Origin of the sequence: Halomonas caseinilytica, from assembly GCF_001662285.1 — a bacterium.
GTDB classification, from domain to species: domain Bacteria; phylum Pseudomonadota; class Gammaproteobacteria; order Pseudomonadales; family Halomonadaceae; genus Halomonas; species Halomonas caseinilytica.
The window spans coordinates 793445-850042 of sequence record NZ_BDEO01000001.1; the positions used below are offsets into that span (position 1 = coordinate 793445).

The following is a 56598-nucleotide window of genomic DNA, read 5'->3' on the forward strand; positions in this document are numbered from 1 at the left end:
CGAGCGCTTCCAAACCACGCTCGACACTGCGCTCGATGCCGTGCGATACCGAAAGCCCCAGACGCTCGGCGAGTCCGCGTCGCTGCTGAATGCTAAGGGCAATGACCTTGGCATTCTTCATGCGCTCGGCAAGATACGCCTCGCTGGTGCCAATCTCGTCGACCAGCCCCCTGGACAGTGCCTCCGTGCCATGCCAGGCCTCGCCGGTGGCCACTGCCTCGATATCCAGGTCAGGACGGCGCTCGGCGACATAACGCTTGAACAGGTCATGCACCGTATTCAGCTCGGCCAGGAATTTCTCCCGACCTTCCTCGGTATTTTCACCGAACACTGTCAAGGTCCGCTTGTACTGCCCCGCGGTGAGAACATCCACATCGATGTCATGGCGTTTGAGCAGGCGATGAACATTCGGCAGCTGAGCCACCACGCCAATCGAGCCCAGCACGGCAAAGGGCGCCGCGCGCAATCGATCGGCACAGCAGGCCATCAGATAGCCTCCGCTGGCCGCCACCTTGTCGACACATACCGTGGTGGAGAGACCCGCCTGACGTAGCCGATCCATCTCGGCGGCGGCATGACCATAAGCGTGGACCAGCCCGCCCGGCGACTCCAGGCGCACCACCACTTCGTCGCCTTCGCTCGAGGCATCCAGCACGGCCGTGATTTCCTCGGCCAGCTTGCCAGTACCACTGGCCTTGAGATCGCCATGAAAGTCCAGTACCCAGACCGTCGACCGAGCCGATTCATCGGCATCGCCTTTCTTGCCCCGCGTCTTGTCGTCTCGACGGAATGCCCTGGTCATTCGCTTGCGTGCCGCCGGCTCGCTGGCGGCCAGACGCAGGCGTCGCAACCGACGTCGACGCCTGGCATTGAGCTCCTCCAGCTTGATCTGGCTGCGCTCACCGCCTCCGGAGCGCGACCTCGCCACGACCACCATCACCAAGGCAATGAGCGCCACCACCACCAGCAACTGAGCCAGGAACATGCCGAGCTCACCAAACCATTCGTTCACGATACGACTCCTCTGCGCGTTTCGACTCACATGCTGACGTCAGTGTACCGGTGGAACAAGCTAGCTTGATTAAAACAGTCGTTTTAAATACGCTTGACCCACCTTCCACCACAATGCGACACGGGAACCTTGCCATGTCCACTTTCGACAAGCTCCATGCCCGTTTCGATGCCCAAGCTGCCCAGGGCATGAACGACATCTTCCAGTTTCACTTCAGCGATGCCGAGGATCACTATCTCAAGATCCAGGATGGTGAGCTGGAGATCTGCGCCGGCGAACACGACGACCCGTCGGTCAGCCTGAGCCTGAGTACCAAGACCCTGAAAGGCATCATGTCCGGAGAGATCAATGGCATGACCGCCTTCATGACCGGCAAGTTGAAGGCCGCCGGCAACGTCATGCTGGCCACCAAGCTGACCAGCCTGTTTCCCGCCGATTGAAAACGAAGCCGATCACTGGCTTCCGGCGCTATTGGCCCCTTGCCCCTACCTCGGCGAGGTGCGTGTCGATCAAGGCGCGAGAGATGGAATATACCGGCGGCAGCTTGGGCAATTGCCTGGGCGTGAACCAGGCGGCATCGCTGATTTCCACGCCATCGATACGGATTCGCCGACTGGCGGCCTCGGCAAAGTAACCAAGCATCAGGGAGTGCGGGAAGGGCCAAGCCTGGCTCTGGAAATAGCGCAGCCGGCCCAGCGCCACGCCGACCTCTTCCTCGACTTCGCGACGCACCGCCTCCTCGGCGGACTCACCCGGCTCGATAAAGCCCGCCAGGGTCGAATAGCGACCGGCAGGAAAACGTGGACTACGCGCCAGCAACATCGATTCCCCATGGGTCACCAGGGTAATGATGCACGGCGAGATACGCGGATAATTGCGCTGGCCGCACTGTGCACACTGCATGGCGAACTCGCTGTCGAGCCGCGTGGCCGGCGCGCCGCAGCGGCCGCAAAACCGATGGTTGCGCAGCCAGGCCCCCACCTGAAGCGCCGTGGAGACCAGCGGAAACCAGTCGCCCGGCAGGCTCGTCAGCCAATCCCTTCCGTCAAGCCAGTCGCAGCCGGCCTGTTCTTCCAACGACAGGCCCACCGGTTCGCCACCCCACCAGCACAGCGGCTGCACGCCGGCCTGCCAGCGACTCGGCGCCTGCAGGGGCCCGCCATCCTCACCAGGCGCGATGCGTCCCTCGGCGAGCCGAATCAGACGCCCCGCCGTTGCATCATGGGGCAGCTCGCGCTTCAGCATCAGCTTCCCTCCCGGGAAGCGCCCGGCCATCCTTCCAGGCCGTCCCATCGACACTGCCCCGAGGCTTCTCGAATGCTGGCCAGCTTGTCACGATGCGCCTGCCATTCGGCCTCGTCCGGCTGCCGGACACTCAACTGACCCGACGCCAACGAGAGGCGTCGAATCATCAGGCCGCCACTGTTGTCGGTCTGCCCCGTGTCATCACTGGCGGAGGCATCCAGTGACAACGCCGTCTGCCCGCCGGTCATCGCCAGGTAGACATCAGCAAGAATCTCGGCGTCCAGCAAGGCGCCGTGAAGCACGCGATGGCTGTTCTGGATATCGTAGCGCTTGCAGAGCGCGTCCAGGTTGTTGCGCTGCCCGGGATGCTTGTCGCGAGCCAGTTGCAACGTATCCAGGATACGGCAGTGCTCGGCCACCGGCCCCAACACCGGCTCGCCACGTGCCTTGTTGAGCATGGCAAGCTCGTGATCGATGAAACCGACATCGAAGGGAGCGTTATGGATGACCAGCTCGGCGCCCTCGATGAAGGCCCAGAAGGCATCCGCCACGTCGGCGAAGACCGGCTCGTCGGCAACCTTCTCATTGGTGATGCCGTGGACTTCCACGGCCTCGGCCTCGATGTCGCGCTCCGGGTTGATGTACTGATGATAGGTGTTACCGGTCAATCGTCGATTGACCATCTCCACCGCACCGATCTCGATCAGTCGATGTCCCTCGCGTGGATCGATGCCGGTGGTCTCGGTATCCAGAATGATCTGACGCATGTGGTGTCTCGTGCTCGGCTTTCAGGGAAAGATCGACATTCAGGCGTTGGCCTGCATCTCATCGATGGCCTCGTTGGCCAGGGCATCGGCACGCTCGTTGCTGGGATGACCGCTATGCCCCTTGACCCAATGCCATTCGATGCGGTGCCGCCGGGTTTGCTCGTGCAGGTCTCGCCACAACTCGGCGTTCTTGACGGGCTTGCGCGAGGCGGTCTTCCAATCGCGCTTGATCCAGCCATGTATCCATTCGGTGATGCCACGGCGCAGATACTCCGAATCGGTCCACAGCGCGACTCGGCAAGGGCGTTTCAGGGCGCGCAGTGCCATGATGGCGGCCATCAACTCCATGCGGTTGTTGGTCGTCCTGGCCTCGGCTCCCTTGAGGGCCTTTTCATGCTCGCCGCTGAGCAGCAAGGCCCCCCAGCCACCTGGTCCCGGATTTCCCCGACATGCCCCATCGGTATAGATCGTCACATCGCTCAATGCCTCTTGGGGCGTTTCGTCATTCACCCTCTGTCACCCTTTCCGGTTGTGGCCCGAGCCGCGTGGCGCCCCCCACGGCGGAGCCGGGCAGCGACGGCGCAAAGGACATCCGCCCGCGCCGGGGCTGGGCCAGTTGGGAGCGGCGTCGGGCATGAATCATGTAGCAGTCGCTCAGCGGCAGATTATGCCGCCGTCCAACGGCCTCCAGCACGGCATTTCGCGCCAGCCCGCCGGGCAGACGAAAGCCGCAGTAGTCTACCCGGTGCGTCTCGAAGTCGACAAACGTCAACCAGTCGCGCAGCCGAGCCGGGCTGCGCCAGCGCCCCCGACCGGGAAAGTGGCGTCGCTGTTCGGGCCACAACCGGGCCCATCCCGCGATACCGAACGGTAACCAGCCAAACAGCACCAGATGACCCTCGTCGGCGGTGACTCTCACGGCTTCCTGCAATACATGGTGAGGGTTCGGCAACACCTCCAGCAGATGATGCACGACCACCAGGTTCAGGCATCCATCGGGCAATGGCAGGGCATCGGGCGGGCAGACCAGGGTCGACGGCGTTTCGGCGAACGCCTCCGTCGGCGCCCAGCGCAAGGAATGATGCACCGGGCACATGTCCGTCAGTGCGGGGCCGAAGCCGAGCTCCAGAGCATGGGGACCAAACCAGCGTTCGCACAGCGGTCCGATGCAAGCCCGTTCGGCTCGCCAGATCGCCTGTCCCGGCGTACTGGCCCAGTAACGCCGTCCTTCCTCGGCCAATCGCGCCAGGGCTATCGCTTCCCGCGAATTTGACATGATCCGCTCTTCTCTCCACAGTCTACACTTTTTGCGATTTGCCCCGAGTCAGGTACCCTCGGCACCGCCGAGTCCGGCCGAGCCGCGAGGATAACGAGTCCATGTTGAGCGTGACACCGATTCCAGCCTTCAGCGACAACTATATCTGGCTATTGCGTCAGGATACGAGCGACAGCGTCTGTGTAGTCGACCCCGGCGATGCCTCTCCTGTCATCGAATGGCTGGAACGCGAGGGACTGACGCTCGGCACGATTTTGATCACTCACCATCACCCCGATCATACCGGAGGGGTGTCGGAGTTGATCCAACGTTATTCGCCTCGTGTCATCGGGCCTCACAACCCCTCGATCACGGGCATCGACGAACCTGTCGGCGATGGCGATGAAATCCGGGTGATGGGCCGCTTGTTCGATGTGCTCGAACTGCCCGGCCATACCCTCGACCATATCGCCTTCTTCACCGCCGGCATACCGCCCCTGCTGTTCAGTGGCGACGTGCTGTTCAGCGCCGGCTGCGGCCGGCTGTTCGAAGGCTCTCCCGAGCAGATGCATCAGTCGCTTTCACGACTCGACAACCTGCCCGAAGAAACGCTGGTATTCGCCGCCCATGAATACACCCTGGCCAACCTGCGATTCGCCAAGGCCGTCGAACCGGACAATAGGGACCTGGTCGAGGCCGAGCACGAATGCCTGCGCGCCAGAGAACTCGAACGTCCCACGCTACCCAGCACCCTGGGCCGTGAACGTCGCATCAATCCTTTCCTGCGCTGTGACAAGGAAGGGGTGCGCCGGAGCGCATCGGAGCACGGCAGCACCGACACCGAGCTGGCAACCTTCACCACCCTGCGCGCCTGGAAAGATTCCTTCTGACACCCTCTTTGGAAACGCCCTTTGAAAAGGGCCGCTGGACGACCGGCTCGGCGCTCTGTGTGCCAAGCCCCGGCGCCCCGGAGACCCTTGCATGACCTATCACACAATGCGTCGACGCCTGTTCGGCTTCGCCAGTTCCCTGAGCTTGCTCGGCGCCCTGTTGGCGACCGCCCCCTACAGTCTCGAAAGTCAAGCCGCCACCATGCCTGCCGATCGCGCGACACTCGATGCCACCTCGCAGGATACGGCTACCCTGGCTCGTTCCCGTTCACAGTCGATGGCCACTTTCTGGGGTGCTCTCGACCTTCAACCCAAGGATGCCTGGGAGCGCCTGCGCGCCAGCTTCGAATGGCGTGACCAGTGGCGTGCCGACGCCGGCCATGCCAGGGTCCAGCACTGGATCGACGAATATCGCTCGAGCCCGGAAAATATCGCCAAGATCACCGAGCGAGCCCGTCCCTGGTTGACCTGGATTGTCCAGCAGGTCGAAGCTCGCGGGCTGCCCGGTGAAATCGCCCTGGTCCCCTTCATCGAGAGCTCCTTCGATCCCGAGGCTCGCAGTCACTTCGGCGCAGCTGGCCTGTGGCAGATCATGCCGCGCACCGGGGAAGCCCTCGGTCTGCGTCGCAACAATGCCTGGGATGGCCGTCTCGACGTCGTGCGTTCCACGGAAGCGGCACTGGATTACATCGAGATGCAGGCCGACCAGTGGTACGAGGGCGATATCGAACTCTCCCTGGCCGCCTACAATGCCGGTGCCGGGACCGTGAACCAGGCCGTTCGCCTCGCCCAGTCGCAGGGCCATGCCGGCGAATACTGGGACCTGAGCCTGCCGGCGGAGACCATGGACTATGTCCCCAAATTGCTGGCCATCGCGGCGATCATCTCCGAACCCCAGCGCTATGGCGTCAATCTTCCCGATATCGAGGGTGGCCCGGCATTTGCCCAGGTGCCGGTGACACGCCGCGTGACCCTGGACGAAGCCGCCCGCCTGGCAGGTGTTCCCGAACAGCGCCTGGCCGAGCTCAATCCCGGGCTTCGCGCCGGAGTCGCTCATCCCCACCAGGTCGACAATCTCCTGGTACCGATGGGGCACGCCCAACGCCTCGTGGCCGCCCTCGGATCACCGATGAACGATGCCGACGACGGCGCGGTCCATGTCGTCCAGCGAGGCGACACCCTGTCTTCCATCGCCTCCCAGCATGCCGTGGCGGCCGCGGACCTCGTTCGCTGGAACGGCCTCGACCGACCCGACGCTTTACAACCCGGGCAGCAGCTGACACTTTCCGGTGGATGATACTGAGGCGCGTCCTGGCACGCGCCGTCTTGTTGACGCAGGGAAAGGATCCTCTCCGATGATGCGACTGCTCCTGCCGCTGATGGCGGTCATGGCCAACGCCTCCGCCATGGCCGCCGACCCCGCCGATGTTCCCACCCGACACGCACTTGCCCTTTACGGCGAGCCGGCACTGCACGAGGATTTCTCCCACTTTCCCCACACCAATCCGGACGCGCCGGTCGGGGGAACCCTGACCCGTGCCGCAACGGGCAGCAGTTTCGACTCGACCAACCCGTATATCGTCCAGGGAACCCCGGCCGCCGGACTCGGCAACACCTACGACACCCTGCTCACCCGGAACCCGAACGAGCCCTTCACCATGTATGGGCTGCTGGCCTCCGGCATTCGCCTCGACCCGCAGCGGCACTGGGTCGAGTTCGACCTCGACCCCCGGGCGCGCTTTCACGACGGCACGCCGGTCACGGCCGAAGACGTGCTCTTCAGCTTCAAGACACTTACCGAGAAGGGGCAACCCTTATACGGAGCCTACTATGCCGGTGTGGCCGATGTGCGCGCCGTGGACGAGGACACCGTGCATTTCGACCTGGCCGGCAGCGAGTCCCGCGAGCTTCCCTTGATCCTTGGCCAGATGCCGGTACTACCCGCCCACTACTGGCAGGATCGCGACTTCACCCAACCCACTCGTGATGCCCTGCTCGGTTCGGGCCCCTACCGGATTGCCGAGGTCGACCCGGGCCGCCGCATCGTCTACGAGCGCGTCGACGACTACTGGGGCCGGGACCTTCCGGTCAACCGTGGTCGCCATAATATCGACCGGCTTATCTTCGACTATTACCGCGATGCTTCCGTGGCCATGGAAGCCTTCAAGGCCGGCAACCTGGACTTTCGCATCGGCTCCACGGCCCGCAACTGGGCGACCGGCTATGACTTCCCTGCCGCCAATGACGGCTTCGTCAAGCGCCTTGAGATCCCCGACGGCCAGCCCGCGGGCATGCAGGCCTATGTCATGAACCTCCGGCGCGACAAATTCCAGGACGTGCGCCTGCGCGAAGCCCTGAACCTTGCCTTCGACTTCGAGTGGCTGAACAAGAACCTCTTCTACGGCGCCTATCAGCGTACCCACAGTTACTTCGCCAATTCTGAAATGGCCGCTGAGGGACTGCCCAGTGACGCGGAGTTGGCACTGCTCGAGCCTCATCGCGACGCCCTGCCCGAGCGCGTCTTCGACTCGCCCCTGCCCATCGACATGCCCGAGGAACCCCGCGCCCGCCTCCGACGTGCCCATGAACTGCTGACCGAAGCCGGCTACACCTATCGTGACGGCCAGTTGATCACGCCCGACGGTGAGCCCTTGCGACTCGAGGTACTCCTGCACGACACTCGCTTCGAGCGTATCGTGCATCCGCTGTTGCGCAACCTGAAACGGCTGGGCATTCAGGGCAAGATCCGTGTCGTGGACGTCAACCAGTACCTCAATCGCCGGGGCAACTTTGACTTCGATATCATCGTCGGCAGCTTCCCGCAATCGGCCAGCCCCGGAAACGAACAACGTGAATTCTGGGGCAGCAAGTATGCCCACGCTCCCCAGAGCAGCAACCTCATCGGGCTGGAAAACCCGGTCATCGACGATCTGGTGGAGCGCTTGATCGCCGCCGATACGCGCGCCGAGCTGGATACTGCGGCCCAGGCCCTCGATCGCGTGCTGCGCTGGGGATTCTACGTGATTCCCCAGTGGCACCTGCCAGGCACCCGACTGGCCTTCTGGGACAAGTTCGGCTGGAAGGAACCCTTCCCGGAATACGGCCTGGACCTGGACGCCTGGTGGGTCGATCCGCAACGCGCCACCCAGGTCGAAGCCCGCCAGAATGGCAACTAGTTCTCCATCACCTGCTTGAGGAGTTGTCGTGGCCGCCTATACCCTGCGCCGCCTGCTGCTGATGATTCCCACCTTGCTGGGAATCCTGCTGCTCAACTTCATCATCGTCCAGGCCGCTCCCGGCGGCCCCATCGACCAGATGCTGGCTCGTTTCGAGGGACTATCCGCACAATCCAGCACCCGCCTCGAGGGTGGCGGCGGAGAGGTGGTCTCGGGCGATGATTCCCGTGGCAGTCGTGGCATGCCGCCGCAACTCATCGAACGACTGGAAGCCCAGTTCGGCTTTGACAAGCCGGCGCCGGAGCGTTTCCTCGACATGCTCGTCGACTACACGACCTTCGATCTCGGCGAGAGTTTCTTCCACGGCACCGCGGTCACGTCCCTGATCCTCGAACGCCTGCCGGTCTCGATATCCCTGGGCCTGTGGACCACCCTGCTGGTCTATCTGATCTCGATACCGCTGGGCATCCGCAAGGCACTCAAGCACGGAACGCGCTTCGACATCTGGACCTCGGGGGTGGTCATCGTCGGCTATGCCATTCCCGGCTTCCTGTTCGCCATCCTGCTGATCGTGCTGTTCGCCGGCGGCAGCTACTGGGATATCTTCCCGTTGCGCGGCCTGACCTCGCCAGACTTTCCCGAGCTCTCGGTCTGGGGCAAGGTAAAGGACTATTTCTGGCATATCAGCCTACCGGTCGCCGCCTCGGCCATCGGCAGTTTCGCCACCCTGACCATGCTGACCAAGAACAGCTTTCTCGACGAGATTCACAAACAGTACGTGCTCACCGCTCGCGCCAAGGGAGCCAGTGATCGTCGCGTGCTCTATGGGCACGTCTTCCGCAATGCCATGTTGATCATCATCGCCGGCCTGCCTTCGGCACTGATCGGCATCTTCTTCACCGGCGCACTGCTGATCGAAGTGATCTTCTCTCTCAACGGCCTCGGCCTGCTGGGCTTCGAGGCCGTCATGCAGCGCGATTACCCGGTGATCTTTGGCACCCTTTATCTCTATACGCTGATTGGTCTGATCCTGAAGCTGATATCAGATCTGACCTATGTGTGGGTCGATCCCCGTATCGATTTCGAAACGCGGGAGTCTTGATCATGCTCGATGCCGCGACTTCTCGCTTGTCTCCCATTACGCGCCGCCGGCTTGATGTCTTCCGACGCAACCGACGCGCCCGGATATCACTATGGATATTCATGGCACTGTTCGTGTTCAGCCTCGGTGCCGAACTGGTGGCCAACGACAAGCCACTGTTGATGCAATACCAGGGGGACTGGTATGTCCCACTGCTCGTGGACTATCCCGACACCGAGTTCGGCGGTTTTCTTCCTACACCGGCGGACTATCGCGATCGCTACACCCGAGAGACCATCGAGGCGGATGGCTGGATGCTCTGGCCGCCCATTCCCTATTCCTACGATACCCTGGACATGGCACTGCGCCACCCGGCACCCTCGCCTCCGGACGGCGAGCACTGGCTGGGCACCGACGATCAGGGCCGCGACGTCCTGGCTCGGGTGATCTACGGCTTTCGCCTGTCGGTGGTCTTCGCGCTGGTACTCACCGCCGGCTCCCTCGTGCTCGGTGTCGTGATCGGCGGTGTTCAGGGCTATTTCGGCGGCAAGGTCGACCTAATCGGCCAGCGCCTCACCGAGATCTGGTCGGGCCTGCCGGTGCTGTTCCTGCTGATCATCCTGGCCAGCCTGGTGGAACCCAACCTGTGGTGGCTGCTCGGCATCATGCTGCTGTTTTCCTGGCTGGGGCTGGTCGATGTGGTCCGCGCCGAGTTCCTGCGCGCCCGCAACCTCGAGTACGTCCGTGCCGCCCGCGCCATGGGGCTGCCCTCGCGGCTAATCATGTGGCGCCATGTGCTGCCCAACGCCATGGTGGCCACTCTGACCTTCATCCCCTTCCTGTTCACCGGTGGCATCACCACCCTGACCGCCCTGGACTTCCTCGGCTTCGGCCTGCCCCCTGGCTCGCCTTCGCTGGGCGAACTGGTCGCCCAGGGCAAGAACAATCTCCAGGCCCCCTGGCTAGGCATCACAGCCTTCATGACACTGTCGATCATGCTCTCGCTGCTGGTATTCATCGGCGAAGGCTTGCGGGATGCCTTCGACCCCCGTCATATCCAGCACGCCGGCACGAGCACCACCGACGCGAGGGCCCTGCGCGATGCCTGACCAGCCTCTGTTCCAGCTCGATGACCTGACCATCGCCTTCGACGGCACGCCAGTGGTCGAATCGCTGTCCCTGGAAGTGCAACGCGGCGAGACCCTGGCCCTGGTCGGCGAATCCGGTTCCGGCAAGTCTGTCTCGGCACTCGGCGCACTCGGCCTGCTGCCTTCCAGCGCTTCACTGAGCGGTGGCCGACGGCTCGAAGGCCTCGACCTGGCAAGCCTTTCGCACCGGGAGTGGCAAGCCGTGCGCGGTGGCCGGGTCGGTTTCGTCTTCCAGGAGCCCATGACCTCCCTCAACCCTCTGCATACTGTCGGCAAGCAGATCGGCGAAGTATTGCGCTTGCACCAGGGGATGACGGGCAAGGCCGCACGCCGGCGCTGCCATGAGCTGCTAGAACGCGTTCGCCTGCCGCGCGCCGCAGAGCTTCTCGATGCCTGGCCCCACCAGCTTTCCGGTGGCCAGCGCCAGCGGGTGATGATCGCCATGGCCATTGCCAACGCTCCGCGACTGCTGGTCGCCGATGAGCCGACCACGGCACTGGACGTCACGGTGCAACGCGAGATTCTGGCCCTGCTGGCCGAGCTGCGCGATGAGCAGGACATGGGGATGCTGTTCATCACTCACGACCTCAACCTGGTGCGCCACCACGCTGATCGAGTGTGCGTCATGCACAAGGGACAGGCCCAGGAAACGGGCGTCGTCGATGACGTCTTCAGCTCACCGCAGAGTTCCCATACACGCGCCCTGCTGGATGCCGAACCGAGTGGACGTCCCGCCCCCCTCGCCGCCGCCAGGACGCCTCTGCTCGATGCCCAAGGCATCGCCGTGAGCTTCCAGCGCCCCAAACGCCTCTTCCAGCGGCGCCCCGCTCCCTTCGAGGCGGTCAAACCCCTGGATCTGCAGATAGCACCCGGCGAAACGCTTGGCATCGTCGGCGAATCCGGCTCCGGCAAGAGTACGCTCGCCCAAGCGTTGCTGCGCCTTGTGCCCTGTCGCGGCACCCTCGATTTCGACGGCACGCGACTGGACCGCCTGAGCGGTGGTGACTTGCGCCGTCAACGCCGTCGCTTCCAGGTCGTCTTTCAGGATCCCTTTGGCTCCCTCTCGCCTCGCATGCCGGTATCGGACATCATCAGCGAAGGATTGCGCTTCCACCACCCTGAACTTGGCGCCGACGAGGTGGAACGTCATGTCCATGGCACCCTGAAGGAAGTCGGTCTGCCCGAGGGCTGCGCCTCGCGATATCCTCACGAATTTTCCGGCGGCCAGCGCCAGCGCATTGCCATCGCTCGCGCGATCATCATGGCCCCTGAACTGGTGGTGCTCGACGAGCCGACCTCGGCGCTGGATCGCAGTGTCCAGGCGCAACTCGTCAGCCTGCTGCGTGAACTGCAACGTCGCCGAGGCATCAGCTATTTGTTCATCAGCCACGACCTGGCAGTGGTGCGCGCCATGGCACATCGGATCCTGGTACTGAAGGATGGTGAAATGGTGGAAAGCGGCGACTGTCTTGCGGTGCTGGAACATCCCGCCACGGACTACACGAAGGCCCTGGTGAAGGCCGCGGGGCTGCAGGAACGTCAGCCGGCCCTGCCGCAATGAACGACTCCCGGCGCTACGGCTTGCCGTTGCCTAGTACCAGAAGGCCAGCGACAGCGAGCCGAAGCTGTCGGATTCGGGCTGTTCCCGAAACTCCTTGGTCCGCCATGCGTGGGTGACGGAAAGCTGCCAGCGATCCCAGTTGAATGCCACGCCGACCAGCGCATCGCCGACCCATTCCTCGCGATCGACGGAATGACTGTCCTCGAAGGTATTGCCATCCAGCAGCAGGTTATGGGCCATGTAGCGCCCTTTCAGGGCCGCAAAGGCATACCAGCCAAATCCCTGATCGGGAAGAAAGAAGGAGCGTCCACCCTGGGCTGGCGCAATCGACGGGATACCGAAGCTACGGCTCAGGTTCTCGCCAAGTCGCACCCCGCCGCCGACTGACCCATAGGTATAGAGATTGCCCAACGCGAACCCCAGGTTCGGCCCGTACTCCACCTCCAATCCATTCAGGTGCTCCCGACCGATCCAGGCCGTCTCGTAGGACAAGTTGAGGATCGGCTCGTTATGCAACTGATACTGCCAGCCTCGGGGCTTTTCGGAGTCGAGCACGTGGTGCAGCTCGCGCTGGATGGTCTCGCCACCAGCGGCCGGCCCGACGATACCAGCATCGAGATTCAGGGTGCGCAGGCGACGCCAGTCATCATGGGGAGTACTGTCGAACAGCGACACACCCCCCAACAACACCCCGGCATAGGGACGATCCGATACGTCCAGAGCTTCCTCGCCGATATCGAGAGGCGTATAGATCTGGTGCGAAAGTCGATAGGCCCCGCCATCCAGTTCACCACTGGACCAACCCGGCAACCTATCGGCCAGGTCGTTCAGCCAGTGTTCGGGCGACGTCTGGAAGGACCAGGTGGCTTCAAGGCCATTGGTATAGTGGCCATCCGAGCCACCCGAATAGATGTCGTTCTCGCTCTTGAGCGTGAAGAGCCCGTCGGCATCGGCGGGACTCGCGACCACCACGAGCAGCGCCGACAGCCAAGGGAGTGCGCAATGACGAGAAAAGGCAGGCAAGCGTGACATGCATGGGCTCCGACGGGCTATACATACAGCAATGAATGTTAAAAGTTAGAATGTTAACGAATTTCGTCGGGTCGGTCCATGCCTCTCGATGTGAGTTGGGCGGCCAACCGCCAAGATAACGGTATAATGATAGAGAGAAACGCCTGATGGCGAGCGTGGACGCCACATTGCCACCACAGACGCCACCGTTTCAGAACAACGCCACCTCCTCCGGCTCGAGTTCACGCCACTCTCCGGGAGCCAGTGCGTCATCGAGGAGCAGCGGCCCGATGGATTCGCGATGCAGCGCCTCGACATGGTTGCCGATGGCAGCGAACATGCGCCGAACCTGATGATAACGGCCCTCATCGATGACCAGCCTCGCGCGATGGGCATCCAGTATCGTCAACTCGGCAGGCCGGGTCGGTGCCTCGTCCCCCTCCAGCACGATGCCCTCGGCAAAGGCGTCCACCGCCTGCCTGGCCGCATCACCCTCGAGGGGACGCGCCAGTTGGGCCATGTACCCCTTGGCACAACGCCGACGCGGCGAGGTGATACGGTGTGACCACTGGCCATCATCGGTCAGCAGCAAAAGGCCCGTCGTCTCGACATCGAGACGACCGACCGGCTTCAAGCGCTCGGCCTTGGGGACATCGAGCAGATCCACCGCGCGGGGATAGAGGCCACGCCGGGCCGTGCATTCCACGCCTTCGGGCTTGTGCAGCATGATATAGCGCACCCCCACCAAGGAGAGGGACTCTCCCAGCCAGACGACCCGATCGGCCTCTTCCAAATGGCGGGCCGCCTTCTTCTCCAGTTCACCATTGACGCTGACTTCACCACGTATCAGAGCACGCTTGGCCAGACTTCGCGTCAGGTCGGTGCTTTCCGCCAGAAAACGATCCAGTCGCATCACTCGCCAACTCCGTCCGACAGGGTGAAATGATCGGCATCGCGCCAGGCGGGAAACTTCTCGCGGAAGGCTTGCAGGTCGTCCAGCGACAAGGTGCCGGTCTTCACGAAGGGCACATCCCTGGGTTCATCGATCAACGCCTCGCCCTTGGCATCGATCAGCATGGAGTCGCCGGCGTAGCCGAGCCCCTTCGCATCCTCGCCGACGCGATTGACGCCGATCACCGGGCACAGGTTCTCCACCGCACGGGCCTGCAGCAGCACGCGCCAGGGATGCCGACGCGGCGCCGGCCAGTTAGCGACGCACAGCAAGGCATCGTATTCGAAGTGTTCGCCGGGGGCCGGCTGCTGGCGCAGCCACACGGGGAAGCGCAGGTCATAACAGACGCTGAGCAGAATCCGGAACCCCTTGAGTTCGACGATCACCCGTTCGTGCCCCATGGCATAACGTTCGTGCTCGCCGGCCATGCGGAACAGGTGACGCTTGTCGTAATTGACCAGGCTACCGTCCGGTCGTGCCCAGAGCAGGCGATTGAAGCACTCTTCCCCCTCGACCACCGCCACACTGCCAGTGATCACGCAGCCACGGCGCACGGCCTGGTCGCGCAACCAGGCAACAGTCGCGCTCTCATCCATGGGCTCGGCCATTTCTCTCGAGTTCATGGTGAACCCGGTGGCAAACATCTCCGGCAGCACGATCAAGTCGGTCTGATCGGCACCGAGATCACCCAGCGTCTCCTCGAGCATTCGGCAGTTGGCATCGGGATCCTCCCAGCGCAGGTCGCACTGCACCAGGGTCGTTCGCAGCTCGGTCATACAGGGACTCCATCGTCGAACGGGACAGTCTTCAGCCTAATCGAGACACCGGCATCGCGCAGCCATGGCATCGAAACGATACCGGCCCTATGATAGGTCGGACATTCTTAGGAAGCTTAACATGCCAAGGACTCAAACCGTTTCCCCCGACGCCGGCAAGGGGGTCGGATTCGGCCTCACCGCCTACCTGATGTGGGGGTGCTTCCCGCTCTTCTTCGCCTTGTTCGAGGGGATCCCCGCCTACGAGGTACTCATTCACCGGGTCCTGTGGTCCTGCGTGTTCCTGGTGGGGCTGGTCACCCTGCTGCGCCGCTGGTCACCAGTCGCCGAGGCCTTGCGCCATCCACGTCGGCTCGGGCGTGTTCTCGCCTGCGCGATATTGATCGGACTCAACTGGGGGCTCTACATCTATGCCGTGGAGAGCCGCCAGGTGCTCCAGGCCAGCCTCGGCTACTTCCTGACCCCGCTGGTCAACGTGACGCTCGGCCTGCTGGTACTGCGTGAACGCATGCGGCCTCTACAGGGAGTCGCCGTGGCCCTGGCGGGCATCGCCATCATCATTCAACTGGTGATGCTCGGCGAGGTGCCCTGGATCAGCCTGGCCCTGGCACTGACCTTCGGAACCTATGGTCTGCTGCGCAAGCAGGTGCCGCTGGACGGCCTCTCCGGCCTGTTCGTCGAAACCCTGCTGCTGATGCCGCTCGGGCTGCTGGCACTGGCCTGGCTCAGTGAAGCCGGCCTGTCCCACTTCCTGGCCAACTACCGCAGCACCTTTCTGCTGATCGCCAGCGGCGTGATCACCGCACTGCCCCTGCTGGCCTTTGCCGGTGCCGCTCGCCGCCTGCGTCTGGCCACCCTGGGCTTCCTGATGTATCTCAACCCGAGCATCCAGTTCCTGATCGCCCTGCTGGTGTTCAACGAGCCCCTGGCGCCAACGCAACTGGCAACCTTCATCCTGATCTGGTTCAGCCTGGCCCTCTACTCCTGGACAGCCTGGCAAGATCGCCCCAGGGAAGCCAACGAAGCCTGACATGGCGAGCTCATGACACGCCGCACCCTACTGCTGATCGGAGCAGGCCATGCCCACCTGCACCTGCTGCGTCATCGTCATCGTCTGCCGGTCGAGCGTCTCGTGCTGGTCGATCCGGGCGGCTTCTGGTATTCGGGCCTGGCCACCGGCATGCTGGGCGGTCGCTGCTCACCCGAGGCCGACCGCATTGATCCTGCCGCCCTGGCCCGTCGCCAGGGGGCCGACGCCTGTCGCGCACGTCTGGTCGGGCTCGATGCCCGGCTGCGCCAGGCGCATCTCGACGATGGCCGGACATTGGACTATACCCTGCTGTCACTCAACATCGGGTCCAGCGTTCGATATCCGACGCCTCTCCCCGATGGCCTCGAATGCTGGCCGGTCAAGCCAATTCCCTGCCTGCTCGCCCTGCGACTGCGCCTTGCGCGCGACTTCTCTCTCGGCAAGACGCTCCGACTGGTGGTGCTGGGTGGCGGCGCCAGCGGCGTGGAAGTGGCCTGCAACCTGCGTGCCCTGGCCAGGTGGCATGGCGCCACCGCGGAGATCATTCTGCTGACCGGGCATAGCGGCCTGCTGAGCCAGGCACCTCCCGGCGCCGTCGCCTGGCTGAGACAACGTCTCGAGGCGCTGGACATCCAGGTAAGACCTCATGCCCAGGCAGCGCCAGCCGATGCCGATCACCTGATCATTGCCACCGGCCTGATTGCCCCGGCCGTCATCGAACGACTGGGACTTCCGGCGCGAGCGGAACGCGGCCTGGTCGTGACCGAAACCCTCCAGAGCCCCGCCACCCCCGAGGTCTTTGCCGCCGGCGACTGTGCAGCCCTGGACGGGTACCGCCTTCCCCGGCTAGGGGTTCATGGCGTCCGCCAGGCACCTGTCCTGCTCGCCAACCTCGTCGCCAGCCTGACGGGCAAGGCACCATCGGCTCGCTATCTCCCTCGGCGACATGCCTTGTCGATTCTCGACCTGGGCGACGGCCAGGGGCTCGCCCTTCGAGGACGCCTCTGGTGGGGTGGCCGGCTGGCCCTGCTCGCCAAGCGGCATCTGGATACGCGTTTTCTGGCACGTTATCGCTGACCGACACCCGCGGATCGTTTAGGCTGTCGGAGAATTTGCCCTTCGATTCATTCACCTGCGACTGGCCTGGATGCTCAAGAAATATCTTCCGATACTGACCTGGCTTCCCCACTACACCCGTCGTCTGTTCGGTGCCGACCTGCTGGCGGGCGTGATCGTCACCGTCATGGTGATTCCCCAATCACTGGCCTATGCCATCCTTGCCGGCCTCCCGGCAGTCGTCGGCTTGTACGCCAGCATCCTGCCGCTGCTGGCCTACGCGCTGCTCGGCACCAGTCGCACCCTGGCTGTCGGGCCGGTAGCCATCATAGCGCTGATGACCGGTGCGGCCCTTTCGGGCGTGGCACCGCCAGGCTCGCCGGCCTATCTGGATGCCGCTCTCACCTTATCGTTGCTGTCCGGGGCCATGCTGCTGGTGATGGGCCTGCTACGCCTTGGCTTTTTCGCCAACTTCCTCAGCCACCCCGTGATCGGCGGTTTCCTGTCCGCCTCGGGACTCTTGATCGCCATCAGCCAGCTCACTCACCTGTCCGGCATCGACACGGCGGGTTACACGGCCCTGTCACTGCTCACAGGACTGGCCACGCACCTCGATACCCTGCATTGGCCGACGCTCGTCCTGGGGACCGGTTGCCTGGCGTTCCTGTTCCTCCTGCGTCGCTACGGCAAGATGACCTTGACGGCAATCGGCATGCCCAAGGGCCTGGCAACCCTCTGTACCCGAGCCGGTCCGGTCTTCGCCGTTATCATCACGACCCTGCTCAGTTGGTGGCTGGACCTGGAAGCGCGGGGCGTGGCGGTAGTCGGTGATATACCGAAAGGCCTGCCCCCTCTGACCTTCCCGACCCTCGATCTGCCCCTGTGGCGGGAGCTGCTCGTGCCGGCCCTGCTGATCAGCGTGGTCGGATTCGTCGAATCGATCTCCATGGCGCAGATGCTGGCCGCCAAGCGCCGCGAACGCATCTCGCCCAACCAGGAACTGCTCGGCCTGGGAGGCGCCAACATCGCCGCCGCCTTGTCTGCCGGCATGCCCGTCACCGGCGGCCTGTCACGTACCGTCATCAACTTCGAATCCGGCGCCCGAACTCCCATGGCCGGCGCCTTCGCCGCCGTCGGTATCGCCCTGGTCACCCTTGCCTTGACGCCGCTGCTTCGTCACCTGCCCATCGCCACCCTCGCCGCCACCATCATCGTGGCCGTGCTGACCTTGGTGGACATCCCTTTGATTCGACAGACTTGGCGCTATTCACGCAGCGATTTCTCGGCCATGGCGCTGACCATCCTGTTGACGCTCGCCGAGGGTGTCGAAGCCGGTATCATCAGCGGGGTCGCGCTGTCCATCGGCCTCTTCCTGTATCGCACGAGCCGCCCCCACAGCGCCCTGGTCGGCCGCATTCCGGGCACCGAGCATTTCCGTAGCGTCACACGCCACAGTGCCGAAACCTTCAGCCACCTGGCACTGTTGCGCATCGACGAAAGCCTCTATTTCGCCAATGCCCGCTACCTGGAGGATACCGTCTACACCTTGGTAGCCAGCCGCCCGGAACTGGAACACGTGGTGCTGATCTGCTCGGCAGTAAACCTGATCGACGCCTCGGCGCTGGAAAGCCTCGACGCCATCAACGCTCGGCTCAAGGATTCCCGCGTCACCCTGCACCTGGCTGAGGTCAAGGGGCCCGTGATGGATCGCCTCAAGAAGAGCCATTTCCTCGACGACTTGTCAGGCCGCGTCTTTCTCAGCACTTATGCGGCCTGGAGCGAACTGAAACGACAGGAGGCTTGACCCTGCCGGCATCGCCCCCGCCTCCCTGGTCCAAAGGGGCGACATAGCGTCGCGCCCCATGCAAGGCCAAGCCTAGGGTGGATCGGTTATCATCGGGGTCCGTCTCGATCGCGGAGCGTCCATGCAAGCCCCTTTGCCATTACCGCTGTCCACTCCGAACCGTAACCTGGTACGTCTGACCATCGTTCGAGGCATCACCTGGACCGGTTTTCTGATCGGCGTCATCATCGGCATCGCCGGGCTCGGCTTCGTGCTGGATATTCCTGCGGTGATCGCCGTGATGGCGGCGATGAGCCTGATCAACATCGGCACCTGGTGGCGCCTCGGGCGCCCCTGGGCGGTGACGCACGGTGAGTACCTCGCCCACCTGCTCGCCGATATCGCGGGTCTTACCCTGCTGTTCTATCTCATTGGCGGCTCCACCAACCCTTTCATCGGTTACTACCTGGTGCCGGTGACCATCGCCGCGGCGACGTTGCCCTGGCGCCACGCCTGGGCGGTCGCCGTCGCCGGCATGGCCGGTTACAGCTTTCTGATGTTCTTCTATCATCCCGTCCCTCAGCTCGGCATGCCCCATGCCCAGAGCTGGGTCAATCTGCACACCCTGGGCATGTGGCTCAACTTCGGGCTTTCGGCGGGGCTGGTGACCTTCTTCATCTACAAAATGGCCCGCGCGCTGCGCAATCGTGAACAGTCGCTGTCCCGTACCCGAGAGTCGGCACTGCGCAACGAGCAGGTGCTCGCGGTGGCGACGCAAGCCGCCGGTACCGCCCATGAGCTGGGCACCCCCTTGTCCACCATGGCGGTGCTGCTGAGCGAGATGCGCGAAGATGTCGCCGGCGATGCCCGGCTGGAGAAGGACATCGACCTGCTCCGCGAACAGGTCGATACCTGCAAGGCGCGCCTGCGCCACCTGGTCGACAATGCGGATCGTCGCCGCATGGCCAATCCCGAGGTGCGCGATGCCAAGGAATGGCTGAACAGCGTGGTGCAACGCTGGCTGGTGCTGCGCCCCGATGTCGATCATCACCTCGAGATCGCCGACAAGCGCGGCCAGCCCAAGCTGGCGGTGGACGCCACCCTGGACCAGGCACTGACCAACCTGCTCAACAACGCCGCCGACGCCAATCCCAACGACATTGCCATTCACATGGACTGGAACATCGAGGAAGTGGTCATCGACATTCGCGACCACGGCCCGGGTGTCGCCTTGTCGATCGCCGACCAGCTTGGCGACACCTTCGTCTCCACCAAGAGCAAGGGACTCGGCATCGGCCTGTTTCTGACCCACGCCACCATCAACCGCTTCGGCGGGGGCGTGAGCCTGTACAATCATCCGCAAGGCGGCACCCTGACAGAGGTCAGCCTGCCTCGTAGCGATACCTCGGCCTGAACCGACGCCTGAACGAGGATACAAGGAACATGCAAGAGACACCCCAACGCCTGCTGATCGTCGATGATGACGAAATGTTCCGCCATGTGCTTCATCGCGCGATGACGCGACGCAACTTCGAGGTCCTGGTCGCCCACGACGGCAGCGAGGCCCTTGAGCTGGCACGCCTCCACCAGCCGGAATTCGCGACCCTGGACCTCAAGCTGGAACATGAGTCCGGACTCAAGCTGTTGCCGGAGCTGCTGGAACTGGTACCAGACTGCCGCATAGTGGTATTGACGGGCTATTCGAGCATCGCCACCGCCGTCGAAGCCATCAAGCTCGGCGCCGTCAACTACCTGTGCAAGCCGGTCGACGCCGACGAGGTACTGACCGCGCTGTCCCGGGAGGAAGGCGACCCGGAGGCCGAAGTGGCGGAAACGCCTCCCTCGATCAATCGACTGACCTGGGAGCACATCCAGAAAGTGCTGCAGGAGCACGACGGCAACATTTCCGCTACCGCCCGAGCGCTTGGCATGCACCGCCGCACCTTGCAACGCAAGCTGCAGAAGCGTCCCGTCCGGCGGTAGTCATCACCGTCCCGTGACAACGCCCGGCGGCTCGAGGTCAAGCCCGGCCACAGCGGAACGGAACGACAACGACAGGGTAACGTCGGCCCCGATGACGAGGCCGACGCCCGACACGCGTTACATCCCCTTCGGTGCGAAGATGCCTGGCGCGTTGCGCCAGTATCCCTTGTAGTCCATGCCATAGCCGAACACATAGCGATCGGCGACCTCGAGACCGCAATAGTCGGCCTTGAGACCCGGCACCGCCTTGCGATCATGCCGCTTGTCCACGAGCACCGCCGTGGCAATGCTCGCCGCACCGGCCTCCCGGCAATAATCGAGAATGGCCGCCAGGGTCGCGCCTTCATCGAGGATGTCGTCGACGATAACCACGTGTCGGCCGGCCATGGGGATCTCCGGCGACACGCGCCAGAACAGTTCGCCACCGCGAGTGCCGCCACGATAGCGAGTGGCATGCAGATAATCGACTTCGAGAGGGAAGCCCAGGCGGGTCAACAAGTGGCCAGTGGTGATCAAGCCCCCGTTCATCACGCAATAGAAAACCGGCAGGCTGTCACCGAGGTCACGGGTCAGTTCGTCGGCCATGCGGTCCAGGGCACGCTCGACTTCCTCCTGGGAAATCAGGCAGTCGGCACTCTCCATGACCTCACGCATGTCGGCCAGGGACGGAAGGGCATCGGCATCGAGTTTAGGCATCGAAGGCTCGTTGTTGCAGTGTCAAGGGAACGTCAGTCGGCGGCCATGGCCTCGAGGCGGGCATGCACGCGACGCCAGCGCGCCAATGCGCTCATGGCATCGAGATCGGGGCGGGCACGAGCGTAACGCAGTCTGCCGCCACGCTTGGACGTCTGCCCCTGGCAGGCTTCCAGCACTTCAAGGGCAGCGGCCCGGTCATTGCAGACCAGCAGGATGTCACACCCGGCCTCCAGGGCCAGCCGAGCCCGCTCGGCCGGTGTGCCGGCGGTGCAGGCCCCGCCCATGCTCAGGTCATCCGAGAAGATCGTGCCCTTGAAGCCCAGGGTCTCACGCAGCATGCCGAGCCAGGCCGGAGAAAATCCCGCCGGTCGATGATCGAAATCGGGATAGACCACATGCGCCGGCATCATGCCATCTAGATGTGTAGCCAGCGCGCGAAACGGCACCAGGTCATGCGCCATCAGAGACGGCAGTGGGCGCTCGTCCACGGGCAATTCATGATGCGAATCGGCAGCGACACCGCCATGGCCGGGGAAATGCTTGCCCACTGCCGCCATGCCGGCTTCATGGAGCCCTTCGACAAAGGCACCCGCCAGCTCGCTGACGACTTCCGGGGAACCGCCAAAGCTGCGATCGCCGATGACCGAGGAAAGGCCGCTGTCGACATCGAGCACGGGAGCGAAGCTCAAATCCAGGCCACACCCCGCCATTTCCATGCCGAGCAACCAACCGGCATCCTGGCAGAGGCGCTGGGCCACCTCCGGGGCGACCTCGTACTCGCGCCCCAGGCGTGACATGGATGGCAGCCGCGTCACCCCCTGGCGCAGGCGCTGAACGCGGCCTCCCTCCTGATCGATGGTCAGCAGCAAGTCGGGGCGAATCCGTCGAATCGACTGGCACAGTTCGCGTACCTGGAGAGCGTCCTCGACATTGCGGCCGAACAGGATAACGCCTCCCACCGAGGGATGCCGGAGCAGTTCCTGTTCCTCGCGGCGCAGCCGTGGGCCCTCAAGGTCCAGCATCACCGGTCCGAGCGTCTGGGTCATGGTCGCGTTCCTGACGAGATGAGGGAGCAGATTCTAGACCATCCCGCCGCGACGCGACAGCCCGTTTCGGCCCGGCGAGGCGGACAACACCACGGCATGACCCGTACAATGGTCGACAGGGACACCACGGAAGGAGATTCCCATGCCCGGCACCCTCCCCTCGCTTCTGCTCTGGCCGCTCGCCGCGCTGCTGGGACTGAGTCTCGGCAGTTTCCTGAATGTGGTCATCACCCGTCTGCCGGTGATGCTGATGCGCCGCTGGCGCGCCGAGGCCCGGGCTGCTCTGTCACTCGACGCCGAGCCATCGCCTCGCTTCGATCTGCTCAGCCCGTCATCGATATGTCCTCGCTGCGAAACGCCCATCGCCTGGCGACACAAACTCCCATTGATCAGCTGGCTCGGACTGCGTGGCCGCTGTGCCTATTGCCGACAGCCGATCAGTGCCCAGTACCCGCTGGTGGAACTCGCCGGAGGCCTCTTCGCTGTCACGATCCTGGCGCTTCAGGGGCCTACGCTTGAAGCCGCCTTCCTCCTCGGCGCCTGTCTGACCCTGCTCGCCCTGGCGGTGATCGACCTGCGGCTGCAGCTTTTGCCGGACATCCTGACCCTGCCGCTGCTCTGGGCCGGCCTGCTCTATCACTGGCTCTTCCAGCCCCTCGGCTTGCCGGATGCCGTACTTGGCGCCATGCTCGGTTATGTGTCGCTGTGGGGCTTTCATGCCCTGTTCCAGCGCGTGACCGGCAAGCAGGGCATGGGCCATGGCGACTTCAAGCTGATGGCCGCCATGGGCGCCTGGCTCGGCTGGCCATATCTGCCCCTGCTGTTGATCCTGGCGGCAGCGGGAGGCGCCCTGTTCGGCCTGACGAGCCAAGCCCTCGACCCCGCGAAGCGTGGCCAGCCCATGCCCTTTGGCCCCTGGCTCGCGCTGGCCGGCTGGATAATGCTGCTGGCCGGTGAGCCCCTGATGGCGTTGTATCTTCAATGGTTCTCATGACATGACCTCAAGACTTCCGATCATCGGTATCACCGGCGGCATCGCCTCGGGCAAGTCGACGGTGGCACGCGCCTTCGCCCGACTCGGTATCCCCTGGGTGGATGCCGACGACATCGCCCGGGAAATCGTTGCACCAGGCGAGCCGGCACTCGACGAGATCCATCGGCGCCACGGCTCCCGAATTCTGCTCGAGGACGGCCAGCTCGATCGCCGGGCCCTGCGGGACATCGTCTTCGCCGACGAAGCCGAGCGTCACTGGCTGGAATCCGTGACCCACCCTCGCATTCGAGCCAGGCTCAACGAACGACTGGACGACTTTCGGCAACGCGAGGTTCCCTACGCCCTGCTGGTCTCGCCGTTGCTGTTCGAGTCCGGACAATCCGAGCTGGTCGACCGCTGCCTGGTCATCGATGTTCCCGAATCCCTGCAGATCGCCCGCACGGCGCGCCGCGACGGTGTTGACGAGTCCCAGGCCCGCGCCATCGTGGCAGCTCAGATGTCTCGCGAAAAGCGCCTCTCCCGAGCCGACGACATCCTGCTCAACGAAGGTGACGAGCAAGACCTGGCCGACCGGGTCGCCGAACTCGATCGCAAGTATCGCGCGTTAGGCGGATTGCCCCCGGCACGCTGATTCGTCATCCTTGTCACAAATCCCTCACCGCAACCCGCGACGAGACCCCCATGTCCGAGTCCCATACAGACCGTCCCCTCGAAATCGCCTGTCCCCAATGTCGGAAAAAGGTTCTCTGGACATCGGAGAACCCCTACCGCCCCTTTTGCAGCAAGCGATGCCGATTGCTGGACCTGGGTGCCTGGGCGGATGAATCCCATCGTATTGCCGGCGAGACCGCCATGGATGAAACCGATATCGACGCCATGCTGGCCCGAGCCGACCGCGACGACCCGATGACGTGACGATGACCACACAAGCGCCGGAGTACCGGTTACTGGCGAAACTGGAAGCGGCGTTCGACCGCCTGGTGGAGCGCGCAGAAGCCCTGGTCGACACCTGGCGTCTTTCCAACGCCGAAAGCTGGACCTTCGAAACGGCTCCAGCGGATGCCGCCTGGTTGCACCGTGCCTTGCTCGATTTCTGGTATCAGGATGGGCAGGACGGTCGCAGCACTCGCAGCTACATTGGCTTGTTCGCCGCGAACGAGGCGGTCATGGAGAAGCTCGGGGCAGTCAATGCCGCCAAGAAGGCCTTCGCCGAGCAGCTTGCCGAGATACGCCGCGAGGTACCCGGCCTGATCCCGGAGATCAAGGCCGTGCTGCCCTTTCGCCACCCGGCCCTGCATGCACACTTGCACGGTGTCGGCCTGGCGCGGCTCCATCTCAAGCAGTGCTGGCGAGCCATCCCGGCAGCCCCCGCAGAGGTATCCCGCATCCGGCTGGCCTGGTATACCAGCGGACGCTCCATCAAGCGCCTGAGCGTCCGCGACGCCGAACGCATGCTGCTGGCGCTCGATAGCGATGCGGCTCACGTCCGCATCCAGTTACGCACCCTCGCCGGGCTTCCCGACAGCGAGCCCCTGGCCCAGGTCCAACCCCAAGCCCCCTTGATGCGTGCCAACCTGTTCTTTCGCGAACCGCTCGACAACGGCCACTCACGACAGGCAATGAACGTCGCCCTGCCCCTGTTCGTGCCGACGGCCAATGGCCAGCTTCCAGATATCAACCAGCCACCACGACACCCCCCCGAGAAGCGCACCCGAGCGAAACGCAGCGATGCTCGCCTCGAGGACACGCCGCTTTTGCCCAGTCTGCGCATCTATCGATATCGAGACAGGTAGACTCAGGCGATCTTGCCCAACGCCTTCAAGGTTTCCAGGAGGTGGCTGACGCTTTCCGCCGGCTGGGCATAGTCCTGCATCAACGTCTTGAGACGATGCTCGAACATCGCTTCCCGCTCTTTTTGGCGCTCTTCCTCGTCCAATGCCGCCAAGGAGCGGACCGGGGGACCGGTGGGAATATCCAGGGTGTTATCGGGCTGTTCGAGCTCACGCAACGCTTGGGCGAAGGCGTCATCAAGCTCCCGGAACTTGCGCAACTTTTCGCGCTCATCCATGGGTTTTCGTGAATTCTGATATTTCATTCGCTACCGATCGGTTCCAAGTAAAACCGCGACGGGAAGACGACTCCGACCGTTGCCGGCCTGGTGAGGCATGAGTCTTCCAGTATACTCGCTTGAAAAGCGACTATCATCCGTTGCTGTCAGCCAGCACGAAGCGCGAGAGCACCCGCCCACGACAACGCAAAGGGCACGGCTTCTCTGCTCCGAGAAGGCATCTGTCCCGGCCTTGACAGCACAAGGGACAGTTCAAATAGACACTGAACCAACTATGGCGTTCCCTGTTGACGACCAGGTTCACTTTGCAGGAACACCAAGGAGACATCTCTCAATCGTAAACGAAACAACACTGTCCCCAATGGGCGACAGTGTTGTTCGAAAATCGAGACGCTGTCGCCTTGCCCTGTATTATAACCAGGCAACGGCGATCAAGGCATGATCATTCTTCCACACGAACCAACCAGGACTCGACAGTATCGGCACCGAACTCATCCTTCCAGCTCTTGAGCGTCTTCTGGTTGCCACCACGAGTCTCGACGACTTCGCCAGTATTGGGGTTCTTGTAGATCTTCAGCTTGCGCTTGCGACGGCCGCCGCCGCTGGCAGCAGCACTCTTGGAGGCAGTGCCGCCACTGGCCGTCTTGGGACTGAGCAGCTCAATCACATCTGTCGCACTCTTGTCGAACTCACTCATGAGTGCCTGCAGCTTGTTCTTGAACTCCAGCTCCGCCTTGAGACGCTCGTCGTTCTCGAGCTTTTCCAGCTCGGCCTGCAGCTGCTTGAGCTGCTCTTCCTTCTGCATGTAGTTGCTAAGCAGTGAAGACATCTAAATATTCCTTGATTTACGGGATGGGAATTTTCGGGACACTTGTTATTATCGCGTTTAATAACACGATGAGCAACTCTTGCTCTCATGTCGATGGCAAGTCATGGATAGACTTTGCGCTTCGCATCCAGCTTGCGCATAGGATATAAGCATATGGCACAAATAAAAAAGACCGAATGCCCAAGCACAACGTCAATTTTAATGTCCTTTGTCGCCCATATAAGACACCTCAATCTGAAAGCATAAAAAAAACACCGCCCCGAAGGGGCGGTGTCGAGATGGAACTCGTCGAAGACGTCTGGCGTCGACGAATCAGTCCTGACCCATCTGCTGCTTGATCAGGTCACCGATGGTAGTCGGGCCATCGCCCTCGGCATCCTGCTCGCGCAGCTTGGTCATGTTGCGACGCGTATCGTCTTGATCCTTGGCCTTGACGGACAAGTTGATCTGACGATTCTTGCGGTCCACACCGACGATGCGAGCCTCGACGCTATCGCCCTCGTTCAGCACGTTGCGTGCATCCTCAACGCGATCAGCGCTGATCTCGGAGGCCTTCAGCACGGCGATGACGTCGGTGGCGAGCTCGACGTGAGCCTCCTTGGCATCAACCTCGACCACACGACCCGTGACGATGGAGCCCTTGTCGTTGACGGCCAGGAACTCGGCAACCGGATCGGTATCGAGCTGCTTGATACCCAGCGAGATGCGCTCGCGCTCGGGATCGATGGACAGGATGACAGCTTCCGCCTCATCGCCCTTCTTGAAGTTGCGTACCGCTTCCTCGCCGCTTTCGGTCCAGGAAATGTCGGACAGGTGAACCAGACCGTCGATGCCGCCTTCCAGGCCGATGAAGATACCGAAGTCGGTGATCGACTTGATGGTACCGGAGACACGGTCGCCCTTGTTGTACTGGGCGTTGAAGGTCTCCCAGGGGTTCGCGGTGCACTGCTTGATGCCCAGCGAGATACGACGACGCTCCTCGTCGATATCCAGCACCATGACATCCACGTCGTCGCCGACCTGAACGACCTTGGACGGGTGGATGTTCTTGTTGGTCCAGTCCATTTCGGAGACGTGGACCAGGCCCTCGACACCCTCTTCCAGCTCGGCGAAGCAGCCGTAGTCGGTGAGGTTGGTGACGGTGGCATGCACCTTGGTGCCTTCCGGGTAACGATCCTTGATGTTGACCCACGGATCTTCGCCCAGCTGCTTCAAGCCCAGAGACACGCGATTGCGCTCGCGGTCGAACTTGAGGACCTTGACGTTGACTTCGTCACCGACAGCCACGATCTCGCTGGGATGCTTGATGCGCTTCCAGGCCATGTCGGTGATGTGCAGCAGGCCATCGACGCCACCCAGATCGACGAAGGCACCATAGTCGGTGAGGTTCTTGACGATACCGATGATCTGCTGGCCTTCCTGCAGCGTGGCGAGCAGAGCTTCACGCTCGGCGCTGTTCTCGGCCTCGAGCACGGCGCGGCGGGAAACCACCACGTTGTTGCGCTTCGGATCGAGCTTGATGACCTTGAAATCGAGTTCCTTGTTCTCGAGATGCGTGGTGTCGCGCACCGGACGCACATCGACCAGGGAGCCCGGCAGGAAGGCGCGGATGGAATCCACGTCGACGGTGAAGCCACCCTTGACCTTGCCGTTGATCACGCCCTTGACGATCTCTTCCTTCTCGAAGGCAGCTTCCAGAACCTTCCATGCCTCGGCGCGCTTGGCCTTTTCGCGAGACAGACGGGTCTCGCCGAAACCGTCTTCAACGGCTTCCAGAGCGACGTGCACTTCGTCGCCGACGGCGATGGTCAGCTCGCCGTTGTCGTCGCGGAACTGGGCCGCGGGAATCTGACCTTCGGACTTCAGGCCGGCATTGACGGTGACCCAGTCACCTTCGATGTCGACGACGGTAGCCGCGACGATGGCGCCCGGCTCCATGTTGATGTCTTGGAGAGACTGTTCAAACAGTTCAGCAAAGCTTTCGCTCATGATGTTCCTACGTGATCAACGTGAGTGCGACCGAAGCCGCTTTCCTCCGCACCACCAGCAAGTGCGGGCCATTTCAGACTACCCTCGGGGATGTTGGCGCTGGTTCGACCTGGACGGGCTCACGGAAATCAAATGCCCATCCACGTCATCACATCTTGCCGAAGGCGCCGCAAGGGAGCTCAGGCATCCGGTATCAGACCCTCTCGGGCCAGCAATGCCGTCAGCCGATCCACCACTTCCGGTATCGTCAGGCTCGTGGTATCCAGTGTGACGGCATCATCGGCCGGCACCAAGGGCGCCACGCTGCGCTGCATATCCCGTGCATCGCGTGCCTGAATCTCCTTTAGAAGACTCGATAGACTAGCATCCACCCCCGCCTCTCGCAACTGCAGGTGTCGTCGCCTGGCGCGCTCTTCCGCCGACGCGGTGAGAAAGATCTTGAGCGGCGCATCCCGGAAGACCACCGTTCCCATGTCACGCCCGTCGGCCACCAGGCCGGGCGCCTGGCGGAAATCCCGCTGACGCTGCAGCAAGGCGGTGCGAACGTCGGACAGCGAGGCGACCCGGGAGGCGGCATCGCCGACCTGCTCGGTCCGGATCTCGCCACTCACATCTCGCCCCTCGAGCAACACCCGACCTTCCCCGCCCTCGGCGAGGAAGACCACGTCGAGCCCTGCCGCAACCTGCGCCAAGGCGGGTTCGTCGTCCAGTGCCACTTCATGGCGAAGGGCTGCCAGGGCGGTGAGCCGATAGAGTGCGCCACTGTCGAGCAGATGCCATCCCAGGCGCTCGGCGACAAGCCGGCTGATCGTTCCCTTGCCGGCGCCTCCGGGGCCATCGATGGTCAGGACCGCGACCTGTTCACTCATGCATCCTCCTGTTGCGCCTCGATGGTCAGCCCCACGCGCCGCGCCAGCTCGATGAAGCCGGGAAAGGACGTGGCCACATTGGCGCAGTCATCGATCGTGATCGACTCACTGGCCCGCAACGCTGCCACCGCGAAGGACATGGCAATACGGTGGTCGCCCAGGCTATCGACGCGGCCACCACCGTAGCTCGGCCCTTCGCCGCCATGACCGATGATGTCGATGCCATCATCGTAAAGCCGGTGCTCGATGCCCAGTACCGCAAAGCCATCGGCCATTGCCTGGAGCCGATCGGACTCCTTGACCCTCAGCTCGGCAGCATCACGCAGCCGGGTCACTCCCTCGGCATTGGCCGCGGCGACGAACAGCGCCGGGAACTCGTCGATGGCCAACGGCACCTGGTCGACGGGAATGTCGATACCCTTGAGCGGCGCATGGCGGATATGAAGATCGGCCACCGGCTCGCCGCCCACTTCGCGCGCGTTCTCCAGGCGCAAGTCGGCCCCCATCAGGCGCAGGATGTTGATCACGCCGATGCGCGTCGGATTGACACCGACATGCTCGAGCACCAGATCGGCACCCGGCGTGATCGCCGCGGCGACCAGGAAGAAGGTTGCCGAGGAAATATCGGACGGCACATCGATGGGCGACGCGGTAAGCTTGCCACCGCCCTCGAGCCAGCAGGTGTCGCCCTCACGTTCCACCCGGTAACCGAAGCCGCCCAGCATGCGTTCGGTATGATCGCGTGTCGGTGCCGGCTCACGCACTCGCGTCTCGCCCTCGGCATAAAGGCCGGCGAGCAACAGGCAGGACTTCACCTGGGCACTGGCCATCGGCATGTCGTAGGTGATGCCCTTGAGCGCCTGCCCGCCCCGCAGCTTGAGCGGCGGACGCCCCCCCTCGGCCGTCTCGATCACCGCGCCCATCTCGCGCAGCGGGTCAGCAACCCGGCCCATGGGCCGCTTGGTCAGCGAAACGTCGCCGGTCAGCTCGGTATCGAATGCCTGACCGGCCAGCAAGCCGGCGAAGAGGCGCATGGCGGTCCCGGCGTTGCCGACATAGAGCGGCCCCGACGGCGCCTGCAGGCCATGCAGCCCGACCCCGTGAATCGTCACGCGCCCCTGGTGCGGCCCCTCAATGGCAACACCCATCTCGCGGAATGCCTGCAGGGTAGCCAGACTGTCTTCACCTTCGAGAAAGCCCGACACTTCCGTGACACCTTCCGCCAGGGCGCCCAGCATGATGGCACGGTGGGAGATCGACTTGTCGCCGGGCACGCGAATGCGCCCCCGCACGTCACCGCCGGGGCCGGCCCGGTAGCACAACGTCGTTTGTTCTTGCATCTGATACTCCGCCTGGTAACTGCTCTGGTTCAATAGAGAATCGAAGTAGTGTCGGGCATGACTGGCGCGATCGAAGGTCGACAGCATGGCATCGGCATCACCGTCGCTGACGGCTTGCCGCAGGCGAGCGAGCCCCGCTTCAAAATCATCGAGGGCAGCCAGCACCGCTTGGCGATTGGCGGTGAAGATATCGCGCCACATGACAGGGTCGCTGCCGGCGATGCGTGTGAAGTCGCGAAAGCCGCCGGCGGCGTAACGAAATATCTCGAGCCGCTCATCCTGACGCGCCAGGGTATCCACCAGCGAAAAGGCCAGCAGATGCGGCAGATGGCTGGTGCGCGCCAGGACCTGGTCGTGGCGCTCCACTTCCATCTCCAGCACCTCGGCACCGGTCGCCTGCCACAGGGACCTTACCCGGGCCACGGCGCGCCGGTTGGTAGTCGCCATCGGTGTCAGGATCACCTTATGCTGTGCATAGAGGTGTGGGTCGGACGCCGCCACTCCGCTCTTCTCGGAGCCCGCGATGGGATGACCGAGCACCAGGTTGACCGGCAGGCGACCGAACGCCGCTTCCGCCGCCTCGCGAATGGCGCCCTTGGTACTGCCTACATCGGTGATCACCACGGACGGATCATCGGCCACGCCTTGCTCCGCCAAGGTTTCGAGCACCTCGCGCATGGCCAGCACCGGCACCGCCAGCACGATCATGCTGACCCCATCGAGCAGCGTTGCCAGGTGCGTGTCTCCCCGTTCGATCAAGCCCATCTCGACGCCCCGAGCGATCTCGTCGGCATCCGGATCGCAGGCCAGCACTTCCCCTTCGAAGCCAGCGTCACGCAAGGCAGCCGCCAGAGAGCCGCCGATCAAGCCGAGCCCCACGATCAGCAGTCGGGACTCACGAACCTCATGCGCCATGCCTAGAGCACGCCCATCGGGAAGGAACCGAGCACCTTGAGCTCGGCGGCCCGTACCTGGACTTCCTCGAGCACCGCAGCGACACGCGGTTCGTCGCGATGCCCCTTGAAGTCGATGAAGAAGACATAATTCCAGACACCGCTGCGCGACGGCCGGGTTTCCAGGCGTGTCAGATCGATCTGGTGGCGGTGAAAGGGCTCGAGCAGGTCATGCAGCGCCCCCGGCTGATTGCGCATGGCCACCACGATCGAAGTCTTGTCGTCACCGGACATCGGCACGTCCTGATTGCCGATGATCAGAAAGCGCGTGGAGTTGTCGGGCCGATCCTCGATCTTCTCGGCGACACGCGTCAGGCCATAAAGCTTGGCGGCCATGTCACCGGCGATGGCAGCACTGTGCCACTCGGTCTTGACCAGCCTGGCCGCCTCGGCATTGGACGACACCGGCACGCGCTCGGCCTGCGGATAATGGGCGTCCAGCCACTTGCGGCACTGCGCGAAGGACTGGGGATGCGAATAGATCCGCGACACCTTGTCACGACGCGTATTGTCGGACACCAGCAGGTGATGGTGAATGCGCAGCACGACTTCACCGCAGATGCGCATGCTCGAATCCATGAAGGAATCCAGGGTGTGATTGATCACCCCCTCGGTGGAATTTTCCACCGGCACCACACCGTAATTGACGGCACCGGCCTCCACTTCGCGGAAGACCTCGTCGATGGCCGCCATCGGCAGGCTGATCGCGCTTTCGCCGAAATGCTTGAGCGAGGCCTGCTGGGTGAAGGTGCCCTCCGGGCCCAGATAGGCCACCTTGATCGGCTGCTCCAGCGCCAGGCAGGCGGACATGATCTCACGAAACAGCCGCGCCATTTCCTCGCTGTCCAGCGGGCCGTCGTTGAGTTCCATGATGCGACGCAGCACCTGGGCCTCACGCTCGGGACGATAGAACACCGCCTGGGGATCGTCCTTCGTCTTGGTCTCGGCCACGCTACGGGCACATTCGGCGCGCTCGCTGATCAAGCGCATGATATCGGAATCGAGCTGGTCGATGCGCTGACGCAGCCCTTCGAGGTCCTTGGGGGTGTCGCTCATCGGTTTCCCCTGATTATCAAATTCTTGCCTATACCAGCCGTAAGCCGTAAGCCGTAAGCCGTAAGCCGTAAGCCGTAAGCCGTAAGCCGTAAGCCGTAAGCCGTAAGCCGGCCAGAAAATACCCCCGAAACTTCCGGGACAAGGTTTTTTGTTTTTCCGACTGCTTAAAGCTTATGACTTACAGCTCCCGGCGCAGCCGGGTCAGGTTTCAGCCCCTGCGCTTCTCGAAATCGGCCATGAAGTCCACCAGAGCCTCCACCGCTGCTTCCGGCACCGCATTGTAGAGGCTCGCCCGCATGCCACCGACACTGCGATGGCCCTTGAGATTGAGCAGCCCGGCTTCCTCGCTTTCGGCCAGGAAGGCGTCTTCCAGCCGTGAATCGGCCAGCACGAACGGCACGTTCATGCGTGAGCGATTGCGAGGCGCGATCGGGTTCGAGTAGAACTCGCTGGCATCGATGGCCGCGTAGAGCCTGGCCGCCTTGCGATCGTTGATGGCACTCATGGCGGCCAGGCCACCGATATCGTCCTTCAACCACTGGAAGACCAGCCCCGCCAGATACCAGCTATAGGTCGCCGGCGTATTGATCATCGACCCCGCCTCGGCCAGGGCCCGATAGCTGAACAGACTGGGCATGTCGGCGCGCCCCTGGTCCAGCAGATCGTCGCGCACGATGGCCACCACCAGCCCGGCCGGGCCGATGTTCTTCTGGGCGCCGGCATAGATGACCCCGAAGCGGGACACGTCCAGCGGACCGGACAGGATGCTGGACGACATGTCACAGGCCAGCGGCACTTCGCGACCGTCGGGGCGACGCAGCTCTCCTGCGTCGTTGCCGGGAATGTAGTCGAACTCCAGCCCGCCGATAGTCTCGTTCGCGGTGTAATGCAGGTAGGCCGCATCCGACGACAGCACGATGTCCTCTGGGCGCGGCACGGCCGTATGGCCATTGGCTTCGCTGGAAGCCGCCACCGCCGCGTCACCGAACAGGTGACGCGCTTCCTTGATGGCCTTGCTGCCCCAGATACCGGTCTGCACGAAATTGGCGGTCCCGCCGGCACCCAGCAGGTTATAGGGCAAGGCGGCGAACTGCTGGGTCGCCCCGCCCTGAGTGAACAGCACCCGATAGTTGTCGGGGATCGCCAGCAGGTCGCGCAGGTCGCGTTCGGCCTGTTCGGCAATGGCCACATAGTCGCCGGAACGATGGCTCATCTCCATGACCGAGAGGCCACGCCCCCGGTAATCCAGCATTTCCTCGCGAGCTCGCGCCAGAACCGCTTCCGGCAGCGCAGCTGGCCCAGCGCAGAAATTGTAATGACGTGTCATCAGCGTTGTCTGTCCTTCTTCACTCGTCCGAGGGTTCTGTCGTGTCGTTCTCGCCGTCCGTCCCGGCCGACGCCTCTTCATCGAGCTCGCCTTCCACGGCATCCGTTGCCTCCGGCTCGTCGATACGGACCGTCTTGACCAGCGACTCGCTTTCGCCCAGACGAATCAGCATGACGCCCTGGGTGTTGCGCGACGAAATGGAGACCTCATCGACCCGCGTGCGCACCAGAGTGCCCTTGTCGGTGATCAGCATCATCTCGTCGGAGGCGTAGACCTGCATGGCGGCAACCAGAGAACCGTTGCGCTCGCTCGTCTGCATGGCGATCACCCCCTGGCCACCGCGACCGCGCAAGGGGAATTCCTCGAGGCGAGTGCGCTTGCCGTAGCCGTTCTCCGAGGCGGTGAGGATATAGATCTGCCCCGTGTCGAGGGTCTCGTCGTGGCCTGCTTCCTCGCGGTTCTGATCCTCGGCATCGATATGCTGACTGCGCGGAATGATCAGGCTGATCACCTCGGCGCCATCGAGCAAGCGCATGCCGCGCACGCCGCGCGCGGTCCGCCCCATGGCGCGGACATCGGATTCCTCGAAACGAATCGCCTTGCCATTGGACGAGAGCAGCATGGCATGGTCGGAGCCGCTGGTGATGGCCGCCCCCACCAGGCGATCGCCCTCTTCCAGGTCGATGGCGATCAGGCCCACGCTGCGCGGTCGCGAGAACTGCGCCAGGCTGGTGCGCTTGACCGTGCCCCTGGCAGTAGCGAAGAAGATATAGCAATCCGGATCGTAATCGTGCACCGGCAGGATGGCGTTGATCGACTCATCCTCTTCCAGCGGCAGCAGGTTGACCAGGGGCTTGCCTCGGGACCCCCGGCTCGCCGCCGGCATCTCGTAGACCTTCAACCAGTAGACCTTGCCGCGGTTGGAGAACAGCAGCACGGTATCGTGGGTCGAGGCCACCTGCAGGTGCTCGATGACGTCCTCATCCTTCATGGCCGTGGCCGACTTGCCACGCCCACCGCGACGCTGGGCCTGGTAGTCGGAAAGCGGTTGGGTCTTGGCGTAACCCGAGCGAGACACCGTGACCACCATGTCTTCCTCGGCGATCAGATCCTCGATGGACAGATCCAGGTGACTGGCCTGGATCTCAGTGCGGCGCGTCTCGCCGAACTGGTCGCGTACGGCCACCAGTTCCTCGCGGATCACTTCCAGCAGGCGATCGGCGGACGCCAGAATAGCGGTGAGCTCGGCGATCTTCTCCAGAATGCCCAGGTACTCGTCGAGCAGCTTCTCGGTTTCCAGGCCGGTCAGGCGATGCAGGCGCAGCTCGAGGATCGCCTGGGCCTGGGCCGGCGAGAGGCGGTATTGCGTGCCTGCCGTATCCAGCCCGAAGCCTTCCTCCAGGTCCTCGGGCTTGCAGGAGGTAGCACCGGCGCGCTCCAGCATCCCGGTCACCTGGCCGGGGGCCCAGGTCCTGTCGAGCAGCTTCTCCTTGGCCTCACTGGCCGACGGCGAGCCCTTGATCAGCTCGATCACCTCGTCGATATTGGAGATCGCGACCGTCAGGCCCTCGAGAATATGGCCACGTTCCCGGGCCTTCTTGAGCTCGAACAGGGTCCGGCGGGTCACCACCTCGCGGCGGTGACGAATGAATGCCTCGAGCACCTCCTTGAGGTTGAGCGTGCGAGGCTCACCGCCATCCAGGGCCACCATGTTGATGCCGAAGACGTTTTGAAGCTGCGTCTGAGCAAAGAGGTTGTTGACCACGACCTCGCCGGACTCGCCGCGCTTGATTTCGATGACGACCCGGAGCCCTTCCTTGTCGGACTCGTCGCGCAGCTCGGCAATGCCATCGATGCGCTTTTCCTTGACCAGCTCGGCGATCTTCTCGATCAACCGAGCCTTGTTCACCTGATACGGCAGTTCGGTGATGATGATATGGTCGCGGCCGGTCTTCTCGTCATGCTCGATGGTGTGGCGAGCACGGACATAGATGCGGCCACGGCCGGTACGATAGGCCTCGAGAATCCCGGCCCGGCCGTTGATGATGCCCCCGGTGGGGAAATCCGGCCCGGGGATGTACTCCATGAGGTCATCGACAGACAGGGTGTAATCGTCGATCAAGGCCAGGCAGCCATCGATCACCTCCACCATGTTGTGTGGCGGAATATTGGTCGCCATGCCCACGGCGATACCCGAGGAGCCATTGACCAGCAGGTTGGGCAGCTTGGTCGGCAGCACCTCCGGGATGCGCTCGGTACCATCGTAGTTGTCGACCCAGTCGACGGTATCCTTCTCCAGATCCGCCAGCAGCTCGTGCGCCAGGCGCGCCATGCGCACCTCGGTGTAACGCATGGCGGCTGCATTGTCGCCATCGATGGAACCGAAGTTGCCCTGGCCATCGACCAGCACGTGACGCATCGAGAAGTCCTGCGCCATGCGCACGATGGTGTCGTAGACGGCGCTGTCACCGTGAGGGTGATACTTACCGATCACATCGCCGACGACACGCGCCGACTTCTTGTAGGCCTTGTTCCAGTCATTGCCGAGCTCGTGCATCGCGTACAGCACGCGCCGATGCACGGGCTTGAGGCCATCGCGCACGTCGGGCAGCGCACGGCCAATGATCACGCTCATCGCGTAATCGAGGTACGATTGCTTGAGCTCGTCCTCGATGTTGACTGGCAGAATCTCTCTGGCGATGTCACCCATGGGTCGTCGAATCCTTTGCACTGCGACAGGTAAGCGCGTCACGAGGCCGTGACACAGGGAGCGCCACCGTCAAACGACGACATGGACAAGGCAAGGCACCTAGCGGCAAGCCCTTCGGCCCCCGCCTGACGGCACGTCATGCGCCTCACCCTTCCGTCAAGTCTCCGGCGACTCCCTGGCGCGTCATATCAGCGCCACATCATACCATTCCGGGCGAGGCAAAGCAGCGTGCTATTGCGCGATTACCAGCGGCGCCATGACATCACGCAATTCTCCCTCGATGGCAACGGCCTTGTTGCTCTTCACATCGAGCAGCACGAAGGTGAGATCGGCGCTGGCCACCAGCTTGTCATCCCTGTCGCGGCGCACCTCCTGATGCATCCGAGCGCTGCGGGTTCCGAGCTCGGCAAGAGCGGTGATCACCGTCAGATCATCGCCGGCCAGGGCCGCGCGCCGATAGTCGATATTCAGATTGACGGCCACGAAGGCCACATCGCCACGCTGGATGACACCCGCCAGATCGGTTCGCTCGTCGAAATAGGCCCAGCGCCCCTCTTCAAGGAATTCCAGATAACGGGCATTGTTGACGTGTCCGTAGCCATCCAGGTGATATCCCCGGACACGCAATCCTACGGTGGAGAAACGGGAATCCATGCGTGACACCTCTTGTCGAGAAAGCCTTGATTCTAGTCACCCCCTCGCCACCCTTTCAAACTCTCGTTTGAATGGACTTTCCCGCGTACGCCGCTGGCACCGCCGCCTCCCTTTCGCCATAATGTGCGTCCTTTGCATGCAGGAAAGGCTCCATGTGGTTCAAGCACTTGCACCTCTATCGCCTGCACGGCGCCCCCGAACTCGACCCGGCCGATCTGGAAGCGGCACTGGACGCGCAAGCCTTCCGTCCGCTGGGAGGTAGTGAAGCGCGTCGCCTTGGTTGGTGCGCTCCCGCCGGACGCGCCGGCACTCAGCGACTGCACGAGCTGCAGGGCCAGCGGCTGCTGACCGCCCTGCGCCAGGAACGGCTCCTGCCGGCCGCCGTGGTACGCGAAGAGCTCGAGGAGCGCGTGGATGCGCTCGAGACCGCTGAAGGTCGCAAGCTGAGGCGCCAGGAAAAGCTCACCCTCAAAGAACAGATCTACGAGGAACTGCTGCCTCGCGCCTTTGTGCGCAGCCAGAAAGTCGATCTCTGGTGGGACACGCAACGAGCCTTGATCGCGGTCAACACGAGCAGCCGCAAGCGAGCCGAAGAAGTGCTCGACCTGCTGCGCGAGACCCTGGGCAGTCTCCGCGTCACGCCTCTGGCGAGTCAGACGCTGCCCATGCGCGCCATGACGACCTGGCTGGGCGACCCGGCCTCACGGCCCACCGACCTCCAGCTCGGCGATCAGGTGGAACTCAAGGCCAAGGGCGATGACGGGGTGCTCCGCGCCCGCCAGGTGGATCTGGACAGCGATGAAATCCAGCAGTTGCTCGAAGGCGGACGGCAGGCCAGCAGACTGGCCTTGGCCATCGAAGGCCGGCTGAGCTTCGTGCTGCATGACGACCTGGCCGTAAAGAACCTGAATTTCGACGATGCCCTGCTCGATGAAGCTTCCCAGTCGGATGATGGCGACGACGCCCTGGTGCGACTGGAGACCGACTTCCTGCTGATGACCCAGGCACTGGCCGAGAGCATCGAGCGACTGCTCGTCTGGCTGGGCGGGGAAGCCAACTCGACCCATGACGCCCCATCCGCATGACCGACACCGACCACGGCCGCATCCAATGAACAACACGCAAGCGACACTCTCCGACGATCCATGGGCCGAGATTCGCCCCTACCAGGACGAGGAGGTGGCCGATGTCCTCGCACGGCTGGCCAGGGATCCAGAGCTGCTGGATGCCCTCACCCGCTTCCGGCTGCCACGCCTGGCCCGGCTGATGCCCCGCCTGTCCCGCACCATTGCCAGCGTCGCCATCCGCCGCGAGGTGCGTGGCGTCAGCGACATCAGGGCCTTTCAGGACCGCATCGCCGGCTACATGCAGCGCATGATCCGCAACTCGACTACAGACTTTCGCGCCGATGGCCTGGAGAAGCTGGACCCGCGAACCGCCTACCTGTTCATCGGCAACCACCGCGACATCTCGCTCGATCCGGCCTTCGTCAACTACGCCCTCTATCTCGCGAAACGCGACACGGTGCGCATCGCCATCGGCGACAATCTCCTCCAGAAGCCATACGTCAATGACCTGATGCGCCTCAACAAGAGCTTCATCGTGCCACGCAGTGCTCGCGGCAAACGGGCCATGCTGGCCGCCTACCAGAAGCTTTCCGCCTACATTCGCCACTCCATCATCGAAGACAACCATTCGATCTGGATGGCCCAGCGCGAAGGCCGCGCCAAGGACGGCATCGACCAGACCGACCCGGCGATCATCAAGATGCTGACCATGGCAAGGCGAGGCGCCGAACGCCAGGCAAGCACCGGTGACGCCATCGCCGAACTGCGCCTGGTGCCGGTATCGATCAGCTACGAATACGATCCCTGCGATATCCAGAAAGCCCGGGAACTGCACGCCGTCAACGCCAGCGGCAACTACGAGAAGAGCGAATTCGAGGACATTCGCTCCATCGTCGCCGGCATCACCGGCCAGAAAGGCCGCGTGCACCTGCGTTTCGGCACCCCGCTGAACGCCGACTTCGACACTCCCGAAGCCGTGGCCGAGGAGATCGACCGCCAGGTACTCGCGGGCTATCATCTGTTTCCCAGCCACTATCTGGCACTCGAGGCCCTGGGCGATGCCCCGCACCTGCTCGACATGAGCGAGGTCACCGATGCCGACCGCGCCCGCTTCCAGGCTCGCCTGGCCGACGTTCCCGAGGAACTGCGCGACTGGTGGCTGGCTCAGTACGCCAATCCGGTACGCAACCGCGCCGCCAGGGAGTGACGCCCCATGACCGCCATCCAGGAGCGTTCGACACAGGCCCGCGAAGCCCACAAGGTCACACTGATCGGCGCCGCTATCGACCTGGTGGTGGGCCTGGCCAAGCTGGTCGCCGGCTGGCTGGTCGGCTCGGCGGCCCTGATCGCCGACGGCATTCATTCCTTTTCCGATATCGTCACCGACCTCTTCGTGATCGCAGCCACTCACTTCGGCCGCCAGGCGCCGGACGACGACCACCCCTATGGCCACGGGCGCATCGAGACCCTGGCCACCCTGTGGCTCGGCGGCATGCTGATCTTCATCGCCGGCGGCATCGCCTGGGCCAGCCTGACCCGCTTGCTGTCCGGCGATGTCTCCACGGCGCCCGGTTTCTGGGCCATCGGCGTCGCCCTCGTCGCCCTGCTGGCCAAGGAGTGGATCTTCCGCTATACCCTGCGCATCGCCAGGCACATCGACTCACGGCTGCTCGAGGCGAATGCCTGGCATTCCCGCTCCGACGCTCTCTCGACACTGGTCGTGCTGATCGGCCTGCTGGCCTCTCAGGTCGGGATCGGCTGGATGGATGCCGCCGCGGCCATCGTGGTCGGCGTGATGGTCGGCCAGGTAGGCGGCCGCCTGCTGTGGGAGTCCGGCCAGGAGCTGGTCGACACCGCCCTGCCCGAGGATGACCAGCGCACCCTCCACGACACCGCCATGCAGGTCCCCGGCGTCGAAGGCGTGCACGATCTGCGTACGCGCCGGATCGGGGGCGAAGTGCTGCTCGACCTGCACATCGTGGTGCCCCCCAGAGTGACGGTCTCCGAGGCCCACGAGATCGGCAACGCCGTCAGCCGCCGATTGCGCGATGTCTTCCCCAACCTGTTCGATGTCACCTTCCATATCGATCCCCAGGACGATGCCGGCGAGACCGAACACAGCTTGCGCCCCGGCCTGCCCTTGCGTGCCGATATCGAAGGCATTCTGGATGAGGCCTGGCATGGCATCGCGGCCTGGCACGATCGCGTGGCGCTGGACCTGCACTACATCGATGATCATGTCGATGTCTCGATCTACCTCCACGCCCTGCCCGAGGGCCAGAGTCTCGACGATGCCGCCCAGGCGCTTCGCGACGCCTCACATTCGCTGACCTGGGTGGGCCGCCTGCGGGTCTGGCAAGGACCGGGCAAGGGCTGAACGCAGGCCCATGGTTGGCCATGGGGCCGGCCCGGCGCCAGAAGACGCTTGCACTCGAGAGATGCCATCCCGGGTGCCAATCATGATATCGTGCCGCAAGGTAATGACCGTCGCGTACAAGGAGAACGCCATGTCCTCATCGGAGATTCAGAAAACCCGTGTCATCAATGAGCTACGCGGCTTCATCAAGAAACTGCTGCAGGACCCCCGAATCACCGAGCAATCCCTGGAGATCGCGCGTCGGGAGCTCAGCGAAGGCGAGCAGTCGGATGTCATGGCCCGTATCGCCAATCGGATCTCGGAGACCACCAGCGTGCACATCCCGGACGATCCCGCCGACCACTCCGAAGCCGACAAGCTGTTCCTCGAGTTGCTCAAGGAAGTCGTGAGCGAGGAACAGGCCCTCTACTAAGCACCCCAAGCCAAGCGCGCAACACCAGCGGAACGGCCCTCGCTCAGCAGAGGGCCTGCGCAACCACGCCTCGACTGGTAGAATGCCGCGACATTTACTGCTCGCATCGCCGCATGACCTACCTGATCAAGCTCTACCCCGAGATCACCATCAAGTCTCGCTCAGTGCGCCAGCAGATGACGCGCTGCCTGACGTCCAATATCCGCAACACGCTGAAGCGCCATGACGAGGGCGTGCGCGTCCGTGGGCGCTGGGATGCCATTCAGGTACGGCTGTCGCCCGGGCTGGCCCCCGCCCGAGCAAGGGATGCCGAAAGCGCCCTGACGCGGATCTCCGGTATCCACGAGATCCTGGCCGCCGAGGAAATCCAGGTCGACGACCTGGCCTCGATTGCCGAACACGTCGTGCCGCTCTGGGGCCCATCGATTGCCGGACGCCGTTTTCGCGTCAAGGCCAAGCGACGCGGCCAGCACGCTTTCACCTCGATGGATATCGAACGCTACCTGGGTGGCCGCCTGCTCGAGGCAGCACCGGACGCCCAGGTGGACCTCACCACCCCCGAGGTTGTCGTGCCGGTCGAGATCACCCATGACCGCCTGCAGCTGATCCGCGACAAGTGGCCGGGACTCGGCGGTTTTCCCATGGGCATCCAGGGCCAGGTCCTGAGCCTGATCTCCGGCGGTTTCGACTCCCCGGTGGCGGCCTGGCGCATGATGCGACGCGGCGTCAAGTCGCACTTCGTCTTCTTCAACCTGGGCGGCCCCGCCCACGAGGCCGGTGTTCGCGAGGTGACGCATCACCTCTGGCAGCGCTACAGCGCCTCGCATAATGTCCATTTCATCTCGGTGCCTTTCGAGGGCGTGGTGGGCGAGATCCTGAAAACCATTCCCGACGGCCTGATGGGCGTGGTGCTCAAGCGCATGATGGTGCGTGCCGCCAGCCGGATCGCCGAGCGCGCCGGCATCCCGGCCCTGGTGACCGGCGACGCCATTGCCCAGGTTTCCAGCCAGACGCTGGCCAACCTGGCGCTGATCGACGCGGCCAGCCCGATGCCGATACTTCGCCCGCTGCTCACCGAAGACAAGCAAGCGATCATCGACCAGGCACGCCAGATCGATACCGCCCGCCATGCCGAGGTCATGCCGGAATACTGCGGCGTGATCTCCAAGCGCCCCCACGTCAAGGCCGATCCGGCCAAGGTGGCCGAGGCCGAGACAGACTTCGATTTCAGCGTTCTGGACGCCGCCATCGAGCAGGCCGTCACCACCCGCAGCAACCGCCTGATGGAGCGCCCGGCCCCGGTCACCGACGACGCGCTGTTGATCATCGACTCGCCGGCATCGCTCGACAACGTCGACGCCCCTTGCGTGATCGACATCCGCGCCCCCCAGGAGCGCGAGGAAGCGCCACTGCAACTCGACCGGGTGCCGCAACTGCAGATTCCGTTCTACGAGCTCCAGGAGCGCGCTCCGAGCCTGGATACGAACCACCATTATCTGCTGTTCTGCGATCAGGGCGTGATGAGCCGCATGCAGGCACTGCACCTTCAGGACCGCGGCCTGCGCCACTTTGGCGTCTATCGCCACCCCTGAGCACCGGGCGAGTGCAGCCAGCACGGAAGATGCTACAATCGAGGCCCTGATTTCACGGACATTTCTCGTGGCGACTCCGGCTCCGGAAGACGTCGAGTCGCCACGTCACGCTTCACGGGAAACCCAACGTCGCCATGTCGAATACCGCTCAGCGCAAGATCCTGGTCACCAGCGCCCTGCCCTACGCCAACGGCGCCATTCACCTGGGCCATCTCCTGGAATACATCCAGACCGACATCTGGGTGCGCTTCCAGAAGAGCCGTGGCCACGACTGCCACTATGTCTGCGCCGACGATGCCCATGGCACCGCCATCATGCTGCGCGCCGAACAGGAAGGCATCACCTCGGAGGCGCTGATCGACCGGGTTTCCCGCGATCACCAGGCGGATTTCGCCCGCTTCGGGGTGGGCTTCGACAACTATCATTCGACCCACTCCGAGGAAAACCGCTACTTCAGCGAGTTGATCTACACCCGGCTGCGTGACAAGGGACATATCGCCACCCGCGACATCGAGCAGATGTACGACCCGGCGAAGGGGCTCTTCCTGGCCGACCGCTTCATCAAGGGCACCTGCCCGAAGTGCCGGACCGAGGACCAGTACGGCGATAACTGCGAGGCCTGTGGCGCCACCTACACCCCGGCGGAGTTGATCGATCCCGTCTCGGCGATCTCCGGGGCCACGCCCGAAGTGCGCAGCTCGACCCACTACTTCTTCAAGCTGCCCGACTTCGCCGACTTTCTGCATGAGTGGATCAACGACGGCCATGTACAGCCGCAGATCCGCAACAAGCTGCTGGAATGGTTCGAATCCGGCTTCAACGAATGGGACATCTCCCGTGACGCTCCCTACTTCGGCTTCGAGATTCCCGACGCTCCCGGCAAGTACTTCTATGTCTGGCTCGACGCGCCGATCGGCTACCTGGCAAGCTTCAAGAACCTCTGCGATCGCGAAGGCATCGATTTCGACGCCTACTGGAACAGCGATTCCGAGGCCGAGGTCTACCACTTCATCGGCAAGGACATCGTCTACTTCCACGCCCTGTTCTGGCCGGCCATGCTGCACGGCGCCGAGCTGCGCACGCCCACCGCGGTGAACTGTCACGGCTTTGTGACCGTCAACGGCGCCAAGATGTCCAAGTCCCGCGGCACTTTCATCAAGGCCGCCACCTACGCCGAGCACCTGAATCCGGAATACCTGCGCTACTACTTCGCCGCCAAGCTCACCGCCGGCGTCGACGACCTGGACCTGAACCTTGAGGACTTCGCCCAGCGCGTCAATTCGGACCTGGTCGGCAAGGTCGTCAACATCGCCAGCCGTTGCGCCGGCTTCATCAAGAAGCTCGGCGGCGGCAAGCTCTCCGCCCATTGTGCCGAGCCCCAGCGCCTGGCACGCTTCATCGCCGCCGGCGACGAGATCGCCGAGCACTACGAGACGCGGGAATTCGGCCGCGCCATGCGCCGTATCATGGAACTCGCCGACGAGGCCAACACCTACATCGCCGATGCCGAGCCCTGGGTGCTGGCCAAGCAGGACGGTCGCGAGCAGGAGGTGCTCGACATCTGCTCGGTGGGCATCAACCTGTTCCGTCAGCTGATGGTCTACCTGGCGCCCGTGGTACCGGCCATGGCCGAAGACGCCCGGCGCTTCATGCAGCTCGACAGCCTGTCCTGGGAAAGCCGCCATACGTTGCTGCTGGATCACGCGATCGCCAAGTTCAAGCCTTTGATGACACGTGTCGAGACCGACCGCATCGACGCCATGATCGAGGCGTCGAAGGAGGACCTGGTGGAAGAACAGAAACTCAAGTCAACGCCCAAGGGCCCCTTGGCCGACGACCCGATCGCCGACGAGATTGCCTTCGATGACTTCGCCAAGGTCGACCTGCGGATCGCGCGGATCGCCAAGGCCGAGTATGTCGAGGGGGCCGACAAGCTGCTGCGCCTGACGCTGGATATCGGCGGCGAGACCCGCAACGTCTTCGCCGGCATCCGCTCCGCCTACGCCCCTGAGGCGCTGGAAGGCCGACTGACGGTGATGGTCGCCAACCTGGCGCCTCGCAAGATGCGCTTCGGGGTTTCCGAGGGTATGGTGCTGGCGGCCGGCGACGACGACGGCATCTACCTGCTCGAACCGCATTCCGGCGCGCAGCCCGGCCAACGGGTAAGGTAAGCCTGCGCGGTGACGGAACAGCCGACCCTGATCGAGGCCATCGACGCCACGCTGCCGCAGACCCAATGCGGCAAGTGTGGCCATGATGGCTGTCGTCCCTACGCCGAGGCCATCGCCGAAGGCGAGCCGATCAATCGCTGCCCGCCCGGCGGCGACGAGACCGTCGTGCGCCTCGCGGAGCTGACCGGCCGCTCCGCATTGCCGCTCGAGCAGCCCGCCCAGTCACCGCTGGTCGCGCAAATTCGCGAGGACGAGTGCATCGGCTGCACCAAGTGCATCCAGGCCTGTCCGGTGGACGCCATCCTCGGCGCCGCCAAGCAGATGCATACCGTGATCGAGAGCGAGTGCACCGGATGCGAACTGTGCGTAGCGCCCTGTCCGGTCGACTGCATCGACCTGCTGCCCCACCCCGAGTGGCAAGCCGCCGAAGACGCGCAACAGCGACGTGATTACCTGGCGAAACGCGCGACACTCGGCCGTCAGCGCCACGAAGCGCGCAACCGGCGGCTGGCCCGCCAGGCCGAAGAAAAGCGACGCCGCCGCGCCGAGCGTCAGGCAATACGCCGTACATCCCCGGACGCAGGCGCCGGCGGCACACCAGCCAGTGCCTCGAACAATCTGCGCACGACCCGGGTCAGCCTGCTTGCCAGCCTCAAGCGCCTCGACCGCCAGCGGCAAAGCGATGAACTCAGTGCCGAAGAACGCCAGTCGCTCGAGCAGCGCGCCCATGATCTGCGCTCACGTCTCGCCGATATCGACCGTCAGCTGGAAGGCACCCAAGGCGCGACCCCGACGACATCGGCCGAGCGCCAGCGGCGTTTCGCGGTCAATGCCGCCGAGCAAGCTCGGCGTCGTGCCCGCCAGCAGTTGGCGCACGCTCAGCGTCAGGGCGACGACGACGCCATCGACGCCGCCCGTCATCAGCTCGAACGCGCCGAGCGCATGCTCGAGCAGGCTCGCGACGCTCTCTCCCGCCCGTCCTGATCATCCCGGAACCGATCTGTCATGAACGCTCAGAAACGCCACGAGATCTTCGTCAGATTGCGCGAGCACAATCCCGAGCCGACCACCGAGCTCAACTGGAGCACGCCCTTCGAACTGCTCGCCGCCGTCCTGCTGTCCGCGCAGGCGACCGACGTGGGCGTCAACAAGGCCACCGCACGGCTGTTTCCGGTCGCCAACACGCCCGCGGCCATCCTCGAGCTGGGCCTGGATGGCTTGAAGGAACACATCAAGACCATCGGCCTTTACAACACCAAGGCCGAGAACCTGATGAAGACCTGCCGCCTCCTGGAAGACAAGCACGGCGGCGAGGTGCCCCGTTCACGCGCCGCCCTAGAGGCCCTGCCGGGCGTCGGCCGCAAGACGGCCAACGTGATCCTCAACACCGCCTTCGGCGAACCCACCATTGCCGTGGACACCCATATTTTCCGGGTTTCCAACCGCACCGGCCTGGCCAAGGGCAAGAACGTCAACGAGGTGGAACAGAAGCTGCTGCGCTACGTGCCGAAGGAATTTCGCAAGGATGCGCATCACTGGCTGATCCTGCACGGCCGCTACACCTGCGTGGCGCGCAAGCCCCGTTGCGGAAGCTGCGTGATTGAAGACCTGTGCGAATACCCGGACAAGGTCGATATCTAGGAAAGCGCTTCAATGCCCACGCAAGCAGGGCCAACTACTCGCGCGTCGACGGACAGGGCGCACCGCAGGGAGCACAGGCACTGGCGTCCCGCTGCATCAACGTGGTCTTGGCACGCCCATCGCCCATGTTGAAGGCAAAGGTGGGGCTGTTCAGGTGATCGACGAGGATCAGCACCAGAATGGCCAGCAGGATCCCGACGATACGGTGACGCTTATAGGCATCCGACATGGTCGTCTCTCCTCGTGATCAATTGGCCAGACGGAACCAGGGCCGCAGGCGAATACCCACCAGCGAACCGGCGAAAGCACAGGCAAACCACACCCAGGCGTGCACGCTGGCCGAGGCTAGCCCGGAGAACAGCGCACCGATATTGCAACCGAAGCCCAGGCGAGCGCCATAGCCGAGCAGCAGACCACCCACCACCGCGGCAAGAAAGGGGCGCCCCTGTGGCTTCTGTCGACTGGCCTCGTTGAAACGGCTCGCCATCCCGGCCGCCAGCATCGCCCCCAGCAGCAGGCCGAAGTTCATGACCGACGGAATATTGACAAGCACCGAGTCGGACAGTGCCTGGGCGGGATAGACCCAGTTCCAGAACTCGAACTGGCCCATGTCGACACCGACCGCCTGCAGCGCCTTGGCCCCCCACAGGTTGAAGGCGAAGGTAATTCCCCAGGGCGAACCGCCGATAAGCAGCGTCAGGGCATTGCCGACGGCCAGTACCAGGATCGCCCAGAGAAAGGGCCAGCGCCCCGTGAACAGAGCTCGCCACGCCCTTCCCTCGGCCGGGAGAAGACGCAGCTCGCCGTGCTCGATTTCGCCATGGGCGCGGCGTTCGATGCGGTTGACCCAGAGCGTCACCGCGCCCAGTCCCAGCCATTGAACGGCGATGGCGCCAGTCACGCCGACACTGTCGATGAGACTGATCGGGTCCACCGCCGGCAGGTCGAGCCACCAGGGCAAATGGATCGAACCAATCACCGCCCCGATGATGAAGAACAGCAGCGTGACCAGCATCCGCAGATTGCCGGCCCCCACCGTGAACAGGGTACCCGAGCCGCAACCCCCACCGAGTTGCATGCCGATGCCGAACAGGAAGGAACCGACGACCAACGAGGTGCCCACCGGAGCCACGGCACCGATCATGTTTTCACGACCACTCCCCAGAAGGGGCACCATGATCAGAGCGGTCAGGGCGAACAGCAGTAGCTGAGCGCGCATGCCGGCCCCACGCTTCTTGGTCACCAGGTTGCGCCAGCCCGCGGTGAAACCGAAGGCTCCATGGTAGAGCGCCACCCCTAGCAAACCGCCGATGGCGAACAGCGCCAGCAGAAAAGGCGCGGTCTCCAGGTAGATCAGGCCGCCCAGGACCACCATGCCGAGCAGCGCCAGGCCCACCACGAAACGATCCACGCCCGCCTCACGCACCGGCGGCGCGGCACTTGCCACTTGACTCATGCGCTTCTCACCTTGAAAGACTCCATTGCGATGACGCAGGCGAAAGGGACTGAAAGACTTCTCGCCATCGCTCAGCTACCCAGCCCGAAGATCTCGAGCACCTTGCCGAGGCCACGCTTGGCAACGGCCAGGGGGCGCTCCTCGTCCTGCGTCCACTCGGCCATCGAGCCATCGTAGAGGGACACATCCTCGAACCCAGCGATCTCGCTCAGCACGAACCAGTCCGTCGCCGCCCAGTGCCCGGTATTGCAGAAGGATACCGTGGGCCTGTCGCCCTGAAGCCCGGCCTCGCGAATGCGCGATTGAATCACGTCCTGATCCAGGTACCAGGCTTGCTGGCTTTCCCCCAGCAGGGTCTGGTGCGGCAAGTTGCGCGAGCCTGGAATGGTGCCCGGCGCCGTGGCGGCCGGCGACTGGTTTTCACCACGGAAGTAATCGGCGGGCCGGGCATCCACCAATTGGGAGCCCCGTTCACGCGCCGACGTCACTTCATCGGCCGTGGCCAGCAAGTCCTCGCGCAGTTGCCCCTGAAAGTCAGCGAATGCCGGACGCTTGGAGGTGCCGCTCGCCACCTCGTGTCCCTGTGCCTGCCAGCCGGCGAAGCCGCCATCGAGAATGGCCACCTCATCATGGCTCAGCACCTTGAACGTCCAGTAGACACGCGCCGCGCTGCCGAAATCCGTCGGTCCGGTACCTGCCGGCACGATGACGACGGTATCGTCGTTGTCAATGCCCAGGCCGCCGATCAGCCGCTCCAGGCTGGAGATCGGCGGCAGGAGACCGGACACGCCATCCCGGGTCTCCCGCCAGCCATCGTCGGTATAACTGCTGTAGAGACTGCCGGGGATATGGCCCGCCTCGAAACTGCCGCGATCGCCGCCATCATCGATACCGGACCGAACGTCCAGCACCACCAGGTTATCGTCGCCGAGCCTCTGAGCCAGCCAGTCGGCCGTCACCAGAGGCGGAACATCAGCCGCCAGGGCCGGTGATATGCCGAGCACCAGCAATGCCGTCGTCAACATGGACCGCCACATAATACTTGACTCCACTACTGGGGTTTAGAGGCATCCATTATCCGACTCATGATTTCGACTTCAATATGTTTCAAGAGAATAAATCGTCAGACTCTCGGAAGGCATCGGCATAAGGGAAAGGCAGGATACTCGCCGAGATCACAACCCCTCGTCTTCCAGATGGTCGGCCAGGGTCTCGAGTACCGGCAGTCCCTGCACATCCGAAGGCAGCCAGGGTAAATGCGGCCGCGGAAGGTGTGAGAAGTCCTCATCGATGCGCGCCAGATAGCTCGCCTCCTGCCGACGCCGCGCCGCCAGGAAATCGCCATCGGCGTTCTCCGGCAGCACGCGGTTGACTAGCGCCGCCGCGACCGGAATGCCCGCCTGCTCGAGCGAACTCACCGCACGTCCGGTCTCGAGGATCGGCAAGCGTTCCGGGGTCAGCACGAACAGGAAGGCATTGGCTTCGGCATCCTCGATCCGCCGTCGCGCCTGGTGAAAGAGACGGCGACGCGCCAGCAGCGTCTCGGCGATGTCCCGAGTGCGCGTATCCAGGCTGTCACGTTTGCCTTCGGCACCCTCGTCGAATGGCGAATCCAGGTCTCGGCCGGAGCCGGGCGTCAGATGATCGAGCACCTTGCCCAGCTTTTCGGACTTGCGGTTGTGGGCCAGCAGGCCATCGGTCCAGGCGGCCATGGCTTCCGGCAAGCTCAGCAGGCGCAGGGTGTGCCCGGTGGGCGCGGTGTCGAAGATGATCAGATCATAGGGAGCCTCATCATCGGTCATCAATCGCGACAGGCGTTCCAGCAAGGCTGCTTCCTGGGTGCCCGGCGACTGTCGCGACAACCGCATCTGGCGCTCCAGCTCGTCCATCATGCCTGGCGCGGCGTACCGGCGCATCTGCGCCGTCACCCGGGAGAGATGAGCCTCGACCTCGATATCCGGGTCGATCTCCATGGCATCCAGGCCCGGCTGAACGCGGCGGGGGCTATCACCCAACGACGTGTCGAAAACGTCACCAAGGCTGTGGGCGGGGTCCGTCGATGCCACCAGGACACGACGCCCTCGCCGTGCGGCCAGTACGCCAAGCGCGGCGGCGACCGAGGTCTTGCCGACGCCACCCTTGCCGCCAACCCAAAGCAGGCGGCGTTCGAGCAGTTCTCTCAACGATTCATCCGGCATGCTCGACACTCAGCAACAGCGAAAGTCGTCCAGCGGCGAGCGCTCCATGCCCATCCGCTGATGCCAGTCGTGGAAGCGCTCCATCAACAATGGTTGCAGCTCCAGGGTGTAGTAGCCGACCGGATTCGGCATGCCCATCAGCTCAGAGAAGACCAGCAGCATGAACAGGTCGTCCTCATCGCGACGCGCCCGGGCGATGGCGCCCCGGTAAGGGGCCGAATAGGCCTCTTCGGCCAGGTAGCGGGCCCGACCGAGCCAGCGCCGCCAGCGCCGGGCCAGAGCTTCATCCCGAGCATCGCGCATCCTTCCCTCCTGCCTTATTTCGCTGCCGCCTGGGCCTCGCCGCGCAGACGCTTGATCGCCGCGGTGCATTCCATGGCCACCAGGACGGAAGCGATCAGCACCACGATATCCAGCCCCAGCAGGAAGTAGTTGCCTGCCTCGTAGAAGCTTCTCAACTGGGCCAACAGCGCCAGCACCGTTACGATCACCAGGAAGACCAGAGGCACCAGGGTATACCAGACAGGACGCCCCTTGCGCACCAGCATCACCGAGACGACCAGCAGCGTCAGCCCCGCCAGTAGTTGATTGGTGGTACCGAACAGCGGCCAGATGATCAGCCCGCCGGAGCCATCGGCGCCAGCCCCGAAGGCCAGGACCAGGCAGCTCCCCACCGCCAGCAGTGTGGCGATCGCCGGCTTCTTCATCCAGGCCAGGTCATAGATCTCCCCCCATTCCTGGAAGATATAACGCTGCAGCCGCAGGCCAGTATCCATGGTGGTACCGGCGAACAGCGCCGCCATCACCGTCAGCAGCGTCGCCGCCGTGGCCTCCGGAATACCGATGCCATTATGGATGATGAAGGCACCGCCCTCGACGAAGGCATTCACGCCGCCCTGGCCGAAGGCATCGTACATTGCCTGCCAGTCACCGAGGCTGGCAAAGCCGGCGGTGGCCGCCAGGATCGCGCCCAGCGCCAGCATGCCTTCGCCGACGGCACCGAAGTAGCCGACGAAGCGTACATCCTTCTCGCTGTTGAGCTGCTTGGAGGTGGTGCCCGAAGCGACCAGACCATGGAACCCGGAAATGGCACCGCAGGCGATGGTCACGAACAACAGCGGGAACAGCGAGGGCGTCCCGGCCGGCACATTGCTGTTGATGCCGGGCGCAACGATCTCGGGGTTGAGCACCGCAATCGCGCCGTAAAGGATGATCAGCCCGATGAACAGCTGCAGGCCGTTGATGTAGTCGCGAGGCTGCAAAAGCATCCAGACCGGCAGCAGGGAAGCGATGGCGGCATAGCCGAACAGGATCAGGATCCATATCGCATTGCCCGGCATGAACCCGACCTCGGCGGGCATCTGCACGGGCACCGATGGCCCGATGCCGATCAGCGCATACAGCGCCAGCACACCCAGCAGCGACACCAGCCCGAGCCCGATGATCCGCCGATAGATCAACTGGCCGATGACCAGTGCCACCAGGATGGCTCCCCACACCGGCACCACAGCCGAGGGAAAGTCCATCATCAAGCCGGCGATCACCACCGCGAAGACCGCGTTGACCATCAGCAGCAGCAGGAAGATCACGATCATGAAGACGCTTCGCGCCCGTGCCCCGACCACCTCACCGGTGAGCGCCCCCACCGAGCGCGCCCGATTGCGCACGCTGGCCCAGACCGCGCCGGCATCGTGTATCCCGGCGAAGAAAATGGTACCCAGCACGACCCAGAGAAAGGCCGGCAGCCAGCCCCAGATCACCGCAATGGCCGGCCCCACGATGGGCGCCGCCCCGGCGACCGAGGTGAAGTGGTGACCCCAGAGCACGTAGCGATTGGTGGGGACGAAATCGACACCATCCTCGAACTCATGGGCGGGCGTCTGGAAATCGGCGGTCAGGCGAAAGACCTTTTCGGCGATGAACTTCGAGTAGACGAGATACCCGAGTCCCATCGCGCCAAGGCCCAGGACCAGAAGCAGCACGGCACTCATGCGCTGTTGTCTCCTTGGAACAGGGGGCGGGAATGTGAACGACTATTCATTAGCAAGCTTTGCATTATGCGACGAAACGCCGCGCGAATCCATTGCGCTCACACGTGGTACGAAGGTAAACCACTGATTTTCACGGGAGACAAGACCAAAGTCGTAGAGCGTGGCGATACCGCTTACACCACCGAGAACTCGCCTCCTCGCTCAACGGCCCGACGATATGCCTCACGTTCCCGGCAGCGCACCAGGAAGTTCGCCAGGTTCGGCAGCTTCGCGAGGCCACCGCGGCTTTCCAGCGCCAGGATCGGAAAGCTCATCTGGATATCGGCCGCCGAAAAATGCTCGCCGGCAAACCAGGGCGACTCGGCCAGGGCATCGTTCCAGAATCCCGCCAGCTCGCGCAGCCGTGGCCCCAGGAAACGCCGCTCGACACCCTTGGCGAACTGTCGCCCCAACGGGCGCATCAAGGCCGGCACCGGCGGTTTGTCCAGCCGCGAGAAGACCAGTCGCATCACCAACGGCGGCATCGCCGAGCCCTCGGCATGATGCAACCAGAAACGATAATCCTCGCGCGCGTCACTGCCGGCCGGCGGAACCAGCTTCCCCGCCTCGTCGAAGCGCTCCACCAGGTACTCGAGAATGGCGCCCGATTCGGCCACCGCCCGACCATCGCGACCTTCGTCGGTGATCACCGGCGCCTTGCCCAGCGGATGCACGTCCTTGAGCGACGCCGGCGCCAGCATCGTCTCGGGATCGCGCCGATAGGTCACGAGCTCATAGTCGACACCGAGTTCCTCGAGACACCAGAGCACTCGCTGTGAACGCGAGTTTTCCAGATGGTGAACATGAATCATGGAATCCCTCCCTGCTCGAATGCAGTCGCCAGTCTAGATGACACCGGCGGTGCCGACGACCCCGTGCCTGCCCCGGACGTGTTGGCCCAAGGTCGTCTTTGCCCCACCTGGCGAGGCCACTAGACTGCCCAGAAAGGCCTCGTCAATCACAATGAAGCAAGAGGAAGTGCGCATGGCCAGTGTGCTGGTGGTCGACGACGAACCCAATATCGTCCTGTCGCTGGAATTTCTGATGGAACAGGCCGGCTTCGAGGTCACCACCGCCGAGGATGGCGAGACCGCGCTGCGTTTCATCGCCGACGACGCGCCCGACCTGGTGTTGCTCGATATCAGCCTGCCCGGCATCGGGGGCTTCGAGGTCCTCGAGCGCCTGCGCGGCGATTCCGCTCACCGACATCTGCCGATCATCATGCTCACCGCTCACGGCCGTGAGGTGGAACGCGAGAAGGGCCTGGCCCTGGGCGCCGATGACTATATCACCAAGCCTTTCTCGACCCGGACGCTGGTCGACAAAGTTCGAGCCCTGCTCGACAAGGACGCCTGATGGCCTGGCGCGTATCCGGTCTACCCCGCCGCCAGCGCCTGGTCGGCCTGTGGTTGTTGCTCAGCGGCGCCGGCCTGCTCGGCGGTGCACTCTTCGCCGCCTGGCTGGACAGTCTCTACCAGCCCCATGGCATGGCCCGCCTGGCCCTGTGGCTCGGCTGTTTCTCCGGCGGTGCCATCCTGCTCGCCTCGGGCTTCGTGCTCGAACGCAGGCTGTTCACGCCCTTGCGTCACCTGCAAGGCCAGCTTGCCCGCCTGGCCGCCCATCCCGATGCCCCCGAGGTGTCACCGCCGACAGGCTGGCTGCGCGACCTAGGGGCCGACCTGGCTCGCATCCATTCGGCCTGGCAGGAGGACCGCCGACGGCTGGACGATGCCCGCACCGAAGGTGCGCGGGATGCCACACGGGTCAGCCAGCGGCTCGAAGCCCTGCTGCAGACGCTGGACACTCCCTTGCTACTCTGCGATCGCCACCACCGCCTGTTGCTCTACAACCAAGCCGCCGAGCGACTCTTCGCCGGTCACCCGGGCCTGGGGCTGGGCAAGGCCCTCGGTGACCTGTTGCCGACGAAGGGCCTCACCGAGATCATGGCGACATTGTCCGAGCATGGTGGCTGTCGCGAAGTATTGATCCCGCATGACGAGCACTGGCTGCATGTCGATCTGCGGCGGCTCACCGGCGACGAGACCCTGCTGACGCTCACCGACGCCACCACCACCTGGGCGCGCGAATTCGGCCCCCAGGCCGACGTCGATCGCCTTCTGCCGGCGCTGCGCCGCCATGGCGCCGGCCTGATCAGCGCCGCCGATGCCCTCGCACACCTCCCACGCGACGACTCCCCCGAACTACGTCGGCGACTGGAAACCGTCATCGATGAGGAAGGCGACGCACTGGGCGCCAGCCTGGAACGCCTGGGTGAAGCCCATGACGCCCTGCGTCGCCAGGGCGAGCGTCTGGTGCCGCTCTGGTCCAACGACCTCTGGGCGGCCCTGGACGAACGGTTGACCACACCGACCATCACGCCCGTGGGCATGCCGGCCTGGCTCAAGGGCGATGCGCCGGTGCTGCTCGAGGCACTCGCCGGCTTGCTCGAGACGCTCGCCGAACAGACGGGCCTTGCCGAATTCGACGGCGAGCTGTGTCTCGGCAACCACCGGGTCTACCTGGACATCTGCTGGCAAGGTGAGACACTGCCCCATCGCCGTCTGGAAGACTGGCGACATCGGCGCCTCGAACGCCTCCCTCATTCCCCCAGTGTCGAGGATGTACTGCGCCAGCATGCCAGTGATGTCTGGAGCCTTTCCGACGGTAACGGGGCAAGGTTGCGCCTGCCCTTGCCGGCGCTGCCCCGGACCGGAGCGCCTCGCCAGGCCATTCCACCGCGCCCGGAATTTCACGATTTCGATATCGCCAACCTGCCGGCCCCGGATATCGAACGCGCCCACCACGCCTTGCATGAACTCGAGATCGTTGCTTTCGACACCGAGACCACCGGCCTGGCCTTGCGCGAGGGAGACCGACTCATCAGTCTCGGCGCCTGCCGTATCGTCAATGGCCGGCTCCTGGCCGACGAGACCTTCGAGCAGCACGTCGATCCCTGCCGGCCGATTCCGCCGGCCAGCACCGCCATCCATGGCCTGAGCGACCGGGATGTCGCGGGAGCGCCGACGGCCGATCAGGTCCTGCCGCGCTTTCGCGACTATATCGGTAACGCTGTTCTGCTGGCCCATAACGCCGCCTTCGACATGCTGGCCATCCAGACCGGCGCCGCCGATTTCGACATGCCGATAATCGATACCCTCCTGCTTTCGCGCGCCCTCGACCCCGGCCTCGACGGCCACGACCTCGATACCCTGGCGGCGCGTTACGGCCTGCGCTTTGCCCCCGGCACCCGCCACACCGCCCTGGGCGATGCCAGGGTAACCGCCCGACTATGGCTGGCCTTGAGGCGTCGACTCGAGGCCCGTGGCATCGAGAGCCTGTCGGATGCGCTGGCCTTCCAGGCGACGGCCCTCGATCGGGAGGATGCCTGCACCCCATGAATGCCCCGCGCCGCAAGGAGCGTCTCGTCGCCCTGATCGCCCTGGCCACGACGCTGTTCACGCCGCCGCTGCTACTGATCGCCGATCGTCTGGAGGGCGGTCTACCGCTCTATCTGTTCCTGGCCTGGGGCGTCGTCATCGCCATGATGGCCTGTTTGATGGAAGATCGGCGCGGGGAGTGAAGGCCCATGAGAGACGATGTCGTGGTCCTGGCGATCGCCTTCGGATATCTGGCGCTGCTCTTCGTCATCGCCGCCTGGGGGGATCGACGCGCCGAGCAAGGGCGCTCGGTCATCGGCTCCCCGACCGTCTATGCCTTGTCCATTGCCGTCTACTGTACCGCCTGGACCTTCTACGGCAGCGTCGGCCGAGCCGCCGAAGCCGGGCCGGGCTTTCTGCTGATCTACCTGGGGCCGACGCTGGCGATGTTCATGGGGCCACTGGTGATCCGCAAGATGGTGCGCATCGCCGCCACCCATCGCATCACCTCCATCGCCGACTTCATCAGCGCCCGCTACGGCAAGAGTGCCGGCCTCGGTGCGCTGGTCGCTCTGATCGCCCTGATCGGTACCACGCCCTACATCGCCCTGCAGCTCAAGGCCATCACGCTGAGCCATGCGATGCTGGTCGACTACGCACCTGAAGGTTCCATGGCCACCGCCGAGACGAGTTTCTGGGCCGACCGCTCCTTCTGGGTGGCATTGGTGCTGGCCGTATTCATCATTCTCTTCGGGACTCGCCACCTGGACGCCAGCGAACGCCATGAGGGCATGGTCGCCGCCATCGCCTTCGAATCGCTGGTCAAGCTTGCCGCCTTTCTGGCAGTGGGCATCTTCACCGTTTTCGTGCTCTATCAGGGACCGGCCGACCTCTTCAGGCAAGTTGCCGCCACGCCGGCCCTCACCGAAGCCCTGAGTCTGTCGTCGGTTCCTGGCGGTGCGCTCGGCTGGGTGGGCATGCTGGTACTGGCCTTCCTGGCCTTTCTCGGTCTGCCACGTC

54 protein-coding genes (2 of these 54 only partly in view) are annotated in these 56598 nt (G+C 63.9%); 28 read left to right on the forward strand and 26 right to left on the reverse strand.

The features are described from left to right. Positions 1–1012: the 5' portion of a protease SohB gene (gene sohB / locus HSDC_RS03495; protein WP_064698505.1), read on the reverse strand. It extends 26 nt beyond the left edge of the window; only the first 1012 of its 1038 coding nucleotides appear in the window; it begins with the start codon at positions 1010–1012; its stop codon lies off the left edge, out of view. 134 nt (positions 1013–1146) lie between these two features. Between sohB and HSDC_RS03500 the strand changes: the two genes are divergently transcribed. Beyond that, positions 1147–1452, forward strand: a complete 306-nt coding sequence (locus HSDC_RS03500; RefSeq protein ID WP_170862751.1) for an SCP2 sterol-binding domain-containing protein — start codon at positions 1147–1149, stop codon at positions 1450–1452. 28 nt (positions 1453–1480) lie between these two features. On the opposite strand, the gene nudC is transcribed toward HSDC_RS03500, so the two are convergent. From nudC to HSDC_RS03520, 4 genes are read right to left on the reverse strand one after another with little or no spacing between them, the layout of a single operon-like run. Beyond that, positions 1481–2257 carry an NAD(+) diphosphatase gene (nudC, locus tag HSDC_RS03505; RefSeq protein ID WP_064698507.1) on the reverse strand — a complete coding sequence of 259 codons (777 nt, stop codon included), beginning with the start codon at positions 2255–2257 and terminating at the stop codon, positions 1481–1483. Next, complete coding sequence (dnaQ, locus tag HSDC_RS03510; RefSeq protein WP_064698508.1) at positions 2257–3024, reverse strand: DNA polymerase III subunit epsilon; 768 nt, start codon at positions 3022–3024, stop codon at positions 2257–2259. Before dnaQ ends, nudC begins: the two co-directional genes overlap by 1 nt. Positions 3025–3063: 39 nt before the next feature. Then, positions 3064–3534 carry a ribonuclease HI gene (gene rnhA, locus HSDC_RS03515; protein WP_064698509.1) on the reverse strand — a complete coding sequence of 157 codons (471 nt, stop codon included), beginning with the start codon at positions 3532–3534 and terminating at the stop codon, positions 3064–3066. Further along, entirely contained in the window at positions 3527–4300 is a 774-nt protein-coding gene (locus tag HSDC_RS03520) for a methyltransferase domain-containing protein (protein WP_064698510.1), read from the reverse strand. Before HSDC_RS03520 ends, rnhA begins: the two co-directional genes overlap by 8 nt. 101 nt (positions 4301–4401) lie before the next feature. Here HSDC_RS03520 and gloB point away from each other — a divergent pair, with 101 nt between their 5' ends. The 6 genes from gloB to HSDC_RS03550 all read left to right on the forward strand — a co-directional run bounded on the left by gloB (position 4402) and on the right by HSDC_RS03550 (position 12135). After that, complete coding sequence (gene gloB, locus HSDC_RS03525; protein WP_064698511.1) at positions 4402–5169, forward strand: hydroxyacylglutathione hydrolase; 768 nt, start codon at positions 4402–4404, stop codon at positions 5167–5169. A 91-nt stretch (positions 5170–5260) separates the two neighbouring features. Beyond that, positions 5261–6466: a transglycosylase SLT domain-containing protein gene (locus HSDC_RS03530; protein WP_064698512.1), complete on the forward strand. Its 1206-nt coding sequence runs from the start codon at positions 5261–5263 to the stop codon at positions 6464–6466. A 58-nt stretch (positions 6467–6524) separates the two neighbouring features. Next, positions 6525–8345, forward strand: coding sequence for an extracellular solute-binding protein (locus HSDC_RS03535; RefSeq protein WP_082919926.1), 1821 nt, complete (start codon positions 6525–6527; stop codon positions 8343–8345). A gap of 28 nt (positions 8346–8373) precedes the next feature. Beyond that, on the forward strand, positions 8374–9447 hold the full coding sequence (locus tag HSDC_RS03540; RefSeq protein WP_064698513.1) for a microcin C ABC transporter permease YejB: 1074 nt from the start codon (positions 8374–8376) through the stop codon (positions 9445–9447). Between the two features lie 2 nt (positions 9448–9449). After that, positions 9450–10535 (forward strand): ABC transporter permease, encoded by a 1086-nt coding sequence (locus tag HSDC_RS03545; protein WP_064698514.1) that lies wholly within the window; start codon positions 9450–9452, stop codon positions 10533–10535. Continuing rightward, on the forward strand, positions 10528–12135 hold the full coding sequence (locus tag HSDC_RS03550; RefSeq protein WP_064698515.1) for an ABC transporter ATP-binding protein: 1608 nt from the start codon (positions 10528–10530) through the stop codon (positions 12133–12135). Before HSDC_RS03545 ends, HSDC_RS03550 begins: the two co-directional genes overlap by 8 nt. Positions 12136–12165: 30 nt before the next feature. On the opposite strand, the gene HSDC_RS03555 is transcribed toward HSDC_RS03550, so the two are convergent. The 3 genes from HSDC_RS03555 to HSDC_RS03565 all read right to left on the reverse strand — a co-directional run bounded on the left by HSDC_RS03555 (position 12166) and on the right by HSDC_RS03565 (position 14874). Beyond that, the gene (locus HSDC_RS03555; protein ID WP_082919927.1) at positions 12166–13167 is read right to left on the reverse strand and encodes a lipid A deacylase LpxR family protein; all 1002 of its coding nucleotides are present in this window, start codon (positions 13165–13167) and stop codon (positions 12166–12168) included. A 190-nt stretch (positions 13168–13357) separates the two neighbouring features. Beyond that, positions 13358–14059: a pseudouridine synthase gene (locus tag HSDC_RS03560; protein ID WP_064698516.1), complete on the reverse strand. Its 702-nt coding sequence runs from the start codon at positions 14057–14059 to the stop codon at positions 13358–13360. Beyond that, on the reverse strand, positions 14059–14874 hold the full coding sequence (locus HSDC_RS03565) for an amidohydrolase (RefSeq protein WP_064698517.1): 816 nt from the start codon (positions 14872–14874) through the stop codon (positions 14059–14061). The genes HSDC_RS03560 and HSDC_RS03565 overlap by 1 nt, the downstream gene beginning before the upstream one ends. 121 nt (positions 14875–14995) lie before the next feature. Here HSDC_RS03565 and rarD point away from each other — a divergent pair, with 121 nt between their 5' ends. From rarD to HSDC_RS03590, 5 genes are all read left to right on the forward strand, one after another. Beyond that, entirely contained in the window at positions 14996–15904 is a 909-nt protein-coding gene (gene rarD, locus HSDC_RS03570) for an EamA family transporter RarD (RefSeq protein WP_064698518.1), read from the forward strand. Positions 15905–15916: 12 nt separating this feature from the next. Then, the gene (locus HSDC_RS03575; RefSeq protein ID WP_064698519.1) at positions 15917–16981 is read left to right on the forward strand and encodes an NAD(P)/FAD-dependent oxidoreductase; all 1065 of its coding nucleotides are present in this window, start codon (positions 15917–15919) and stop codon (positions 16979–16981) included. A 70-nt stretch (positions 16982–17051) separates the two neighbouring features. Then, positions 17052–18764, forward strand: coding sequence for a SulP family inorganic anion transporter (locus HSDC_RS03580; RefSeq protein WP_064698520.1), 1713 nt, complete (start codon positions 17052–17054; stop codon positions 18762–18764). A gap of 121 nt (positions 18765–18885) precedes the next feature. Then, the gene (locus tag HSDC_RS03585) at positions 18886–20157 is read left to right on the forward strand and encodes an ATP-binding protein (protein WP_064698521.1); all 1272 of its coding nucleotides are present in this window, start codon (positions 18886–18888) and stop codon (positions 20155–20157) included. A 29-nt stretch (positions 20158–20186) separates the two neighbouring features. Next, positions 20187–20726 (forward strand): response regulator transcription factor, encoded by a 540-nt coding sequence (locus tag HSDC_RS03590; protein WP_064698522.1) that lies wholly within the window; start codon positions 20187–20189, stop codon positions 20724–20726. A 117-nt stretch (positions 20727–20843) separates the two neighbouring features. On the opposite strand, the gene HSDC_RS03595 is transcribed toward HSDC_RS03590, so the two are convergent. Both HSDC_RS03595 and nagZ read right to left on the reverse strand, forming a co-directional pair. Further along, on the reverse strand, positions 20844–21422 hold the full coding sequence (locus tag HSDC_RS03595) for a hypoxanthine-guanine phosphoribosyltransferase (protein WP_064698523.1): 579 nt from the start codon (positions 21420–21422) through the stop codon (positions 20844–20846). Positions 21423–21454: 32 nt separating this feature from the next. Next, positions 21455–22468: a beta-N-acetylhexosaminidase gene (gene nagZ, locus HSDC_RS03600; RefSeq protein ID WP_064698524.1), complete on the reverse strand. Its 1014-nt coding sequence runs from the start codon at positions 22466–22468 to the stop codon at positions 21455–21457. 142 nt (positions 22469–22610) lie between these two features. Here nagZ and HSDC_RS03605 point away from each other — a divergent pair, with 142 nt between their 5' ends. From HSDC_RS03605 to HSDC_RS03620, 4 genes are read left to right on the forward strand one after another with little or no spacing between them, the layout of a single operon-like run. Further along, on the forward strand, positions 22611–23462 hold the full coding sequence (locus tag HSDC_RS03605; RefSeq protein WP_064698525.1) for a prepilin peptidase: 852 nt from the start codon (positions 22611–22613) through the stop codon (positions 23460–23462). 1 nt (position 23463) lies between these two features. After that, positions 23464–24093 carry a dephospho-CoA kinase gene (gene coaE / locus HSDC_RS03610; protein WP_064698526.1) on the forward strand — a complete coding sequence of 210 codons (630 nt, stop codon included), beginning with the start codon at positions 23464–23466 and terminating at the stop codon, positions 24091–24093. A 50-nt stretch (positions 24094–24143) separates the two neighbouring features. Next, positions 24144–24377: a DNA gyrase inhibitor YacG gene (yacG, locus tag HSDC_RS03615; protein WP_064698527.1), complete on the forward strand. Its 234-nt coding sequence runs from the start codon at positions 24144–24146 to the stop codon at positions 24375–24377. A 2-nt stretch (positions 24378–24379) separates the two neighbouring features. Further along, complete coding sequence (locus HSDC_RS03620) at positions 24380–25255, forward strand: hypothetical protein (protein WP_064698528.1); 876 nt, start codon at positions 24380–24382, stop codon at positions 25253–25255. Positions 25256–25257: 2 nt separating this feature from the next. Here the strand turns inward: HSDC_RS03620 and HSDC_RS03625 are convergent, their stop codons facing one another. The 9 genes from HSDC_RS03625 to HSDC_RS03665 all read right to left on the reverse strand — a co-directional run bounded on the left by HSDC_RS03625 (position 25258) and on the right by HSDC_RS03665 (position 37257). Beyond that, complete coding sequence (locus HSDC_RS03625) at positions 25258–25530, reverse strand: hypothetical protein (protein WP_244534410.1); 273 nt, start codon at positions 25528–25530, stop codon at positions 25258–25260. A 442-nt stretch (positions 25531–25972) separates the two neighbouring features. Then, positions 25973–26359: a histone-like nucleoid-structuring protein, MvaT/MvaU family gene (locus HSDC_RS03630; RefSeq protein ID WP_064698530.1), complete on the reverse strand. Its 387-nt coding sequence runs from the start codon at positions 26357–26359 to the stop codon at positions 25973–25975. A 312-nt stretch (positions 26360–26671) separates the two neighbouring features. Then, entirely contained in the window at positions 26672–28348 is a 1677-nt protein-coding gene (gene rpsA, locus HSDC_RS03635) for a 30S ribosomal protein S1 (protein ID WP_064698531.1), read from the reverse strand. Between the two features lie 179 nt (positions 28349–28527). Then, on the reverse strand, positions 28528–29217 hold the full coding sequence (gene cmk, locus HSDC_RS03640) for a (d)CMP kinase (RefSeq protein WP_064698532.1): 690 nt from the start codon (positions 29215–29217) through the stop codon (positions 28528–28530). After that, the gene (locus tag HSDC_RS03645; RefSeq protein WP_064698533.1) at positions 29214–31472 is read right to left on the reverse strand and encodes a bifunctional prephenate dehydrogenase/3-phosphoshikimate 1-carboxyvinyltransferase; all 2259 of its coding nucleotides are present in this window, start codon (positions 31470–31472) and stop codon (positions 29214–29216) included. Before HSDC_RS03645 ends, cmk begins: the two co-directional genes overlap by 4 nt. A 2-nt stretch (positions 31473–31474) precedes the next feature. Further along, positions 31475–32566 (reverse strand): prephenate dehydratase, encoded by a 1092-nt coding sequence (gene pheA / locus HSDC_RS03650; protein ID WP_064698534.1) that lies wholly within the window; start codon positions 32564–32566, stop codon positions 31475–31477. A 208-nt stretch (positions 32567–32774) separates the two neighbouring features. Beyond that, positions 32775–33893, reverse strand: coding sequence for a 3-phosphoserine/phosphohydroxythreonine transaminase (gene serC / locus HSDC_RS03655; RefSeq protein ID WP_064698535.1), 1119 nt, complete (start codon positions 33891–33893; stop codon positions 32775–32777). Between the two features lie 19 nt (positions 33894–33912). After that, a complete protein-coding gene (gyrA, locus tag HSDC_RS03660) occupies positions 33913–36603 on the reverse strand; it encodes a DNA gyrase subunit A (RefSeq protein ID WP_064698536.1) in 2691 nt (896 codons plus the stop codon). 231 nt (positions 36604–36834) lie between these two features. Beyond that, positions 36835–37257: an acyl-CoA thioesterase gene (locus HSDC_RS03665; protein WP_064698537.1), complete on the reverse strand. Its 423-nt coding sequence runs from the start codon at positions 37255–37257 to the stop codon at positions 36835–36837. A 152-nt stretch (positions 37258–37409) separates the two neighbouring features. Between HSDC_RS03665 and HSDC_RS03670 the strand changes: the two genes are divergently transcribed. The 8 genes from HSDC_RS03670 (at position 37410) to nth (ending at position 46517) form a co-directional block, all read left to right on the forward strand. Continuing rightward, positions 37410–38342, forward strand: coding sequence for a recombination-associated protein RdgC (locus HSDC_RS03670; RefSeq protein ID WP_064698538.1), 933 nt, complete (start codon positions 37410–37412; stop codon positions 38340–38342). A gap of 25 nt (positions 38343–38367) precedes the next feature. Further along, positions 38368–39531 carry a 1-acyl-sn-glycerol-3-phosphate acyltransferase gene (locus tag HSDC_RS03675; protein ID WP_064698539.1) on the forward strand — a complete coding sequence of 388 codons (1164 nt, stop codon included), beginning with the start codon at positions 38368–38370 and terminating at the stop codon, positions 39529–39531. Between the two features lie 6 nt (positions 39532–39537). Continuing rightward, positions 39538–40701: a cation diffusion facilitator family transporter gene (locus tag HSDC_RS03680; protein ID WP_064698540.1), complete on the forward strand. Its 1164-nt coding sequence runs from the start codon at positions 39538–39540 to the stop codon at positions 40699–40701. 130 nt (positions 40702–40831) lie between these two features. Then, positions 40832–41113, forward strand: coding sequence for a hypothetical protein (locus HSDC_RS03685; RefSeq protein ID WP_064698541.1), 282 nt, complete (start codon positions 40832–40834; stop codon positions 41111–41113). 113 nt (positions 41114–41226) lie between these two features. After that, positions 41227–42705 (forward strand): tRNA uracil 4-sulfurtransferase ThiI, encoded by a 1479-nt coding sequence (thiI, locus tag HSDC_RS03690; RefSeq protein ID WP_064698542.1) that lies wholly within the window; start codon positions 41227–41229, stop codon positions 42703–42705. 134 nt (positions 42706–42839) lie between these two features. After that, positions 42840–44876, forward strand: coding sequence for a methionine--tRNA ligase (gene metG / locus HSDC_RS03695; protein ID WP_064698543.1), 2037 nt, complete (start codon positions 42840–42842; stop codon positions 44874–44876). A 9-nt stretch (positions 44877–44885) separates the two neighbouring features. Then, positions 44886–45860, forward strand: a complete 975-nt coding sequence (locus HSDC_RS03700; protein ID WP_064698544.1) for an RnfABCDGE type electron transport complex subunit B — start codon at positions 44886–44888, stop codon at positions 45858–45860. Positions 45861–45881: 21 nt separating this feature from the next. Beyond that, positions 45882–46517, forward strand: a complete 636-nt coding sequence (gene nth, locus HSDC_RS03705; RefSeq protein ID WP_064698545.1) for an endonuclease III — start codon at positions 45882–45884, stop codon at positions 46515–46517. Positions 46518–46551: 34 nt separating this feature from the next. Here nth and HSDC_RS03710 read toward each other — a convergent pair whose 3' ends face one another. The 7 genes from HSDC_RS03710 to HSDC_RS03740 all read right to left on the reverse strand — a co-directional run bounded on the left by HSDC_RS03710 (position 46552) and on the right by HSDC_RS03740 (position 53013). After that, positions 46552–46746 (reverse strand): hypothetical protein, encoded by a 195-nt coding sequence (locus HSDC_RS03710; protein ID WP_013332487.1) that lies wholly within the window; start codon positions 46744–46746, stop codon positions 46552–46554. Positions 46747–46764: 18 nt separating this feature from the next. Next, positions 46765–47973 carry a YeeE/YedE family protein gene (locus tag HSDC_RS03715; RefSeq protein WP_064698546.1) on the reverse strand — a complete coding sequence of 403 codons (1209 nt, stop codon included), beginning with the start codon at positions 47971–47973 and terminating at the stop codon, positions 46765–46767. Positions 47974–48044: 71 nt separating this feature from the next. Next, on the reverse strand, positions 48045–49010 hold the full coding sequence (locus HSDC_RS03720; RefSeq protein ID WP_064698547.1) for a sulfurtransferase: 966 nt from the start codon (positions 49008–49010) through the stop codon (positions 48045–48047). Between the two features lie 138 nt (positions 49011–49148). Beyond that, a complete protein-coding gene (locus HSDC_RS03725; RefSeq protein ID WP_064698657.1) occupies positions 49149–50171 on the reverse strand; it encodes an ArsA family ATPase in 1023 nt (340 codons plus the stop codon). Between the two features lie 9 nt (positions 50172–50180). After that, positions 50181–50474 carry a cory-CC-star protein gene (locus HSDC_RS03730; protein ID WP_064698548.1) on the reverse strand — a complete coding sequence of 98 codons (294 nt, stop codon included), beginning with the start codon at positions 50472–50474 and terminating at the stop codon, positions 50181–50183. A 14-nt stretch (positions 50475–50488) separates the two neighbouring features. After that, positions 50489–52162 carry a carbon starvation CstA family protein gene (locus HSDC_RS03735; protein WP_064698549.1) on the reverse strand — a complete coding sequence of 558 codons (1674 nt, stop codon included), beginning with the start codon at positions 52160–52162 and terminating at the stop codon, positions 50489–50491. Positions 52163–52335: 173 nt separating this feature from the next. Beyond that, positions 52336–53013 carry a glutathione S-transferase family protein gene (locus HSDC_RS03740; RefSeq protein WP_064698550.1) on the reverse strand — a complete coding sequence of 226 codons (678 nt, stop codon included), beginning with the start codon at positions 53011–53013 and terminating at the stop codon, positions 52336–52338. A gap of 172 nt (positions 53014–53185) precedes the next feature. On the opposite strand from HSDC_RS03740, the gene HSDC_RS03745 reads away from it, so the two are divergent. The 4 genes in view from HSDC_RS03745 to HSDC_RS03760 are tightly spaced (at most 6 nt apart) and all read left to right on the forward strand, a layout consistent with a single transcriptional unit that may run on beyond the window. Then, on the forward strand, positions 53186–53557 hold the full coding sequence (locus tag HSDC_RS03745; RefSeq protein ID WP_064698551.1) for a response regulator transcription factor: 372 nt from the start codon (positions 53186–53188) through the stop codon (positions 53555–53557). Then, positions 53557–55599, forward strand: coding sequence for a 3'-5' exonuclease (locus tag HSDC_RS03750; RefSeq protein WP_064698552.1), 2043 nt, complete (start codon positions 53557–53559; stop codon positions 55597–55599). The genes HSDC_RS03745 and HSDC_RS03750 overlap by 1 nt, the downstream gene beginning before the upstream one ends. Then, positions 55596–55781, forward strand: coding sequence for a hypothetical protein (locus HSDC_RS03755; RefSeq protein WP_064698553.1), 186 nt, complete (start codon positions 55596–55598; stop codon positions 55779–55781). Before HSDC_RS03750 ends, HSDC_RS03755 begins: the two co-directional genes overlap by 4 nt. 6 nt (positions 55782–55787) lie before the next feature. Further along, positions 55788–56598: the 5' portion of a sensor histidine kinase gene (locus HSDC_RS03760; protein WP_064698554.1), read on the forward strand. The gene runs 1940 nt beyond the window's last position; the window shows 811 of its 2751 coding nt (coding positions 1–811); the start codon lies at positions 55788–55790; the stop codon falls past the right edge of the window.

What these genes read in the sequence shown, in the direction of transcription:
- HSDC_RS03500 (WP_170862751.1), top strand. Translation starts at nt 1,147, where the DNA reads ATGTCCACTTTCGACAAGCTCCATGCCCGTTTCGATGCCCAAGCTGCC.
- nudC (WP_064698507.1), bottom strand. Translation starts at nt 2,257, where the DNA reads ATGCTGAAGCGCGAGCTGCCCCATGATGCAACGGCGGGGCGTCTGATT.
- dnaQ (WP_064698508.1), bottom strand. Translation starts at nt 3,024, where the DNA reads ATGCGTCAGATCATTCTGGATACCGAGACCACCGGCATCGATCCACGC.
- HSDC_RS03520 (WP_064698510.1), bottom strand. Translation starts at nt 4,300, where the DNA reads ATGTCAAATTCGCGGGAAGCGATAGCCCTGGCGCGATTGGCCGAGGAA.
- gloB (WP_064698511.1), top strand. Translation starts at nt 4,402, where the DNA reads ATGTTGAGCGTGACACCGATTCCAGCCTTCAGCGACAACTATATCTGG.
- HSDC_RS03530 (WP_064698512.1), top strand. Translation starts at nt 5,261, where the DNA reads ATGACCTATCACACAATGCGTCGACGCCTGTTCGGCTTCGCCAGTTCC.
- HSDC_RS03535 (WP_082919926.1), top strand. Translation starts at nt 6,525, where the DNA reads ATGATGCGACTGCTCCTGCCGCTGATGGCGGTCATGGCCAACGCCTCC.
- HSDC_RS03545 (WP_064698514.1), top strand. Translation starts at nt 9,450, where the DNA reads ATGCTCGATGCCGCGACTTCTCGCTTGTCTCCCATTACGCGCCGCCGG.
- HSDC_RS03550 (WP_064698515.1), top strand. Translation starts at nt 10,528, where the DNA reads ATGCCTGACCAGCCTCTGTTCCAGCTCGATGACCTGACCATCGCCTTC.
- HSDC_RS03555 (WP_082919927.1), bottom strand. Translation starts at nt 13,167, where the DNA reads ATGTCACGCTTGCCTGCCTTTTCTCGTCATTGCGCACTCCCTTGGCTG.
- HSDC_RS03560 (WP_064698516.1), bottom strand. Translation starts at nt 14,059, where the DNA reads ATGCGACTGGATCGTTTTCTGGCGGAAAGCACCGACCTGACGCGAAGT.
- HSDC_RS03565 (WP_064698517.1), bottom strand. Translation starts at nt 14,874, where the DNA reads ATGACCGAGCTGCGAACGACCCTGGTGCAGTGCGACCTGCGCTGGGAG.
- rarD (WP_064698518.1), top strand. Translation starts at nt 14,996, where the DNA reads ATGCCAAGGACTCAAACCGTTTCCCCCGACGCCGGCAAGGGGGTCGGA.
- HSDC_RS03575 (WP_064698519.1), top strand. Translation starts at nt 15,917, where the DNA reads ATGACACGCCGCACCCTACTGCTGATCGGAGCAGGCCATGCCCACCTG.
- HSDC_RS03580 (WP_064698520.1), top strand. Translation starts at nt 17,052, where the DNA reads ATGCTCAAGAAATATCTTCCGATACTGACCTGGCTTCCCCACTACACC.
- HSDC_RS03585 (WP_064698521.1), top strand. Translation starts at nt 18,886, where the DNA reads ATGCAAGCCCCTTTGCCATTACCGCTGTCCACTCCGAACCGTAACCTG.
- HSDC_RS03590 (WP_064698522.1), top strand. Translation starts at nt 20,187, where the DNA reads ATGCAAGAGACACCCCAACGCCTGCTGATCGTCGATGATGACGAAATG.
- HSDC_RS03595 (WP_064698523.1), bottom strand. Translation starts at nt 21,422, where the DNA reads ATGCCTAAACTCGATGCCGATGCCCTTCCGTCCCTGGCCGACATGCGT.
- nagZ (WP_064698524.1), bottom strand. Translation starts at nt 22,468, where the DNA reads ATGACCCAGACGCTCGGACCGGTGATGCTGGACCTTGAGGGCCCACGG.
- HSDC_RS03605 (WP_064698525.1), top strand. Translation starts at nt 22,611, where the DNA reads ATGCCCGGCACCCTCCCCTCGCTTCTGCTCTGGCCGCTCGCCGCGCTG.
- coaE (WP_064698526.1), top strand. Translation starts at nt 23,464, where the DNA reads ATGACCTCAAGACTTCCGATCATCGGTATCACCGGCGGCATCGCCTCG.
- yacG (WP_064698527.1), top strand. Translation starts at nt 24,144, where the DNA reads ATGTCCGAGTCCCATACAGACCGTCCCCTCGAAATCGCCTGTCCCCAA.
- HSDC_RS03620 (WP_064698528.1), top strand. Translation starts at nt 24,380, where the DNA reads ATGACCACACAAGCGCCGGAGTACCGGTTACTGGCGAAACTGGAAGCG.
- HSDC_RS03625 (WP_244534410.1), bottom strand. Translation starts at nt 25,530, where the DNA reads ATGGATGAGCGCGAAAAGTTGCGCAAGTTCCGGGAGCTTGATGACGCC.
- HSDC_RS03630 (WP_064698530.1), bottom strand. Translation starts at nt 26,359, where the DNA reads ATGTCTTCACTGCTTAGCAACTACATGCAGAAGGAAGAGCAGCTCAAG.
- rpsA (WP_064698531.1), bottom strand. Translation starts at nt 28,348, where the DNA reads ATGAGCGAAAGCTTTGCTGAACTGTTTGAACAGTCTCTCCAAGACATC.
- cmk (WP_064698532.1), bottom strand. Translation starts at nt 29,217, where the DNA reads ATGAGTGAACAGGTCGCGGTCCTGACCATCGATGGCCCCGGAGGCGCC.
- HSDC_RS03645 (WP_064698533.1), bottom strand. Translation starts at nt 31,472, where the DNA reads ATGGCGCATGAGGTTCGTGAGTCCCGACTGCTGATCGTGGGGCTCGGC.
- pheA (WP_064698534.1), bottom strand. Translation starts at nt 32,566, where the DNA reads ATGAGCGACACCCCCAAGGACCTCGAAGGGCTGCGTCAGCGCATCGAC.
- serC (WP_064698535.1), bottom strand. Translation starts at nt 33,893, where the DNA reads ATGACACGTCATTACAATTTCTGCGCTGGGCCAGCTGCGCTGCCGGAA.
- gyrA (WP_064698536.1), bottom strand. Translation starts at nt 36,603, where the DNA reads ATGGGTGACATCGCCAGAGAGATTCTGCCAGTCAACATCGAGGACGAG.
- HSDC_RS03665 (WP_064698537.1), bottom strand. Translation starts at nt 37,257, where the DNA reads ATGGATTCCCGTTTCTCCACCGTAGGATTGCGTGTCCGGGGATATCAC.
- HSDC_RS03670 (WP_064698538.1), top strand. Translation starts at nt 37,410, where the DNA reads ATGTGGTTCAAGCACTTGCACCTCTATCGCCTGCACGGCGCCCCCGAA.
- HSDC_RS03675 (WP_064698539.1), top strand. Translation starts at nt 38,368, where the DNA reads ATGAACAACACGCAAGCGACACTCTCCGACGATCCATGGGCCGAGATT.
- HSDC_RS03680 (WP_064698540.1), top strand. Translation starts at nt 39,538, where the DNA reads ATGACCGCCATCCAGGAGCGTTCGACACAGGCCCGCGAAGCCCACAAG.
- HSDC_RS03685 (WP_064698541.1), top strand. Translation starts at nt 40,832, where the DNA reads ATGTCCTCATCGGAGATTCAGAAAACCCGTGTCATCAATGAGCTACGC.
- thiI (WP_064698542.1), top strand. Translation starts at nt 41,227, where the DNA reads ATGACCTACCTGATCAAGCTCTACCCCGAGATCACCATCAAGTCTCGC.
- metG (WP_064698543.1), top strand. Translation starts at nt 42,840, where the DNA reads ATGTCGAATACCGCTCAGCGCAAGATCCTGGTCACCAGCGCCCTGCCC.
- nth (WP_064698545.1), top strand. Translation starts at nt 45,882, where the DNA reads ATGAACGCTCAGAAACGCCACGAGATCTTCGTCAGATTGCGCGAGCAC.
- HSDC_RS03710 (WP_013332487.1), bottom strand. Translation starts at nt 46,746, where the DNA reads ATGTCGGATGCCTATAAGCGTCACCGTATCGTCGGGATCCTGCTGGCC.
- HSDC_RS03715 (WP_064698546.1), bottom strand. Translation starts at nt 47,973, where the DNA reads ATGAGTCAAGTGGCAAGTGCCGCGCCGCCGGTGCGTGAGGCGGGCGTG.
- HSDC_RS03720 (WP_064698547.1), bottom strand. Translation starts at nt 49,010, where the DNA reads ATGTGGCGGTCCATGTTGACGACGGCATTGCTGGTGCTCGGCATATCA.
- HSDC_RS03725 (WP_064698657.1), bottom strand. Translation starts at nt 50,171, where the DNA reads ATGCCGGATGAATCGTTGAGAGAACTGCTCGAACGCCGCCTGCTTTGG.
- HSDC_RS03730 (WP_064698548.1), bottom strand. Translation starts at nt 50,474, where the DNA reads ATGCGCGATGCTCGGGATGAAGCTCTGGCCCGGCGCTGGCGGCGCTGG.
- HSDC_RS03735 (WP_064698549.1), bottom strand. Translation starts at nt 52,162, where the DNA reads ATGAGTGCCGTGCTGCTTCTGGTCCTGGGCCTTGGCGCGATGGGACTC.
- HSDC_RS03740 (WP_064698550.1), bottom strand. Translation starts at nt 53,013, where the DNA reads ATGATTCATGTTCACCATCTGGAAAACTCGCGTTCACAGCGAGTGCTC.
- HSDC_RS03745 (WP_064698551.1), top strand. Translation starts at nt 53,186, where the DNA reads ATGGCCAGTGTGCTGGTGGTCGACGACGAACCCAATATCGTCCTGTCG.
- HSDC_RS03750 (WP_064698552.1), top strand. Translation starts at nt 53,557, where the DNA reads ATGGCCTGGCGCGTATCCGGTCTACCCCGCCGCCAGCGCCTGGTCGGC.
- HSDC_RS03755 (WP_064698553.1), top strand. Translation starts at nt 55,596, where the DNA reads ATGAATGCCCCGCGCCGCAAGGAGCGTCTCGTCGCCCTGATCGCCCTG.